The sequence below is a fragment of the Ezakiella coagulans genome (genome assembly GCF_003096635.1).
Lineage (GTDB): Bacteria > Bacillota > Clostridia > Tissierellales > Peptoniphilaceae > Ezakiella > Ezakiella coagulans.
The window spans coordinates 1-57,671 of record NZ_QEKV01000010.1 but is presented as its reverse complement, the minus strand read 5'-3'; the positions used below and the strand labels follow the sequence as shown (position 1 = coordinate 57,671).

At 36.7% G+C, this 57,671-nt stretch carries 50 protein-coding genes (1 of these 50 running past the window's edge); 21 read left to right on the top strand and 29 right to left on the bottom strand.

Going from position 1 to position 57,671, the window contains the following annotated elements:
- Positions 1-302, bottom strand: partial view of a hypothetical protein gene (locus C7381_RS07560; protein WP_116480501.1) — the 5' portion only. 28 nt of this gene lie to the left of the window's left edge; only the first 302 of its 330 coding nucleotides appear in the window; the start codon lies at positions 300-302; the stop codon falls past the left edge of the window.
- Between the two features lie 824 nt (positions 303-1,126).
- Between C7381_RS07560 and C7381_RS07555 the strand changes: the two genes are divergently transcribed.
- The 3 genes from C7381_RS07555 (at position 1,127) to C7381_RS07545 (ending at position 6,496) form a co-directional block, all read left to right on the top strand.
- Complete coding sequence (locus tag C7381_RS07555) at positions 1,127-2,134, top strand: virulence RhuM family protein (protein WP_245893815.1); 1,008 nt, start codon at positions 1,127-1,129, stop codon at positions 2,132-2,134.
- Positions 2,135-2,221: 87 nt separating this feature from the next.
- The gene (locus C7381_RS07550) at positions 2,222-4,990 is read left to right on the top strand and encodes a DNA methyltransferase (RefSeq protein ID WP_116480500.1); all 2,769 of its coding nucleotides are present in this window, start codon (positions 2,222-2,224) and stop codon (positions 4,988-4,990) included.
- Between the two features lie 234 nt (positions 4,991-5,224).
- The gene (locus tag C7381_RS07545; RefSeq protein ID WP_116480499.1) at positions 5,225-6,496 is read left to right on the top strand and encodes an ATP-binding protein; all 1,272 of its coding nucleotides are present in this window, start codon (positions 5,225-5,227) and stop codon (positions 6,494-6,496) included.
- A gap of 578 nt (positions 6,497-7,074) precedes the next feature.
- Here C7381_RS07545 and C7381_RS08730 read toward each other — a convergent pair.
- Positions 7,075-7,272 (bottom strand): response regulator transcription factor, encoded by a 198-nt coding sequence (locus tag C7381_RS08730; RefSeq protein ID WP_245893818.1) that lies wholly within the window; start codon positions 7,270-7,272, stop codon positions 7,075-7,077.
- A gap of 600 nt (positions 7,273-7,872) precedes the next feature.
- Between C7381_RS08730 and C7381_RS07530 the strand changes: the two genes are divergently transcribed.
- The 9 genes from C7381_RS07530 to C7381_RS07490 all read left to right on the top strand — a co-directional run bounded on the left by C7381_RS07530 (position 7,873) and on the right by C7381_RS07490 (position 24,531).
- On the top strand, positions 7,873-14,382 hold the full coding sequence (locus tag C7381_RS07530) for an S-layer homology domain-containing protein (protein WP_116480498.1): 6,510 nt from the start codon (positions 7,873-7,875) through the stop codon (positions 14,380-14,382).
- A 173-nt stretch (positions 14,383-14,555) separates the two neighbouring features.
- Complete coding sequence (locus C7381_RS07525) at positions 14,556-15,509, top strand: DUF3137 domain-containing protein (RefSeq protein WP_245893807.1); 954 nt, start codon at positions 14,556-14,558, stop codon at positions 15,507-15,509.
- 9 nt (positions 15,510-15,518) lie between these two features.
- Positions 15,519-16,076, top strand: a complete 558-nt coding sequence (locus C7381_RS07520) for a LemA family protein (protein ID WP_116480497.1) — start codon at positions 15,519-15,521, stop codon at positions 16,074-16,076.
- 1,314 nt (positions 16,077-17,390) lie between these two features.
- Positions 17,391-18,233, top strand: a complete 843-nt coding sequence (locus tag C7381_RS07515; RefSeq protein ID WP_116480496.1) for an amidohydrolase family protein — start codon at positions 17,391-17,393, stop codon at positions 18,231-18,233.
- A gap of 15 nt (positions 18,234-18,248) precedes the next feature.
- Positions 18,249-18,770: a GNAT family N-acetyltransferase gene (locus C7381_RS07510; RefSeq protein WP_116480495.1), complete on the top strand. Its 522-nt coding sequence runs from the start codon at positions 18,249-18,251 to the stop codon at positions 18,768-18,770.
- Between the two features lie 13 nt (positions 18,771-18,783).
- A complete protein-coding gene (locus C7381_RS07505) occupies positions 18,784-19,053 on the top strand; it encodes a glycine zipper domain-containing protein (protein WP_116480494.1) in 270 nt (89 codons plus the stop codon).
- 450 nt (positions 19,054-19,503) lie between these two features.
- The gene (locus C7381_RS07500; RefSeq protein WP_116480493.1) at positions 19,504-21,444 is read left to right on the top strand and encodes a lipase/acyltransferase domain-containing protein; all 1,941 of its coding nucleotides are present in this window, start codon (positions 19,504-19,506) and stop codon (positions 21,442-21,444) included.
- Positions 21,445-21,886: 442 nt separating this feature from the next.
- Complete coding sequence (locus tag C7381_RS07495) at positions 21,887-23,839, top strand: lipase/acyltransferase domain-containing protein (protein WP_116480492.1); 1,953 nt, start codon at positions 21,887-21,889, stop codon at positions 23,837-23,839.
- Between the two features lie 167 nt (positions 23,840-24,006).
- A complete protein-coding gene (locus C7381_RS07490; RefSeq protein ID WP_116480491.1) occupies positions 24,007-24,531 on the top strand; it encodes a YqhG/Tai3 family protein in 525 nt (174 codons plus the stop codon).
- 42 nt (positions 24,532-24,573) lie between these two features.
- Here the strand turns inward: C7381_RS07490 and C7381_RS07485 are convergent, their stop codons facing one another.
- From C7381_RS07485 to dnaA, 23 genes are all read right to left on the bottom strand, one after another.
- Complete coding sequence (locus C7381_RS07485; protein ID WP_116480490.1) at positions 24,574-25,101, bottom strand: NYN domain-containing protein; 528 nt, start codon at positions 25,099-25,101, stop codon at positions 24,574-24,576.
- Entirely contained in the window at positions 25,073-25,786 is a 714-nt protein-coding gene (gene rlmB, locus C7381_RS07480) for a 23S rRNA (guanosine(2251)-2'-O)-methyltransferase RlmB (RefSeq protein ID WP_116480489.1), read from the bottom strand. Before rlmB ends, C7381_RS07485 begins: the two co-directional genes overlap by 29 nt.
- Positions 25,770-26,159: a Mini-ribonuclease 3 gene (locus tag C7381_RS07475; protein WP_116480488.1), complete on the bottom strand. Its 390-nt coding sequence runs from the start codon at positions 26,157-26,159 to the stop codon at positions 25,770-25,772. The genes rlmB and C7381_RS07475 overlap by 17 nt, the downstream gene beginning before the upstream one ends.
- A complete protein-coding gene (gene cysS, locus C7381_RS07470; protein WP_116480487.1) occupies positions 26,156-27,547 on the bottom strand; it encodes a cysteine--tRNA ligase in 1,392 nt (463 codons plus the stop codon). The genes C7381_RS07475 and cysS overlap by 4 nt, the downstream gene beginning before the upstream one ends.
- A gap of 57 nt (positions 27,548-27,604) precedes the next feature.
- Positions 27,605-28,975 (bottom strand): magnesium transporter, encoded by a 1,371-nt coding sequence (gene mgtE / locus C7381_RS07465; RefSeq protein ID WP_116480486.1) that lies wholly within the window; start codon positions 28,973-28,975, stop codon positions 27,605-27,607.
- A 173-nt stretch (positions 28,976-29,148) separates the two neighbouring features.
- Entirely contained in the window at positions 29,149-29,400 is a 252-nt protein-coding gene (locus C7381_RS07460) for a hypothetical protein (RefSeq protein WP_116480485.1), read from the bottom strand.
- Between the two features lie 24 nt (positions 29,401-29,424).
- Complete coding sequence (locus C7381_RS07455; protein ID WP_034547301.1) at positions 29,425-29,988, bottom strand: GNAT family N-acetyltransferase; 564 nt, start codon at positions 29,986-29,988, stop codon at positions 29,425-29,427.
- Positions 29,981-30,904 (bottom strand): diacylglycerol/lipid kinase family protein, encoded by a 924-nt coding sequence (locus tag C7381_RS07450; protein ID WP_116480484.1) that lies wholly within the window; start codon positions 30,902-30,904, stop codon positions 29,981-29,983. Before C7381_RS07450 ends, C7381_RS07455 begins: the two co-directional genes overlap by 8 nt.
- The gene (locus tag C7381_RS07445) at positions 30,894-31,796 is read right to left on the bottom strand and encodes an RluA family pseudouridine synthase (protein WP_165803636.1); all 903 of its coding nucleotides are present in this window, start codon (positions 31,794-31,796) and stop codon (positions 30,894-30,896) included. The genes C7381_RS07450 and C7381_RS07445 overlap by 11 nt, the downstream gene beginning before the upstream one ends.
- Positions 31,789-33,030, bottom strand: a complete 1,242-nt coding sequence (locus tag C7381_RS07440) for a CapA family protein (protein WP_165803635.1) — start codon at positions 33,028-33,030, stop codon at positions 31,789-31,791. The genes C7381_RS07445 and C7381_RS07440 overlap by 8 nt, the downstream gene beginning before the upstream one ends.
- Positions 33,020-33,601, bottom strand: a complete 582-nt coding sequence (locus C7381_RS07435) for a DUF5317 domain-containing protein (RefSeq protein ID WP_116480481.1) — start codon at positions 33,599-33,601, stop codon at positions 33,020-33,022. The genes C7381_RS07440 and C7381_RS07435 overlap by 11 nt, the downstream gene beginning before the upstream one ends.
- Before the next feature lie 3 nt (positions 33,602-33,604).
- Entirely contained in the window at positions 33,605-34,954 is a 1,350-nt protein-coding gene (locus C7381_RS07430) for an NAD(P)-dependent oxidoreductase (RefSeq protein ID WP_245893804.1), read from the bottom strand.
- Entirely contained in the window at positions 34,951-35,748 is a 798-nt protein-coding gene (locus C7381_RS07425; RefSeq protein WP_116480480.1) for a sulfide/dihydroorotate dehydrogenase-like FAD/NAD-binding protein, read from the bottom strand. The genes C7381_RS07430 and C7381_RS07425 overlap by 4 nt, the downstream gene beginning before the upstream one ends.
- A gap of 16 nt (positions 35,749-35,764) precedes the next feature.
- Positions 35,765-36,958, bottom strand: coding sequence for a triphosphoribosyl-dephospho-CoA synthase (locus tag C7381_RS07420; protein ID WP_165803634.1), 1,194 nt, complete (start codon positions 36,956-36,958; stop codon positions 35,765-35,767).
- A gap of 1 nt (position 36,959) precedes the next feature.
- Positions 36,960-37,919: a SigB/SigF/SigG family RNA polymerase sigma factor gene (locus C7381_RS07415; protein WP_245893802.1), complete on the bottom strand. Its 960-nt coding sequence runs from the start codon at positions 37,917-37,919 to the stop codon at positions 36,960-36,962.
- Positions 37,920-38,264, bottom strand: coding sequence for an ATP-binding protein (locus C7381_RS07410; protein WP_034547291.1), 345 nt, complete (start codon positions 38,262-38,264; stop codon positions 37,920-37,922).
- Positions 38,257-38,547, bottom strand: coding sequence for an STAS domain-containing protein (locus C7381_RS07405; protein ID WP_165803633.1), 291 nt, complete (start codon positions 38,545-38,547; stop codon positions 38,257-38,259). The genes C7381_RS07410 and C7381_RS07405 overlap by 8 nt, the downstream gene beginning before the upstream one ends.
- Before the next feature lies 1 nt (position 38,548).
- Positions 38,549-40,963 (bottom strand): DNA gyrase subunit A, encoded by a 2,415-nt coding sequence (gyrA, locus tag C7381_RS07400; protein ID WP_116480477.1) that lies wholly within the window; start codon positions 40,961-40,963, stop codon positions 38,549-38,551.
- A 9-nt stretch (positions 40,964-40,972) separates the two neighbouring features.
- Entirely contained in the window at positions 40,973-42,877 is a 1,905-nt protein-coding gene (gene gyrB / locus C7381_RS07395; RefSeq protein WP_116480476.1) for a DNA topoisomerase (ATP-hydrolyzing) subunit B, read from the bottom strand.
- A 5-nt stretch (positions 42,878-42,882) separates the two neighbouring features.
- Positions 42,883-43,920, bottom strand: a complete 1,038-nt coding sequence (recF, locus tag C7381_RS07390; protein ID WP_116480475.1) for a DNA replication/repair protein RecF — start codon at positions 43,918-43,920, stop codon at positions 42,883-42,885.
- On the bottom strand, positions 43,910-44,122 hold the full coding sequence (locus C7381_RS07385; protein WP_245893801.1) for an RNA-binding S4 domain-containing protein: 213 nt from the start codon (positions 44,120-44,122) through the stop codon (positions 43,910-43,912). Before C7381_RS07385 ends, recF begins: the two co-directional genes overlap by 11 nt.
- Positions 44,122-45,210 (bottom strand): DNA polymerase III subunit beta, encoded by a 1,089-nt coding sequence (gene dnaN / locus C7381_RS07380; protein WP_116480474.1) that lies wholly within the window; start codon positions 45,208-45,210, stop codon positions 44,122-44,124. The genes C7381_RS07385 and dnaN overlap by 1 nt, the downstream gene beginning before the upstream one ends.
- 180 nt (positions 45,211-45,390) lie before the next feature.
- Positions 45,391-46,719, bottom strand: a complete 1,329-nt coding sequence (gene dnaA, locus C7381_RS07375) for a chromosomal replication initiator protein DnaA (protein WP_034547277.1) — start codon at positions 46,717-46,719, stop codon at positions 45,391-45,393.
- Between the two features lie 391 nt (positions 46,720-47,110).
- On the opposite strand from dnaA, the gene C7381_RS07370 reads away from it, so the two are divergent.
- The 6 genes from C7381_RS07370 to C7381_RS07350 all read left to right on the top strand — a co-directional run bounded on the left by C7381_RS07370 (position 47,111) and on the right by C7381_RS07350 (position 50,671).
- Positions 47,111-47,620 carry a chromate transporter gene (locus tag C7381_RS07370; protein ID WP_034547275.1) on the top strand — a complete coding sequence of 170 codons (510 nt, stop codon included), beginning with the start codon at positions 47,111-47,113 and terminating at the stop codon, positions 47,618-47,620.
- The gene (locus C7381_RS07365; protein ID WP_116480473.1) at positions 47,617-48,183 is read left to right on the top strand and encodes a chromate transporter; all 567 of its coding nucleotides are present in this window, start codon (positions 47,617-47,619) and stop codon (positions 48,181-48,183) included. The genes C7381_RS07370 and C7381_RS07365 overlap by 4 nt, the downstream gene beginning before the upstream one ends.
- Positions 48,184-48,674: 491 nt before the next feature.
- A complete protein-coding gene (msrB, locus tag C7381_RS07360; protein WP_116480472.1) occupies positions 48,675-49,655 on the top strand; it encodes a peptide-methionine (R)-S-oxide reductase MsrB in 981 nt (326 codons plus the stop codon).
- A 10-nt stretch (positions 49,656-49,665) separates the two neighbouring features.
- Positions 49,666-50,106: a hypothetical protein gene (locus C7381_RS07355; RefSeq protein WP_116480471.1), complete on the top strand. Its 441-nt coding sequence runs from the start codon at positions 49,666-49,668 to the stop codon at positions 50,104-50,106.
- Positions 50,107-50,116: 10 nt separating this feature from the next.
- Positions 50,117-50,254, top strand: coding sequence for a hypothetical protein (locus C7381_RS08610; protein WP_165803632.1), 138 nt, complete (start codon positions 50,117-50,119; stop codon positions 50,252-50,254).
- 186 nt (positions 50,255-50,440) lie between these two features.
- Complete coding sequence (locus C7381_RS07350; protein WP_034547269.1) at positions 50,441-50,671, top strand: Veg family protein; 231 nt, start codon at positions 50,441-50,443, stop codon at positions 50,669-50,671.
- A gap of 781 nt (positions 50,672-51,452) precedes the next feature.
- Here C7381_RS07350 and C7381_RS07345 read toward each other — a convergent pair.
- The 3 genes from C7381_RS07345 to C7381_RS07335 are packed head-to-tail and all read right to left on the bottom strand — an operon-like array spanning position 51,453 to position 54,429.
- Complete coding sequence (locus C7381_RS07345; RefSeq protein ID WP_116480470.1) at positions 51,453-52,499, bottom strand: ABC transporter permease; 1,047 nt, start codon at positions 52,497-52,499, stop codon at positions 51,453-51,455.
- Entirely contained in the window at positions 52,486-53,496 is a 1,011-nt protein-coding gene (locus C7381_RS07340) for an ABC transporter permease (protein ID WP_116480469.1), read from the bottom strand. The genes C7381_RS07345 and C7381_RS07340 overlap by 14 nt, the downstream gene beginning before the upstream one ends.
- The gene (locus C7381_RS07335) at positions 53,497-54,429 is read right to left on the bottom strand and encodes an ABC transporter ATP-binding protein (RefSeq protein WP_034547264.1); all 933 of its coding nucleotides are present in this window, start codon (positions 54,427-54,429) and stop codon (positions 53,497-53,499) included.
- 116 nt (positions 54,430-54,545) lie between these two features.
- Here C7381_RS07335 and C7381_RS07330 point away from each other — a divergent pair, with 116 nt between their 5' ends.
- The 3 genes from C7381_RS07330 to C7381_RS07320 are packed head-to-tail and all read left to right on the top strand — an operon-like array spanning position 54,546 to position 56,603.
- Positions 54,546-55,562, top strand: a complete 1,017-nt coding sequence (locus C7381_RS07330) for a sensor histidine kinase (protein WP_116480468.1) — start codon at positions 54,546-54,548, stop codon at positions 55,560-55,562.
- Between the two features lie 4 nt (positions 55,563-55,566).
- Positions 55,567-56,172, top strand: coding sequence for a response regulator (locus C7381_RS07325; RefSeq protein ID WP_034547260.1), 606 nt, complete (start codon positions 55,567-55,569; stop codon positions 56,170-56,172).
- 8 nt (positions 56,173-56,180) lie between these two features.
- Positions 56,181-56,603, top strand: a complete 423-nt coding sequence (locus tag C7381_RS07320) for a hypothetical protein (protein ID WP_116480467.1) — start codon at positions 56,181-56,183, stop codon at positions 56,601-56,603.
- A gap of 522 nt (positions 56,604-57,125) precedes the next feature.
- On the opposite strand, the gene C7381_RS07315 is transcribed toward C7381_RS07320, so the two are convergent.
- Positions 57,126-57,671 (bottom strand): EF-Tu C-terminal domain-related protein (locus tag C7381_RS07315; RefSeq protein ID WP_245893800.1); only part of this gene is annotated, 546 nt, incomplete at its 5' end.

Below are 57,671 nucleotides of genomic sequence, written 5' to 3'. Positions count from 1 at the left end.
TTCTCCACTTCATCAGCCAAATTTTTGTAAGCACTATCACTTCTTGAGCAAGCACCTTCGATAAGCAAATCAAAATCCTCTTTGATATACTCTTCCAATCTCTTATCAGAAAGAATTTCCTTAATGTCAGTGCCAGGCTCTAAACCATTCTTAGATAACAATTCATATAGCTCATGCGCATCCATCGCCTCAAGATCAGCCTTCGTGTAGTGGTGTTCATCTTTATTTGCACAAGCAGCAGATGTTAGAACTATAAGCATCAAAGAAAGAAGAAAAGCAATTATTCGTTTAGATTTATACATAAAACGCCTCCTATAAAATATATGAATATTCTTTGTATTATTATACTGCTTTACTAGATTCATGTCAATTGTTCCGCAAAAGCATATATATCGTTCCGATACTCTTGCTATTGTTCCGACATAAGATGGATTGTATTTTAATCTCGCCATATATTATTTATATGCGCCAAATATTGTATAATGGCGAGAAATGTTCCGAATTTTTATATATACAAATTTTTCTAAATCGTTTCACACAATTGAATAATTTTTTTAGAATGCTCACGCACAAGTGAGCTTTTTTATTTTCTCAAATCTCCCCCACTGCCTTGACCCGACTGCTTTAATGGGATATAATGTAATTATACTTATATTCTTAACAAATCTTGGGCATTTTATTATTGCTCGATGTGGCATATAATCTTAGCCGTTTTTTAGATTTTAAGGTGGTGATTAGATGAGCAAAACATTAAGAGCGATTTTGATCAGGGTGTTGTAATGGGTTATGAATTTGCCCCCGATTCTATCAAAAATCAGATAGAAGCCAGAGGCTATAATTTTGAGGACTAGCTTAAGGGTTAAAGGTTTTATGCACGAACAGAAAATATTAAAGCGAAAGAGAAAACTTTCGCTTTTTTTGTACGAGCAAAGATGATATAGAATTAAATTTTGATATTTATGAAATATATTTCGAATTATGATATAATAAATTCAAGAAAATATTTTATTTAAAATTTTAAAAACATGCTTAAATAAGGGCAACATTTCGAGGCGCCGGCATTGTTAATTAAGATTAAGAATAATTACATAGATTTATTAGTATATCAAAAGTGAGGATATGAAGTTTGAACTTAGAAATTGATAAGAAATTTTTAATTTATGAAGCAGAAGATAATAAAGTTGTAGCAGATGTTCTCATTATGGAAGAAAATATTTGGATGACTCAAAAACAAATGGCGCAACTTTTTGATGTAGGGGTACCAGCTGTTAGCAAGCATCTAAGTAATATTTTTAATGAGGGAGAATTGGAAGAAAATCGAACTGTTTCCAAAATGGAAATAGTTCAAAATGAAGGTAGTAGAGCTGTCAAGAGAGAAATAGACTACTACAACCTAGATGCAATTATAGCTTTAGGCTATAGAATTAATTCAAAAAAAGCGACAAAATTTAGAATATGGGCTACAAGTGTTTTAAAAGAATATATGATCAAAGGTTTTGCCTTAGATGATGAAAGATTAAAACAAGGAAATGACTTATTTGGAGAAGATTACTTCCAAGAGTTATTAGAAAGAGTTCGCTCGATTAGAGCCAGTGAAAGAAGAATTTGGCAAAAAATCACAGATATTTTTGCAGAAATTTCAATAGACTACGATAAGGACTCAGAGATTACAAGAATGTTTTATGCCAATGTACAAAATAAGTTCCATTATGCAATAACAGGTCAAACTGCAGCTGAAATTATCAAAACTAAAGCAGATAGAAATAAAAATCACATGGGACTTACCACTTGGAAAAATTCTCCAAATGGGAGGATTTTAAAATCAGACGCCTATGTTGCTAAAAATTATTTAAGTGAAAAAGAAATAAGGCAACTGGAAAGAAATGTTTCCGGATACTTTGATTATATTGAAGACTTGATTGAAAGAAGAAACACTTTTACAATGGAAGAATTTGCTCTTAGTATAGATAAATTTTTAGAGTTCAGAGAGTACAAGATATTAGAAGGATATGGACAAGTTTCAATGAAAGATGCTAAGAAAAAAGCATCAGAAGAATATGAAGCATTTAATAAAACTCAAAAGATAGAGTCAGATTTTGATAAAAGTATAAAAAAACTTATAGACAATGACTAGTCTAGCTATTATTGGTGGTTTTATTATATTAACTAAAGGTATCTAGAATTTTTGGCTTTGTTAGCCGGAAAATTGCAGGAGGAAATTATGTTGACACAAAGACAGCAAAGGCAAGCAGCAAGGGAATTTGCGAAAAAATGGGAAGGCATTGGTTATGAAAAGGGTGATTCAGCCAGGTTTTGGCTCTCTCTTTTGAATGAGGTTTTTGGGGTCGACAAGCCTGCGGATTATATGAGATTTGAGGACCAGGTTATGCTTGACCACACAAGTTTTATCGATGGATTTATCCCATCTACCCATGTACTTATCGAGCAAAAGTCAATTGACAAAGACTTACGCAAAGGAATCAGGCAGTCTGACGGTTCTATTCTCTCGCCATTTCAACAAGCCAAAAGGTACTCAATTGAGCTTCCTTATGATGATAGGCCGCGGTGGATTGTGCTTTCGAATTTTAAGGAATTCCATATTTATGATATGAATAAACCGCAAGCCGAGCCGGAGGTCGTCTACTTAAAAGACCTGGAAGAGGATTATTATAGGTTGAATTTTTTGGTTGATGAAAGAGAACAGTCTATTAAAAAGGCCCTGGAAGTTTCAATAAAAGCCGGTGAACTCGTTGGCGTTTTATACGACGCCCTCCTTAAACAATATCAAGATCCGGAGGACAGCAAGACTCTGCAGGATTTAAATGTGCTTTGCGTTAGACTTGTATTTTGCTTTTATGCAGAAGATGCAGGTCTATTTGGCAAGCACAATATGTTTCACGACTACTTGTCAAAATTTAAAGATTCGCCTTCCAGTTTTAGAACGAATTTAATCCAACTCTTTAAAATTTTAGACCAAAAAGAAGAGGAAAGAGATCCGTATCTGTCCGATGACTTGCTGGCCTTCCCCTATGTAAACGGCGGACTTTTTGCCAAAGACGATATAATTATACCAAGGGTTAATGAAGAGATAATTAATATAATTTTAGACCAAGCCTCGGCCGGTTTTGATTGGTCAAAAATAAGCCCAACTATTTTTGGCGGAGTCTTTGAGTCAACCTTGAACCCGGAAACCAGAAGGTCCGGAGGTATGCACTACACTTCTATCGAAAACATCCACAAGCTTATAGACCCACTCTTTATGGATGAGCTCCGAGCCGAATTTCAAGAAGCTGTAGAGATAAAAACTTTAAATATAAAACAGAAGAAACTAAGAGAACTGCAAGACAAGATCGCCTCTTTGAAATTTTTGGACCCGGCTGCAGGCAGTGGAAATTTTTTAACCGAAACCTACCTTACCCTCCGCAGGCTAGAAAACGAAATCCTAAAAGAACTTTACGGCAACCAAATAGTTATGGGTCAAACCCACAACCCGATTAAGGTTTCCATCCGCCAATTTTATGGAATCGAGATCAACGACTTTGCAGTATCTGTAGCCAGGACCGCCCTTTGGATTGCAGAATCGCAAATGCTAAAGGAAACAGAGGATATAGTTAATATGAATCTGGATTTCTTCCCACTAAAAAACTATCCAAATATCATTGAAGGCAATGCTCTGAGGATAGATTGGGAAGAAGTTGTCCCAAAAAATGAATTGAATTATATAATGGGCAACCCACCTTTTGTAGGGCATCAGTATAGAAATAAATCTCAGATTAATGATATGCTATCAGTGTTCGGATCTAGTGGATATAAAAAATTAGATTATGTTTGTTCTTGGTTTAAAAAATCAGCTGAATATATTGAGGATAATGCTATATATATTGCATTTGTATCAACTAACTCTATTACTCAGGGCGAGCAGGCTAATTTAATGAGTGAATTATTTAAAGAATTAGATTTAATAATAAATTATGCTTATGAAACATTTGTATGGACTAGTGAAGCACATAACAAAGCCGCTGTGCATTGTACTATAATAGGATTTTCTAGACAAAAGTATCAAAAAAATAATAAGTTTATATTCAACAATAGTAATCAAGGAAAGAAAGTAAACCATATTAATAATTATATATTGGATGCACCTGACATTATATTAAAAAATAGATCAGAAGCGCCTAAAAATATGATGAAAATGATAAAAGGAAGTCAGCCCACAGATGGTGGAGGATTAATTTTTTCTGAAAAAGAGCATGAGATTTTTATCAAAAAATACCCGAATAAGCAATATCTATTTAAAAGATATATGGGGGCTGATGATTATATTAATAACAAAACTAGATATTGTTTATGGTTAGATGAATTGAATCCAAGCGAATATAGAAATATAAAAGAAATAAGAGAACGATTAGAAAAAGTGAGTGAAATTAGAAAAAAATCTCCAACTAAAAGTGTTAGAGAATGTGCAGATAGTCCATATTTATTTACTCAGATAAGACAGCCCGATACTGATTACATTATAGTTCCTAGGGTTTCGTCTGAAAGAAGAAAATATATACCTATTGGATTTGTGAGCAAAGAAGTAATTGCAAGTGATTCTACACAAATAATTCCTGAAAATAGTATGTATTTATTAGGAATATTAACCTCCAATGTGCATATGGCTTGGATGAAAACAATTTGTGGAAGATTAAAAAGTGACTATAGATATTCACCATTTGTATACAATAATTTCCCTTGGCCAAATCCTACAAGTGAGCAAAAGGAAAGAATAGAAAAGACGGCTCAAATGATTTTAGATGCCAGAAATCTATATCCAGATTCTTCGCTTGCTGATCTTTATGATGATTTAATTATGCCCCCTGAATTAAGAAAGGCCCACCAAGAGAATGACAAGGCTGTTATGGAGGCTTATGGTTTTGACTGGAGGACTATGACTGAATCTGAGTGCGTGGCAGAACTTATGAAATTATACCAAGCGCTGGTAAAATAAAATACCGATTTAATTTTCACACCCTTGCCCACTTTTTGTGGGCTTTTTGTTTGCGTAAACTCGCCAATTACTTGAACGAAAATCTGCCAATCACTTGAATGAATTTTGGACAATTACTTGAACAAAAATCCGCCAATCACTTGAATGAATTTCGGACAATTACTTGAATGAAAACTTGCCAATCACTTGAATAAGTGTTAAAATATATTATAGTATTATATAAGGGAGGACGTTATGAAAGAGTATTTGCCAAGGATTGCCGATAAGTTATTAAAAGAACGATTGGATGCAAAAGGGGCTGTTTTGATCGAGGGCCCAAAGTGGTGCGGAAAAACTACTACTGCAAAAAAGCAAGCAAAAAGTTTTATTTCGATGGATAGACCGGATATGACAAAGCAGTACCAACAAATGGCAGAGCTTTCCCCGAGCACTTTACTTGACGGAGATGTTCCGAGATTGATTGATGAATGGCAACTTGCACCAAATTTATGGAATGCAGTGCGCTATGAGGTTGACAATAGAGATGAATTCGGTCAATTCATTTTGACAGGCTCGGCGGTGCCCGGTGAGTTTGACGATTCAATGCATACGGGAACGGGAAGAATTTCCCGTCTGTTGATGCGACCTATGAGTTTATTTGAATCGAAAGATTCGACCGGCGAGGTTTCTCTAAAAGATTTATTTGATGGCAAAAATATTACAGCCGCTCATGAGACGTCTCTCGAAAAGATTGCATTTTTAATTTGCAGGGGCGGATGGCCGAAGTCAGTCGGGCTTGATGAAAAACCGGCTTTATTTCAAGCCATCGATTATTATGATGCCGTCGTCACTACGGATATCATGAGAGTTGACTCGGTAAAAAGGGACAAAGAAAAAGCAAAAAGACTTCTTAGGTCCTATGCAAGGCATGTCGGGACACAAAGCACTCTTGAAACTATTAGGAAGCACATGTTGTCAAATCAAGACGACACATTTGATCAAGTGACTCTTTATTCTTATCTCGATGCTTTAAGAAAAATATTTGTGTTGGAAGATTCCCCGGCATGGAATCCAAACTTAAGGTCTAAAACTTCCATTCGCACAACCGATACACGGTATTTTTCAGATCCCTCAATTGCAACTGCAGCATTGGGAGTAGGCCCACATGATTTATTGGACGATTTAAATACTATGGGATTTCTTTTTGAAAATTTATGTGTTCGCGATTTAAGAATTTATACCGATTATTTAGACGGAACCGTTTATCATTACAGAGATAAAAACGGCTTGGAATGCGACGCCGTTGTTCACTTAAGAAACGGAAATTATGGGCTTATCGAGATAAAACTCGGTGGCGACAAGTTGATAGAAGAAGGTGCTAAAAATTTAAAAGATTTGGCATCAAAAATAGATACTGTAAATATGTCGAAGCCTTCATTTATGGCAGTATTGTGTGCTCAAGCACCCTTTGCATACAAAAGGAACGATGGAGTTTATGTAATTCCTATCGCTACTTTGAGACCTTAGAAAATTTATTTCAGTTCAAGTCCGATAAACACTTTTGCACTTGAATCCAAAATGATGGCCATGCCAACAGACTCATACGACATTGACATAGAGGCTGATGACATAGATCTCGCCGACACTGTTACCGTTGTTTGGGAAATTAAATAAAACAAAATTTAAATGCCCCCTTATTTCCGTGTCCGGATTTAAGGGGGCAGTACAATATCCGGGGGATTTTTTATTTCACATCTCCCCTATTGTCATTTCATGATTTAAGTCAGCATCAAATTTATAAGCCGCTTTTTTTAATTTATAAAAACACGACTTACTTTATGCAAATCCATTAATCTACCCCCCTCTCACGCAAAGTCACTGCAATCTGCCACAATAAGCATTAATTCCCGCTCACAATTCATACATAAATCCATAAAAAACACCAACACGTTGCTGTTTTTCTCATATTATTCCACTTTTTACATCATATTGTTCCATACAACTTCGATACTGTTCCGATAATCTTCCCCCACCATCTTTTAAAATTATTCACTCTATTCATATCCAACAATTTCTTTATCAGTCATCTTCGATAACAAATCAGGTCACTCGCGACTGTATCGCAAGTTGGGTACGGCTTTCGAAACCCGTTTTTTCAAAAGATGCTTTATATGTGTTTTAATGGTATTTTGTGAAATTTTTAACTTTGCTGTGATTTCTTCATTTCCCTCCCCTATTGTTAGAAGACGTAAAACTTGAATCTCCCTATGCGTAAATTCAGTTGACTTTACAGAACCAAGCATAACCTCGTGAGTTGAATTTTGATAGATTAACTCGCCCACCAACATCCTATTTATAATATCCAAAATCGTTTCTTCCGAAACTTCCTTGTACCAAAAACTTTCAATGCCTATTTCCCTCGCGCGTTACGTCCAAGAGACTTCCGGCATACTCGTTACAGCTACAATCTTTACATAGAAAAACGGCTTACAATAAAAAACATATAAAAACGTATAACTTGCCCAAATTGCAAGAATGCACATTGTAAGAATAACAGCTCTCAAAAATTCTAAACTTATTACGGGATTTGGTGTAAAACAATAGCAGACCACCGAAAAATTGCTTGAAAAATTTTAAGAAGAAATCGTGAACAGAAAAACGAATTGAGGTAAAGCTTTTTGTTTGTTAAATGCAATAAAATTTTATTAACTAAAGATTTTTATTAAGCTTTCGATTTTAATTTTTAATAGAATATCCAAACTTATTAAAATGAATGACATGATTTGAGTAAATTCGATAAAAAAATATAAAAAAATTTGTAAAAGTCCACTTAAATAGCCGAAAAATGATAGACATTATTTTTAATATATATTATAATATAATATGAAGGAGGAGATTTATATATGAATCAAAATCATTTAAAAAGAACACTCAGTTTAGTACTTGCGTTTGTCATGATGATAACGCTAGTACCACTTGGTGCTTTCACAGCATTAGCTGACCCTGCAGACCAACCTGCAGCAGAAGCAACAACAAGTGCGACTTATTACAAGAAAGCAAACTGGGAAAACAGAATTAAAGACAAGAGTCGTTGGAAGGTGGAGGACTCCCAAACTTTAGTTAGAGTAACTACATCTGATCCAATTCAAATGAACGACATCGACTATGATGGTATGTTCATTGATGCAAACGGCAGATACGTAATTAGGCTTGTTTACAAAGAAAAGACACAAGCTGCTTCGGCTGTTTGGCACAAGGCTTTAATTAATTTCGGGGATCTTGAAAAGTTCGTCGACTTTGATTTATCACATGTTGTAGGCAGAGACGGTACGACTCAATACAAACTTGAAAATGTAAACGGAATTGTCGGTAGGTCTTTTGATTTGCCATCCGCTGTTGGAGGTAGAGCTAACCAAAGAAAGAATCTGCCTATTAATTTAGTTTTAAAAGAAGGCGTTGACTTAAAAAGTCTGGGTAATGAAAACTTTATTATCCAAATGAGATTAACAACTGATGATTATTCGAAAGTATACGCTTATGCGCCGGGTAAATCCTCTATGGACTACTCAACTTATACTAAGACTACAGGTGTTTCTCTAGCTGATAAGGTAAACTCTTTATTCTTAAAGGGCGGTTTGCAAGCCGATAGTACTAATGCAACAAATCAAGAGTTTTTTATGTCGGAATTTATTGCAAATCCGAAAGACTATAGTGACACATCAAACTTAGGTATAATTAGAACTCAATACATGGGTCAAGGAACTACTATTGTAAGAGAAACAGTTGGTGGAGAACCAGTGGCATTTACACAAGTTTTTGATGCTAATCTTGTTAAGTATTTGAAAGCTGATTCTAAGGGATATGTTGGATATGTCAATGTTATGACTGTCGCTAGAGAACTATCTCCATATACTAAAAATGTTGGAATACCAGAAGATAAGATAAACTACTCTTCTGATAAGAAATTAGCTTATATAGTTATTGGAACAAGTGATTTCAGTAAAGGTGACGTAAAAGTAGTAGAAGTACCTAAACATGATCAGTACGTTAAGGTGTCAGGATTCTATATCACAGCGATTGATTATGTAGTAGACAAGGGTGAGTTTGAAAATACTTTTAGTGACACACACGCTAGAAAACTTAATTATTCAACTATGTCAGGTTGGACTAACCCTAACAACAAAGGCTGGACAGTTTTTGAAAAACAATATGCCAATGATTATGTAGTTCCAGAGGGCGAATCATACCTAATTGATACAACTTCTAAGCCAGCCGGAGATCAAATCATGATTCACATCGGTGGAGACCAAGCAATATCAAGAAAGCCACAAGGTTATTACAATGGCTTCGTTACGGGCAATGGAGCTGTTGATACCATTACAAAATTTGCAGAAGGTGTTTATAAATTTACACTTAGAGAAGGTGCTACAATAAAGGCTGGACAAAGTCTAAAGATTTACATGCCTTATGATTCAACCTTTGCTGGTCCTGTAAACTTCCTTGAAACGCACAACGGCAGTAAGCTAAATGAAGGCGCAGCAACATTAACATTACAAAACGATAGAAATATCAATATGCACCTTTATACAGATCTTCCAAGAGGAGCATCCTTTAAATTAAAATACACTTTAAAAGATGAAACTGAACAAAAAGAACTAGTTTTCACTACACCGAAAGTAGGAACTTTATGGCAATATTCTAACAGCAATAAGGTTTTGACAGGAGTGCCAAATAAATCAATCTTAAGCTCAGGCGGTAATTTCTGGATTAACACAAAAAAATTAGAGCCGGGAAAAGACATTATTGTAGAAGCTTATGATAATAACGGGAATAAGATTGATTCTAAAACGTCTTGGTTTAAGTATGTAAATATAGACAAGATTGAAAATACAAATAAAATAGCATGGACTGACCACTCTGATAAGTCATCAATCCTATCTATCAACAAATCACTTTATACTCCATATCAATTGTTATTTACAAATGATTATGCAGATGGAACTGACGACTTCTATAAGGATCCAAGAGTATTGCCAGCAAGCAACGATGACTTTAATAAGAAAGACACTAAAGAATTCGTTGGTTATACAAAGTATGACGGCGGTAAAGTTAGAACACTTTATGAAGAAGGAAGAGTTGGCAAACTTTACGCAAAAGTTGAAGCTGACGAAAACGAATACGATAAAGATGGTAATTTAGTCGGCGACGATGTAAGAAAAGATGTAACTATTAAAAAAGCAGACATCTTCGATGCTCAATTTAATGAAGAAGAAAAAACATATAAAGCTTATGAATACAAGGTAGATTTAACAAAGATGCTTCCTTATCATTCAGAAGATAAAACTGAAAAACCACTTACTTTATTAAAAGATATGAAGTTTGTTTCCAACGCTTCAGACGGTTCATCACTTCCATCTGACCTATACGAAACAAGAGTAAGAGCAAGAGTATTGTTCGATACAACAGAAGGTGCTTGGACTGACGACTCAAAGAAAGCTGTTAAGATTGCACCGGACAACGTTAAGTTCTACGGAGAAGATGGCTACGCAGCTAACGGTTTTGAAGGAGCAAATGTTGAAGCAAATACCGGTGACAAGTTCCCAGAAGCACCAACACTTGCAGGCAAGAACTTCTTAGGCTGGGTTACTGAAGAAGGTAAAAAAGCTTTAGGAGACAAGGCCGTTGTTACAGCAGATGAATTTAATAAATTGCCAAAAGATCAAATCTTTACGAATGAAACACCTGTAACAAAACATTTAGTTGTTTATGCTGTTTATTCAAATGAAGTAACAGTTACATTTGATGCAAATCAAGGTACATTTACTGACGGTAAGGACACAACTAATGTTAAGGTTGAAGGCGGAAATGTAACAGCACCTACACCAACAAGAGATGGATTTACATTCAAGGGCTGGGCTGATAAGAAAGATGCAACAAAGCCAACAGATGGAATCTTAGATAACGTAACAGCACCTAAGACTGTATATGCAGTTTGGGAAAAGACTGAAAAAACTCCTTTAGAATTAACAGCTCCAACCCCTGTTGAAGTAAAAGACCTTAAAGGACTTACATCAGATGAAATTGACAAAGTTAAGAAAGCAGTTGTTGAAGCAAATAAAGACAAAGGCATAACAGAAGCTGATGTAACAGTAGCTGAAGACGGTACAGTAACAGTTACAAAAAACGGCAAGACAGCAACATTAAAACCAGAACAAACTGTTACTCAAAAAGTGGTTCAAAACGAATTCAACCCACCAAAGGAACCAGTTAAGGTTGGTAAGATTGGCGAGTTAACAGATGATGAAATTGCAGAGATTAAACAGGCTGTCATAGACGCTAACCCAGATAGAAACCTTAAAGACGACGAAATCACTGTTGATAAAGACGGAAATGTTTCTATCAAACAAGGTGGTAAGGTAGGTACTATACCTGCTGAGAAGACAGTTGTACAAAAAGATACAATACTTGATTTAACAGCTCCTGATGAAAAAGTTGAAGTAAAAGATCCTACAAACTTAACAAAAGCAGAAAGAGATAAGGTCGCTGCAGCTGTTAAAGCAAAGAACAATCTTGCTGATGGCGATAAGATTGAAGTTGACAGCAAGGGTAATGTAAAAGTAACTACTGCAGATGGTAAGAAGACCGGAACATTAGAAGGCAAAGACACAGTAAAACCTTTTACAAGAGATGGCAAAAAATTAAATCCACCAGCAAACAAAGTAAAAGTCGGTGACACTAATAAACTTACAGAAGCAGAAAAACAAGCTGTAAGAGATGCTATAAAGGCAGCTAACCCAGTCTTAGACTTCAAAGATGAAGAAATTCAAGTTGACAGCAACGGTACAGTAACAGTACCTATGGGAGATAGTGATGGATCTATACCTGGCACAGATACTGTTGAAGAAGCAAAAGAAGCTGATAAGACTATAAAACTAGTTGCACCAGAAAAGGTACTTGTTGCAGATAAAAATAAATTAGATAATGATGACAAAGATGCTGTTAAGAAAGCAATTAAAGATGCAAATCCAACATTAAACCTTCAAGATAGTGAGATTGAAGTTGCAGATGACGGTTCAGTAACTGTAACTAGAGGCACAGGCGAAAGTCAAAAAGTTGGACAACTTTCACAAGCAGATACAGTTGTCGAAAAGCTTAAGAAACCAGAAGCAAAAGCATTGAGCGATGGTAGCGTAGTTGTAAGACCAAAAGACGAGAGAACAGAAGAATTAGATATAACATTTGGTGATGCTGCTAATCCAACAACAGTTACAGCTACGAAAGGTGCAGATGGCAAGTGGAAACTAGCTGACGGTACAGATCCATCTATAACAATAGATGAAGCAACTGGTTTGGTAACAATTCCTGCTAAGATGCTTAAGAATAATGACGAAGTAAAAGCAAAAGCAAAAGCAAAAGCAGGTGAGCTAGTATCAGAAGAAGCTACAGTAAACTCAAACGATACAACAGCACCAAAAGCACCAACAGTAGAAGCAAAAGATGATGGAAGCGTTAAAGTTACTCCACCAACAGATGCAGATACAAAAGAAGTTTCTGTAACTTACACTCCGACAGGAGCAACTGATCCTGTTACAGTTACAGCAACTAAAGAAGATGGAAAGTGGAAGCTCCCTCAAGATGCACCGGAAGGAATCTCTATTGATGAAAATACCGGCGTTATCACAATACCGGCTGACAAAGTTGCTGATGAATCAGATGTAAAAGCTAAAGCTAAAGATAATTCTAATAATGAATCAGATGAAGCTACTGCTAAGACAAAGAAAGATACAGCTGACACAACAGCTCCTGGAAAACCGACTATTTCAGCTGAAGAAGATGGAAGCGTTAAAGTTACTCCACCAGCAGATGCAGATACAAAAGAAGTTTCTGTAACTTACACTCCGACAGGAGCAACTAAACCTGTTACAGTTACAGCAACTAAAGAAGATGGAAAGTGGAAGCTCCCTCAAGATGCACCGGAAGGAATCACTATTGATGAAAATACCGGCGTTATCACAATACCGGCTGACAAAGTTGCTGATGAATCAGATGTAAAAGCTAAAGCTAAAGATAATTCTAATAATGAATCAGATGAAGCTACTGCTAAGACAAAGAAAGATACAGCTGACAAAATAGTAGCTCCAGCAAAACCTGTTGAAGTTAAAAACCCAGCTAACTTATCAAAAGAAGAAAAAGATGCTGTTGAAAAAGCTGTCAAAGACGCAAATCCAAATCTACCAGAAGGCTCAACAATCGAAGTAGGTAATGACGGATCAGTAACTGTAAAAGATAAAGATGGCAAAGAAATTGGTAAATTAACACCAGCACAAACAGTTAAGAAAGCAGGCACCCCTACACCACAACCTGATAAAAAATCACAACAACCAAGCGTAGATTCTATTTACGATTCAGATGATTATGTAACAGGAAGAGGTACTCCGGGTGCAACAATTGTTGTAAGATTCCCTGACGGTTTAACAGAAACTACAGTCGTTGAATACGACGGAAGATGGGCTGTACGTGTTCCTTATATCTTATATGATGGAGTTAGAATTTATGTAACTCAAATTGAAAAAGATATGACCGAGTCTGATCCGGTATCGGCTGAAGTAAGATACGATGACGAATATTGGAGAGAAAGAGACAGATATAACAGATATGACAGACGTGACAAAGAAGTCAAAGAAGTTAAAGAAGAAAAGAAACCAACACAACCTTCAAAGGTTGAACCACGTTGGACTCCATCTGCACTCAATGCTCACGATCACTTCTCATATATCAAGGGATATGGTGAAAATATTTTTGCACCGAACAGAACGATAACAAGAGCTGAAGTTGCAATGATTTTCGCAAGACTTTCTTTGAACAAATCTACAGCCGGCGCACCGCAATTCAAGGATGTTAAGGCAGGAGATTGGTACAAGACAGCAATAGATATCATTGCTAGACAAGGCGTTATCAAGGGATACGAAGACGGCACATTCAGACCTAACCAACCGATAACAAGACGTGAATTTGCAGCAATCGCAGCAAGATACGCAGGAAATATCGACGCTTGGAAGACATTCAGAGATGTTCCTCCAACAGACTGGGCATACACTCTCATCAACAGAGTTGCAGGCGCAGGATGGATCAACGGTTATGAAGACGGCACATTCAGACCTAACAACAACATCACAAGAGCCGAAGTTGTAGCGATCGTAAACAGAATGCTCAACAGAACAGCTGACAAAGCTTATGTTGAAAACAATCTTATGAACTCGAGCAATGCATTTGTAGATAACATGAGAAGTGCTTGGTACTATTATGATATTTACGAAGCAGCATTCGGCCACTCATACGAAAGAATGATGAATGGTGTTGATGAAAAATGGAATAGAGTTAACGGACAATCTTTCGAAGTAAGAGAAAGATAATCGTTTGTAACCCGATTTTTATAGAACGAGGCGTGTGTATATCACACGCTTTGTTTTTTTGTTGCGATTATGTTTTTTGTAATTTGTTTATGATTTTCGCAGTATTTTGATAAATAGTAGTTGTTTTTGGGGTAAAATTATAATGAGAGTTATAAGAAAGGAATCCTAAGTTTTTGAGAAAGAAGTTTAGAGAGAGGTTTTTGGACCCGGAGGTTTTAAATAGAATCGAGGCTGCACAGAATTCGCCCGAAACAAGACGTCGTCTTAATGAGATGAAAAAGTGTGTCAAGAACAGGATGTCGGATATGTTTTACATCGGTTTTCTCGGCTTTGTTGCAACGGTTGTCGTTGTCAATTTTTTTGGGAATTATGCGTTGATTCTGTGTGCCGCTATTTGGTGTTATTGCTATAATATTTTCAAAAGCCGCAATGTCGACGTGGATGATTTGTATGTGAATAATTTTTTAACACCGGTTTTGAATGAGATTTTTCCGGACACGGTTGTGGATTATCATGGCGGTATGGATTTTGAGATTATGGAAAATTTGGTTTATAATTCAAATAAGTATTATTCCAACTGTCACATTATTTTCGGCGATGATTACAAGACTGAGTTTTGCAATATGCGCTGTTGGCACTATACGAGCGACAAGAACGGGAGAAAAGAGGAGCACACAGATTTTCGCGGGCAGGTTTTGGTGGCGAGGTTTAATACGAATATTAACGGTCACATAAGGATTGCACCCGTTTATGAAAAGGGTTTTTTCGGCAAGAAGTTGTTCGGTCCATACGGTTCGAAAAGAGACGGCGAAGAAGAAATTCAAACGGAGTCGATTGAGTTTAACAATGCTTATTCGATTTTTTCGACCGATGATCTTTATTCGCGGCTGATTCTTGATGCGAATATTTTAGAAATTTTGAACAATTTGAGCCGAAAGATTAATGTTGCGATTTATATGAACGAGAGTTATGTTGCGATTGCGTTTCAGTCAAATCATTTTTTGTTTTCTGCTCCCGCCACAGGATGGGGTGTCGAGAAGCTTTCACTCGCCGGAGAGTACGAGCAAATTCGCACGAAGCTCGCTGATTTTTATGCACTGATAGATATTATTGGAGAAAAGTTTTAAGGAGGAGTTATGGATAATTTGTTTATTTATTTTGTGTTCGGGATGATTGTCATTGCGATTTTTTGGTTCATAGGCACATCGAACAGATTGAAAAGGTACAGGATTGTGATTGATGAATCCAAGAGAAATGTGGACATTGCACTTGCAAAAAGATACGACACGATTTCCGAAATGATTAAGGTTGCAAAGTCTTTCGCAAGGCACGAGGCAGACACTTTCGCAAATGTTATAAAGCTCAGACAGTCCGGAAGTATTTCCGAGGCGAACATGAATATGAAGGATCAAGACGATGCGATTCATAGGATTTATGCTTTGGCAGAATCATATCCGGAGCTCAAATCTTCGGAAGAATTTTTGAATTTGCAGGATCAAATCGACGATGAAAATGAACAACTCGCTGCTGCAAAGAGAATTGTAAACAACAACATCAGCATTTTCAACCAAGAAATTGTCTCCTTCCCTGCTTCGCTTGTTGCAAAATCGAACGGAATGACACAAATGGATTTTCTTTTTGAAGAAGATTTGACAAAAAAGAAAAAGGTAGATAATTTTGATTATGATGTATAGATAAACACAGGAGTACAGCATATTTAATTGTCTAAATTTTACACGATGTCCATATGGTTATGTGGCTCGATATTTTATTTACACAGCGTTGTTGGTGGGGTTGTAAATTTTATAAGCTTGATATATGGCGTGAGGACACACAGTGCCGTCCCGCTACGGATGCGTACACATGCATATACAATTATGTAAATATATACACGCCGTCAGTAGCGTCGGGTTCACAATCGACGTCAACGACTCATTTCTCCTATTCGTCGAAATATCGTCGGACGTCTTTGCATAAGGCCTACCATCGTGTTTTTGATTTTGCAAAATCAAAAAGCACGGGTTAGGTCTATAACATCCCGACGCCTGGGATATAGATACATACACGATTGTGAGTGATGACATTTAGAAATAAATAAACATTGTATTATCGACCGGTTTTTTTATCCATCGAGCAGAAATCTTCGATTTCGTCGTGAGATGAGATAAAAAGGTGTATCGCCGCCAAGAGTGAAAATTGGGGGAACATTTTAAAAAATACGAGTTGCAAAAATTTGTTTGGGATTTTTGGTTCTATATTTTATTCACACAGCGTTGTTGGTGAGGTTCTAAATTTCACACACGTCATATATGGCGGGAGGACATCGTTGTTCCTTACGTCACAACGTATGCCGTCCCGCTACGGATGCGTACACATGCATATACAATTGTAAAAATATATACATCTATATAATTGTAAAAATATTATATTTTTTGTATAAATATGTACACGCCGTAGGTAGCGTCGGGTTCACAATCGACGTCAACGACTCATTTCTCCTATTCGTCGAAATATCGTCGGACGTCTTTGCATAAGGCCTACCATCGTGTTTTTGATTTTGTAAAATCAAAAAGCACGGGTTAGGTCTATAACATCCCGACGCCTGGGATATAGATACATACACGATTGTGAGTGATGACATTTAGAAATAAATAAACATTGTATTATCGACCAGTTTTTTTATCCATCGAGCAGAAATCTTCGATTTCGTCGTGAGATGAGATAAAAAGGTGTATCGCCGCCAAGAGTGAAAATTGGGGGAACATTTTAAAAAATACGAGTTGCAAAAATTTGTTTGGGATTTTTGGTTCTATATTTTATCGGTTCGGCGTTGTTGGTGATGTTCCAAATTGTATAGGTCTGATATATGGCGAGAGGACACTTGAGTGCCGTCCCGCTACAACACGTTTACATATACAATTAATGATTTTTCTTTCCCAAAAATTCTCACACTCCCCCATTCCTCCCCTTCACGCATTTATGTTATAATATTAATAAGAGGTGATTTTATGAAGTGGCGAGAGATTCCGAAAGTCGATGCACATGCACATTTGGTGACTGACGAGTTCAGAGAGTATTTCGAGGGTGACCCGGGATGCGAGTGGACTTATTCAAAAAAAGAGTATTTTATAGAGCTTTCGAAAAAATATAATGTGAAGAAGTTTATTCTGCAACCGACGAACGATCCGTTTATGTATCAGGAGACGACAAAGAACAACAATTGGCTCGGCGAGGTTGTGCGAAATTCGGACGGACTTTTTCTCGCATTCGCCGATATTCAAAATATCGGAGCTTATATGCTCGACGTTGCAGTCGAACAACTCGAGGATGCAATCAAAAAAGACGGTCTTTCGGGACTTAAAATTCACCCGAACAACCTCAATATTCCATTCGACGATCTCAGAATGGTTCCTATTCTTCGCAAGTCGGCGGAGCTTGAGATTCCCGTCATGGTGCATTCAAATCCGACAATGGTCGGTTTTCACGACGACTGCGCGCCGGACAGAATAAATAAGATGATTCAAGTTTTTCCGGACATAACATTTATCACGTCGCATCTCGGCGGTATGAAGTGGCAAGATGCGCTAAGCGGGACGACTTTTGCGGACATTTCATATATTCTCCCTAAGCTCTACGAGATTTACGGTGCCGGTATGACGGAACGTATTCTGAAAAATTTTGGTGCGGACAGGCTCATTTTCGGAACGGATTTCCCGCAAGTTTACAAGACAAAAGCTGAAGACGTCTACAACAGATACTGTGATATTTTGGACGAGATGAATTTCAGTGCTGACGAGATGGAGAAAATCGCATACAAAAATATTTGCGAAATTCTTAATATAGAAATTTAAAATGAAAGGTATTAAATGAATATAAATTATAAAGATATTTTGATTCGAAATGCTATCGAATCCGATGCAAAACAACTTGAAACGTGGTGGAACGACGGCAGCGTTATGGCACATGCAGGTTTTCCCGACGGCTTTCACACAAATGCGGAGAGAATTAAAAACCAAATCGAAAATTATACGGACAAGAAACGAACGCTCATTATCGAGTACAAGGATATTCCAATCGGCGAGATGAATTACAAGATGTCGGACGATAGTGAATGCGAAATCGGCATAAAAATTTGCGAAAGCGATTATCAAGAGCGTGGCATAGGGCGAGTTGTTTTGAGCCTTTTTATCGAGGAGCTTTTCAATATGGGGGCAAAACTCATTTTTCTCACGACCAATTTAAAAAACGAACGTGCGCAGCATGTGTACGAAAAACTCGGGTTTAAAAAGACTAAAATCGAGTATGATTCGTGGGAAGACCAACGTGGCGAGCTACAGTCCACCGTTTACTATGATTTGACAAGAGAAAATTTTGTGAGTTATAAATAGTCTTGGAGGTTTTATGGATTTTTTAGAAGATATGTCGAAGATCATTATACCGCTTGTGCTTGTTGTGGGTGCGGCTTATGTCGCGATTTACTCCGCAAAAAAGCACGACGAAAAGCATGAAAAGGGCGACGATAACTATATGGCTGAGGGAATGTCAATCGGCATGTGCTTGGGTGCCGCCCTTGGCTCCGTTGTCGCAGATGAAATGGCGGTCGGCATAGGTATTGGAATGATGCTTGGAATGGCCGTTGGGATAAATATTAAAAAACCGAAAGCAAAATAGTCAATTGAAATCTTTGTATGAATCAAAAAGATTTGTGCAGAGATTTTTTTATTTCTATATAATAGAAAGGTTTTCATTTTGATAATGGCTATCAAATCGGTTAGGCAAAATTTAAAATAATATTTTTATTCTTAAAGATTTTTATTTTTCATATCTTATAACTACGGTTTATTTATGTATTTCTATTTTTCCTATAAAATAATAAAAATGCTAAATAAAATAAATAATCCTTAAAATTTGCACATTTGGTTGATGATTAATTAATTTTTCGCTCTTACTAGCGGTTGCTATAACACGATTATAATTTGTGTAAAAAGTTTTTATTTACAAGTTTTTTTAAATTTTTATTCATTTTGGCGAAAAAATCTATTACATTTAATTAAAAATATGATATAATATAATTACTAACGATAAAGATAATATATTTTATCGTAAATAAAGGAGGATTTTATGAAGATTAGACTAACATCAATTTTATTGGCAGTCTTTATGGTATTCGGACTCATGTTGAACACAGGAGTAATTTTTGCTCATGATGATTTCCCGGGTGCTGTAAGAGATAATGCAAACGTTCCAACAGAGAACGCAAAAGAAGTTGTATTTTTAATTGACAGGAGTATGTACACAGACTACAATGCTCTCGCTGACATTAAAAATCAAGTAAGTGATCTTTCCGATCAATTACTTCAAGCAGGAAATTTTTCAATTTCAGTTATTGCTTTCAACGGTAATGTAACAACTCTTGTAAGACAATCGACTGATTTGAACAAAATCAAAAATTCACTCAGATACATTTCACCATTCGGTTTTTCAAATCCGTCATTGGCTCTTGAAGTGGCAAACGGTATCCGTTACGAAGAAAAGAAAGACGTTGTTCTTTTCACAAATGTATATCCAAACTTAGGAACTATCTCAAATAAAGGACCTTTCACTTACAGAGACCACTTCTATTTCAGAAATGCAAACGGATTTAAAAATTCAGCAGATTTACTTGCTGAAAACACAAGATTAATCACTGTTTCTAATTTCTCAAATTTGAATAATAGAGATTATGCATTTGCAAAGAGAGTTTTTGAAGAAAACTCAGACAAATATTATGCAGCTGACAAAATGAACAGCGAAGAACTTGTAAGTTCAGTTAGAGATTATATTCTCGGTGATGAAAAACACGACAGAAATTTAGACAAAAAACCTATTATTTTTATCCCTGGTATTGCAGGTTCTGAACTTTTCAAAATTGATGAAAGCTTAGTATCACCTGAAGAAAAAGCTATCGGCATGATTTATGGCGATAAAGAAAGATCAGCTAATAGAATTTGGGTTCCTATCGGATATGATGCAAGAAAAGCTAACGACGATTTAAATTTATATTCAAACGAAAATTTATATGGTTTGCAACAAGGCGACTTGAGAAAAGTTAATGTATTCGAAAGACATGCAGGTCCTGTTGCAATGTATTCTTCACTTCTCGGAACTATTATGAAGAATTTCCCGGACAGACCGGTTTATCTCTTCTCATACGATTGGAGAAAGTCAAATATTGATTCAGCTGAAAAATTAGCTGCATTCATCGACAGTATTACAGACGGCGGCAAAGTTAAAGTTGATATTATTGCACACAGCATGGGCGGTATTGTTTCATCACATTATCTAAGAGAACACGACGACAGAGTTGACAAATATTTGTCATTCGGTTCTCCTTATGAAGGAGCTCCTTCTGCTTTCAACACACTTTCAAGCAAAAGTCTCGTAGGCGGATTCCTTGACGTTGTTATTGAAAAACTTGTCGGTATCAAACCTGACGTTGCATCAAGCTTCACTGCTATGGTTGAACTTCTTCCAACACAAAGAATGCTTGAAAAATATCCTTATCACTTTGTTTCAACAGGAGATTTAAATAGCTTCCAAAGAATTTTAAACTCAAACAGCAGTTATGATAAAATTTTACAAGCAGCCGCTGATGCTAAAGTTTCAGGTCTTGCTGATTTAGCAACTGTTGATATGGCAATGAGCAATGTATCCAACGATAGATATAATCAATTCATTGAAGATTCTAAATTATACAGAGTTAACGGTGAAAGAAACGGAGATGTTCTTCTTATGCACCGTCCAAACTCAATGTTCTTCGTAGGAAACAATCACCCTACAGTTGTTTCAGGATATTTCCCTGGAAACCAAGACATTTTACACACAGTTTATGGAATTAGCACTCCGGAAGGAGACGGAATGGTTCCTCTATACTCTGCAACAATGGGTATGACATTTGAAGAAATGAGCCCTGAAATCAGAAATAAGTTCAGAGTTGTTAAAGGCGACCACATCGGAATGCTTCTTGACTTAGGAAACTTACAAATGATGTGCGACTTCTTGAACGGAAGAGAAGTTAGATAGTACTTTAAAACACTCAATCTTATGATTGAGTGTTTTTTGTTTGGGAAAAATTGGAATTTCCTTATTATATATTTTCCTTTTTCAAATTTCATAAGATTTTTCTAATACTGAACACAACTACAATCACTACTTTTATTAATTTCCTCCTAGTTTAGATATACATTATAATGGTAAAGCATATTTTTTATGTAGTATAAACAATTGAATCATATCCATTTGTATAAATAATTTTTTTATCTTTTATTTCTATAAATGCCGAATTTAAGCATTATATATATTGACGATATTACGCAATCTAAAATTGTCATAGAATTTGTTATTTATTAATTATTTTATTTTTTTGTTAAATTTATTGATTTTTCTGCATAATTTTCACGTTAATATGGTATAATGTATCTGTACTGATAAATTTAGCAGTTTATCAAAATTAAAGGAGGATCTTATGAAGACAAGACAAACATCAATTTTATTGGCATTTTTTATGGTTTTTGGACTCATTTTGAGCACCGGAGTAATCTACGCAAAGAATGATTTCCAAGACGCCGTAAAAGACACTACAGCTATTCCTTCAGATTATGAAAGAAACAAAAGAGAAGTCGTATTTTTAATCGACAGGAGTATGTACAACAGCTCTCTCGCAAATATTAAAAATCAAGTGACTGCACTTTCCGATGCTCTTATTAAAGCCGGAAATGTTTCAATAACACTTATTTCTTATAACAACAGTGCAACCACAGTTGAAAGGAAAACGTCCGATTCGGTTAAAATCGAAAATGCTTTTAACTCGCTTATCCCATTCGGTTTTTCAAACCCGACCGCTGCACTCGAAATGGCAAACAGTCTTGTTTATAATGACAAGAAAGACATAATTCTTTTTACAAGCATGTACCCAAATGTTGGAGCTGCAACAAATAACGGTCCGTATACTCAAAGGGATCATTTCTATTTCAGAAATGCAAACACATTTAGAAATACTGCCGTTGATTTATCCAAAAACACAAGACTTATAACTGTTTCGGATTTTTCAAAGTTAAATAATAAAGATTATTCATTTGCAACAAGGGTTTTTAAGGAAAACTCCGATAAATATTATTCAACTGACAAAATAACAAATGATGAACTTGTCGATTCACTGAAATGTTATATTTTGGATGATGAAGTTCACGAAACAAATTTAGATAAAAAGCCTCTTATTTTTGTGCCTGGTGTCGCAGGCTCGGAACTTTTTAACATCGACCCGAGCTTACTTAGTGAAGAAGAAAAGACGAGCGGCATGATTTCACCGAAAAACGAGAAAAACATGAAGATGATTTATCCGCCAATTGGTTATGATTCCAAAAAAGTCACGGAAGATTTGAGTTTAGACACAAATGACACTCTATACACTTTTCAACAAGGTGATTTAAGAAATGTGCCGTCAATTAAAAGACATGCGGGACCTTTCTCACAATACACACCGCTTCTAAAAAATCTCATGACGAATTTCCCGGACAGACCGGTTTATCTCTTCTCGTACGACTGGAGAAAGACAAATGTTGATTCAGCTGAAAAATTAGGACAATTCATCGACAAAATTACAGACGGCGGCAAAGTTAAAGTTGACCTTATTGCACACAGCATGGGCGGTATTATCTCGGCTATCTATTTAAAAGACAACGACGACAAAGTCGACAAATATCTTTCATTCGGAACTCCGTATGAAGGTGCTCCGACTACGCACCATTATGTTGCAAACTCAATTCTCGTAAACAGTTTTATAGACAGTGCCATAAAAGCATTTACGGGTCTCGACACAAGAGTAGTTTCAAGTTTTGTGTCGATGGTTGAGCTCTTCCCTGCAAAAAGAATGCTTGAAAAATATCCGATGCAATTTGTGGATGAAACAAATCAAAAAGAATTCCTTAGAGCAATAAACGGAAGACATAAGACTTACGAAGAGCTAATTCAAAACTTGAGCAAAAATAATCTCAGCAAATCTTTGGACCTTGAAGAATCCGACCTCGCATTAGCTCGCAGTGCAAAAGAGGAAAGGTATAAAAATTTCCTAGACGTTGCCGCAATTTTCAGAGAAAACGGCGAACGTGACGGAAATATAATGCTTATGCACCGTCCGAACTCAATGTTCTTTGCCGGAAACAACCACCCGACAGTTGTGTCAGGCTATTTCGTTGTTAAATCCGACAAGTCACTTTCAAATGTAGAAAATATTCTCGCACCCGAAGGTGACGGCGTTGTTCCGCTCTATTCAGCAACTATGGGTATGACATTCGAAGAAATGACTCCGGAAATCAGAGCGAAATTCAGAGTTGTGAACGGTGACCATATGGGTATGCTCTCCGATCGCCACAATTTTGAAATGATGTGTGACTTCTTGAACGGAAGAGAAGTTAGATAAATTTTAAAACACTCAATCTTTTGATTGGATGTTTTTTGATTTTTGGGAAAATTTATAGTATAATATACTTATCATGAATTTATTTAGCGAAATTTTTTGAATATGAATTTTATTACTAAGCAATTATTCAAGGTGAAAAATTTTGCAGCAATTTAATGGAGGAAGAAATGAAAAAGTTATTATTTATTATACTTACAATTTTTGTTTTAACGACGACTTATGGATGCGGTAATAAGACCGAAACCGACAAGGCAAAGGAAACAGTCGACCATTTTTTCGCTGCTTTAAAAGATGCGGATTTTAAAAAAGCTGCAGACTTCGTTTTAAGCGAAGAGCAGGAACAAATGCGAAACACAGAATGGGAAGACGATTTCGAAAGAGAATTTATGGAAACATATCTTTCGAAAATTTCATTGAAATATCTTTCGGGAAAAATCGAAAAAGATAAAACCGAAGGCTCCCTTATGTACAAGTTTAAATCGATAGATATGGGCGATTATATAAGCAAAGTCGGGCTAAATAACCCGACAATCGAAGGGGGTGCCCCAAAAATCAAAGACGTCGATGTCGACGGGATGCATATGGTTGAACTCGAAAAAAGTGTGTTCCTTAAAAAAGAGGGCGACAAATGGCTCATCGCAAATGTGGATGACATTATGAACGCAATCATGGAATTTAAAGCCGGAGAATAATACACAAAAAAGCTGACTTCCAAAACGGAAATCAGCTTTATTTTATTCCTCAAGATTTTCTCGTAGCTCTTTTAAAATCTCCTTCCAATCGGAAGTACTTTTTTCGGCGACAAGAGTTTTTCTTTTGTGCATCTTTTTTTCAAGTTTATAGCTGTCTTTCAGGCGATTTAAAAACTCCCTCGAACCCATTCTTTCAATTTTATTCATAAGAACAAGCGTCTGCTCAGCGAAGTCGCTTGTGACAACCGTTAGATTAAACCGCTCCGAAAGTGAAAACGACAATGATTCAATTCTCGAGTCCGCAGTTTCGTTCTCCCTCGTAAACACTACGCCCAAATTGTCACGCATAAATTCATCACCACGGTTGTCTTTAACAAAATGACCGTCGTAGATAACCACAATTTGTTTTTTTACATAAAGCGAGTAACCCGAAAGCAAACTTTCAAGTCGGAGTCTCGCCTCTTCAAGGCTGGTCTCCGAAAGTTCTTTCAAAGTTTTGTCCGCAAAGAGAAGATTGTACCCATCAACCAGGATGAGGTCGCTATACTCCGAATGCCTTAAAATATTCATAGAACATAATCGAACCCGCAATGCCGGCGTTCAGAGATCCGACACTTGATTTTTTGGACATCGGTATAGTGTGCACCTTGTCGCATTCTTTTAAAACGCCCGGGCGAATTCCCTTGTGTTCGTTGCCGACGACAATGATTACCGGCGGCGAAACGAAATTTTCCATAGGCTCGCCTTCCATGTGGCAACCGATGACGAAGTATCCCTTGTCCTTCGCATCTTTGAGTGCTCTCGAAAGATTTGTGACTTTTATTATGTCAACGTCGGCAATGCCGCCTTGCGATGTTTTTATAACCGCAGGAGTAACATCCGCCGCTCTGTCTTTCGGAATTATAATTTTCGAAACGCCGAACACGCTCGCACTTCTTATGATAGAGCCGAGATTGTTCACGTCTTCAATCGAGTCGAGTGCAACCACAACTTCCCTTTCCTCTTTCGGGAGTGCAAACATTTCGTCGAGTTCCATATATTTAAACTCCGGAATCACAAGTGCAACCCCTTGATGTGAGCGTTTAAATTTGTTGAAGAAATTTCTGTCTTCACTTATTTTTATATTCTTTTTTTCGGCAAGTTCAATAATATCTTTTATGCGTTCATTGTTTCTGTCCATGACAACGAGGCGAATTTTTTCGATTCTGTCGTCCTCAAGTGCAACATATACGCCTTGTCTACCGATTATTTCCATACTTATTCTCCTTTATCTTCTCGAAAAGTCCGGCTATTCTCTCTTTCTCGCCACTCAAATAGAGTGCTCCGAAAAGTGCTTCAAATCCGGTTGCAAGAGTGTAAACCTGTGGCTTTGTGTGTTTCGGTGCATGCAGTCTTTTATTTCTCGCACGCTTCACGATTGTTTGTTCACGTTTATCCAAGTCTTCCCATATCACGTCTAAATCTGCACATTGGCTGTTTGCAGACACAAAGTGTATAGCCTCTTTGTGGAGCTCATTTACACGCATGTTTTTTGTGGAAATCATTTCCCTAACCAAAAGTTCATACACTGCGTCGCCCAAAAATGCAAGATTTAAAACGTCCATTTGATAGACTTCGTCAGTTATCATTTCTTCTCCACCTCTGTGCCGTTCGGAGTATCTTTGACGATATATCCCATTTCCGTCAAACGGTCTCTGATTTCGTCGGAGAGTTTGTAGTCTTTATTCTTTCTTGCTTCATCTCTTTTTTGAATGAGTTCTTTCACTTCAGAGTCTATACCGCTCTCTTCATCCTCTTGCAAAATTCCGAGCACTTCCGTAAATTCTCCGAAAAGTTTCAGAGCTTCCTCAATAGAACCCTTTGAAGAATTTTCATCAAGTGCCGAGTTTGCAAATTTCGAAAGTGCGAACATATCCGAAAAAGCGTCCGGCGTGTTCAAATCATCGCCCATGTGTGCCTTAAATGACTCTCTTATTTCTCCGATTTTTTTCGAAATCTCATCATTTACCGGTTTATCTTCCGCATTTTCCAAAAGTTCTGTGAGTCTTTTCTTCGAATTTTTAAGTCTTCTCAAAGAAGTCTTTGCCGCTTCAATAGCTTCGGCGTTAAAGTTTAGCGGCTTTCTGTAGTGAGCATTCAAAATGAAAAATCTCAGAACTTCGCCGGATTCTTTTTCGAGAAAATCCTTTGCGTACAAGAAATTGCCGAGACTTTTGCTCATCTTCACGTTTTCGATGTTGATCATACCATTGTGCAGCCAATAATGTGCAAGCGGCTTGTCCATTAGTGCTTCGGATTGTGCGATTTCGTTTTCGTGGTGCGGGAATTTCAAATCTTCACCGCCGCAGTGAATGTCAATCGTGCCGCCGAAAATCGACTTAATCATTGTCGAGCATTCGATATGCCAGCCCGGACGACCTTCGCTCCATGGTGAATCCCAATAAACTTCGCCTTCTTTTTTCTTTTTCCAAAGTGTGAAGTCAAGCGGGTCTTCTTTGATTTCATTTTTTTCGATTCTTGCTCCCACTTCGAGGTCTTCGATATTTCTGTTCGAAAGCTTGCCGTAGTCCTTAAGTTTCCTTACTCTAAAATAAACATCGCCGTTTGATTCGTATGCAAAACCCTTCTTAATAAGCCCGTCAATGAACTCGATTATGTCGTCCATGTGCTCGGTACAGGTCGGATGAATGATAGGATAATCATAGACGTGAAGTGCCTTTAAATCGTCTTCAACACTCTTGATATATCTCTTTGAAATTACGTCTATTGTTGTGTTTTCTTCATTAGCCTTGTTTATAATTTTGTCGTCGACGTCGGTGAAATTCGAAACATATTTCACATCGTAGCCGAGATAGATGAAAAATCTCCTCAAAACATCAAATACAACTTGCGGTCTCACGTTTCCGACGTGCATGTCATTGTAGACTGTCGGGCCGCATGCATATATTGAAACTTTTCCTTCTTCAATCGGACGAAACTCCTCTTTTTTATTTGTTAAACTATTATATAATTTCATAAAAATCCTTTCCTATACAAAAAGCGGCATAGACTTTTTGTCTATTTGCCGCCATAATTAACCGATAATGTTTTGTGCTAAAACGAAATAAACTATTAATGAAGTGGCATCGGCAATTGTCGTGATTAAAGGCGAAGCCATAATCGCCGGGTCAAGCTTTAATTTGTGTGCGGCAATCGGGAGAATTCCACCGACAACCTTTGCCGTCATAACTGCAAAAATAAGCGTTAAACTTACTGTGAGTGCAATATTGTTCGGCATTTTATCAAAATAAATAATTTTAAAATAACTGATTATCGAAAGAACGATACCGACAACGACAGCTATTCTAAACTCTTTCCACATGACTTTATACCAATCTTTCGGCTTTACGTCGCCCGTTGCGAGTCCGCGAATAACAAGTGTACTACTTTGGCTTCCGCTGTTACCGCCTGTGTCCATGAGCATCGGGATGAATGTCGAAAGTCCCACCACGCTGTAAAGATATGATTCATATCCAGCAATAATCCTTTGGGTTATGGTGCTTGAAATCATAAGAACCATCAGCCACATAATTCTGTGCTTTGCAAGATTAAAAACGCCTGATTCCAAATACTCGTCTTCCGACGGCGTGATAGCTGCCATGATTTGGAAGTCTTCGTTTGTTTCTTCTTCAATAATATCAATAATATCGTCGTATGTGATAATTCCGACTATACGTTTTTCATTATCCACAACCGGAATTGCTTCGAATCCGTACTTTCTAAATAGATTTGCAACATCTTCCTGGTCATCGTGGGTGTGCACATACACAACTTCGGAACGCATAAGATCGTTGATCCTCGTTTCCGCAGGTGCAACAATAAGTTCCCTCAAAGACAAAATACCTATAAGTCTTCTGTAGTTATCTGTGACATAAAGTGTATAAATAGTTTCTTTATCAATACCTTCGCGTTTAATCTTTCTGAAACTCTCTTCGACGGTCATTTCCTTTTTCAAAGAAACATACTCGATTGTCATAAGAGAGCCGGCAGAATTTTCCGGGTATTTTAAAAACTGATTAATCAAATTTCTTTCTTCAGGAGCGGAATACTTTAATAGAGAATTTACCACGTTTGACGGCATTTCCTCCAACATGTCGACCTTATCGTCGAAATAAAGTTCATCCATTATTCCCTTTATTTCGGCATCCGTTGAAGAACGTATAATAGCCTGTTGTTGTTCACTGTCAAAATTTGCGAAAACATCCGCCGCTATATCCTTGGGTAACATCCTAAAAACTACTGTACCTGTTGTAGGGTCCAGTTTGTCTATCAGGGTTGCAACGTCGACTTCATTTAAATTTTCAATCAATGCCTTTGCTTCTTTGAGCTTTTTATTTTTTATTAATTCTTTAAACTGTTCTTCAAGTTCTTCCAGCTCAAGAAGTCTTTTATCTGCGTAATCCATCTTATCCCTCCTTTTCAATATATAAAGTAATTATAACATATAAGCCGCTTCTATTCAAGATAAAATCGTTACAAAAATTCCATAATTACCACGACTGTGAAACATTTTCGGCATTACTTAAAATAAATTTACGCAATAAAAAAGCCGAGTTCATTCGGCTTAATTAAAATTCATTATTCCAAATCGTCTTCGTCTCTTTTTGCATAAAGCGTATCGTCGATTTCCTTTTTAAATACATCTACATGAGTTTTTCCTTCGCTCATTTTTTTCTTGTGAAATTCGAGTTCGATTCTCTTTCTTTGTTTCAAATAAGAGATTGCAATAATTACTAAAACTATCAGTGCCACAAAAAGACACACTTTTAAAATCAAGTCCGCAATTTGAACGCCTAACAAAAATCTTTGAAGTGTTGCTGCTCTTTCCATATTAATCCTCCTTTCAACTACTTTCTATTTACCCAACTCTTTGCCGTATAAATCATCCCATTCATCTCGAAGCATCGAATACAGGTTCATCGTCGCATATTCGCCCTTGACATAGAGATAGTCTCTCAAAGTTCCCTCTTTTATCATTCCAATATGCTCCATAACTTTACCGGATGCGGGGTTCTTTAAATCGTGCTTCGCCTGAACTCTGTGTATGTCATAATTTGTAAAAAGATGACCGACAACTGCAGTTGCAGCTTCCGTCATGATACCCTTGTTCCAATACTCACGCGAAAGTGCATATCCTATTTCCGCTTTTAAAGCTTTGCCTTTTCCAAAAATTATGGCGTCGATTGTGCCGATCATTTTTTTGTTTTCCTTTAAAACAATTGCAAATGTCGGATAATTGCCATCGCGTTCGACCATATTTTTTAGAGCCGCAAGAGTGTCTTCGATTTTTTGGTGTGCATCCCATCCCATAAATCTCGTCATTTCCTTGTCCTTCGCATATTCGAACATATCCTTTGCGTCAAACATCGAAATTGGTCTTATGATAAGTCTTTCCGTTTCAATTTTTATATTATCCATAAATATTCTCCCTAAATCTTGCAAATTTCAGCGCATGTTTCAAAACTCGGAATTCCGCTTCGCGAAATGGAATGATATCGCCGTCGAAATTTCCGATGAGTTCACCTTCAAGCGAGCGTATTTTTCCCCTCGTCACCTCGAACATGTGGACTTTTTTTATAGAAGTGTGCTCGCCCCTTTTATATTTGCTGATTAAAGACACGAGTTCAACAACGCTCATTTTATCGACGAGCATAAAGTTTAGAACGCCGTCGGACACATCTGCAAGCGGTGCGGGATTAAAACCTCCGCCGTAATATTTTCCGTTCGCAATATTCCCTAAAGTATAATAGCCACTTCCCTTTTTGATTTCTCCCGAAACTGTTTCGACTTCGTATTCGATTTTCGAAGAAATTTTTCCGAAAACAGTTTTAAGCGCAGCAAAAAGATACGAGCTCTCCATAACTTTCGGATATTTTTTTTGAATTTTTTTCGCCTCAACAAGAAGATCTGCGTCAAATCCGAACGACCACACATTAAGACAGATGTCTCCGCCGATTTCAATCAAATCGAGCACATCCGGCTTCAAATTGTGAATGTTCTTCAAAAGTTTTATCGTGTCGTTCTCCACGGAAACACTTCTGTTAAAATCGTTTCCCGTTCCACAAGGAAGAAACGCAAAATAACTATCAGTTCCGTAAACGCCTTTTGCGACTTCACGAAGAGTGCCGTCACCACCGCAAGCAACAATAACTGAGCCCGGATTTTTTAGTCCAAATTCCCTTGCAAGCTCCGTCGTATGATTTTTATATTCGGTTGTAACAATCTCAATATCGAGATTTGGATCTACATACTTCCTTATTTCCTCGACAGATGGAAGATTTCTTCCTCCTGCCGCTTTTTTTGAAAGTATAAAAAGATATTTTTTAAAGCTCATCTCTAATCTTCCTTATAACCATCTTCATATCTTCGGGCATTTCCGAAAACACATCTATTTTATCGCCATTTAAATCAAAAGTCCGCAGTCTGTAGCTGTGAAGTGCCTGACGTGAAATCAAAGTTTTGTCTCCGCCATAAAGCTCATCGCCCAAAAGAACTTTTCCCATAGTTCCCAAGTGCACACGGATTTGGTGCGTCCTTCCCGTTTTTATCTCCGCTTTCAAAATTTCATATCCATTTTTAAAATAAAGCGGCGTAAAAATTGTCTTTGCATCGAGTCCTTCCTCATTTTCTTCAACAGCTTTTCTTTTTATTCCGATTTCATCACGACCAATTCTCGTTGTGATTGTAGTTTTTTTCGTAAGCGGCGATTCAGCCTTCGCAATCATAATATATTCTTTTTTAATCTTGCCCGCATCGTGCAACTTTTGATAATATCCTTGTGCGATGTCGTGCTTTGCAATCATAATAATTCCCGACGTGTCCATGTCAAGTCGATTTATAAACCTGACCGGCTCAAAAATTTCTCTTTCATTAAAAAGTGTCGAGACCATGTCCTTTAAATTCACCCCGAAGTGATTTCTCGATTCATGCGTAAGAATCCCCGCCGGTTTATTTAAAAGAAAAATCATATCGTCTTCATAGAGCACTTCCGGTGCTTCAGCAGGAAGACCGATCGGTGTGTAGCTCCCCGGAATTCTAAAACTGATTTTGCTGCCTTTCTTTACAGGGGCGATGTGTTTCACCCACTTTCCGTCAACCCGAATAAGGTCGCGGTAATAGTAGCGTTTAAAAGTTCTATGTGAAATATAAAGGCGCTTCAAAGCATCATTCAGCTTCTTAGCGTCTTCACCTGCCTCTATTTCAATATATTGTTCATATCTATTCATTGATTCTGTCCCCAACATAGAGACCCGCTTTTAAAATTGAAAGCGTTCTATCCTTTGATTCCACAAGCTTTGCTTTGTCCGCTTCATTTATGCCTTCGAGATTGTTATTAAGTCCCTCATAAACCGGAACAATTTCATATTTGAGCGGTTTTCTTGTGCGTTTTACCCATGTCGGATGATAAAAAACTTCCGCAGCATAAACTCTTTTGTCGTCGTACGGCTTTATATTCAATTCCAAAATCACACCGTCTTCACCGTACGGTTGATCCATATATTCACGTCTTTGGTTTGAAATAAAATTGCCGAGACTGAAAATATAATACATTCTGTGTCCGTCTTTTTCGATAAAACCGTCCGGCTCAATAACGTGCGGATGACTTCCAAGCACAACGTCGACTCCGTTTTCTGCAAAAAAGTTGAGCCATTTCTCCTGCATCTTGTCGTTGCCGTTTATGATATATTCCGTTCCCCAGTGCACCATAACGATTATTCCGTTCGCATTTTCCTTTGCATAGTTTATATCGTGAAGGACTTTTTCTTCGTCTAGCACATTTATTAAGTGCTTGTCGCCTCCGAGCCAACCGTCAAGGCCATTTAGACCGTATGTGTAATTTAAAAATGCAATCTTTCGACCCTCGACATCGAGTATGACCGGGTCTGTTTTTTCATCCATAAAATATGTTCCAAGCGGTGTGATTCCATTTTCCAAAACCGCCTCTTTGGTTCGCCTTATGCCGTCTTTATTGCCATCTAGTGCATGGTTGTTTGCAAGTGCCAAAATGTCAAAGCCTACATCTTTAAGATTTTTCACAGCAATTTTCGGAGTTCTGAAAAGTGGATAACCCATAAATCCGGAATCTGCAATTGTCGTCTCCAAGTTTGCAATTGAAAGTCCGTCTTTAATAACGTCGCCTATATACTTAAAACTGTCCGAAAAATCATATGTGTCGTTCTTTTTAGCCGCATCAAGTTGCGGACTATGAAACATAATATCACCTGCTACATAAAGTTTAAATCCTCTATTCTTTTTTTCGAATTCCACTTTTTTACTGAGATTGTATGCATCATAAAACGAGCTATACATCTTTTCATATCTCAAGCGAAGCTCTTCATTACTCTTTGTTTCAACCTTTGCTTCAACTTTTGTATCCAAACCCTTTTCATCTGTTTTCTTGCAACCTAAAATAAAGAGTGAGATTACAATAAACAGCAATATTAACTTTCTATTTCTCATCCGAAATCTCTCCTTCCTCATTTTTTTCGTTGTAGTCGCCCCTTAGAGCAGTTATTGCAAGAGCACTGAAACCTATGCCTATAAGAATGTCTCCGATTGAAACAACTTTCGGAAACGGATATGGCTTCATAAGTGGAATCGTGTCTCCCAAAAGATATAAAACAGTATTTTCATCAATCAACGAATGGTACAGATTAAAACCCGCACGCGTGAGTGCATAATCGTTCGCAGAAGCGATTTTGCTATAAAAATACGGGTCAATCGGCATACGAAAACCGTTGAAATACATCACTATAAGATTTAAACTCACACCCGCAATCAAAAAGAGCATTCCGGTGTATTTGTAATTTTTTATCATATAAGGATAAAAAAACACAAAACTCAACATGTGCAAAATTCGAATCTGCACAGGTGATGCCCCGGTCTTCGCCGCAACAAATAGACCGACATTTATCACAACAAATACAAGTGGAAATGTAATGTATTTCTTCGGAAAAAATTCGGTATTTGAAAAATTGTATTTTTTTATCATTGAAAAAATCAATACAAACAAAATGCTCTCAGCTATCAATTGTTATTCTCCAAGTCTTTTTATAATATTTCTTGCAACGATTTTGCCCGATTCCATCGCACGAATTACTGTCGCAGCCCCGCTCACAACGTCGCCTCCGGCATAGACTCTGTCCCTCGACGTTTCAAAATATTCGTCGATTTCCACGAGACCGTTTACGGTTTTTATGCCTTCCTTTTCGAAGTTCATGAGCTTGTTCGGCTCAGTTCCGATTGCAAAAATTATAATGTCAAATTTTCTTTTAACTTCTTCGCCGTTTACCATAAATGTTATTTCGTCTTCATTTACAGAGACCGGATTGTAGTTTGTGTTTATAACAACGCCCTCTTCTTTAGCGTGTTCAATTTCTTCGATTCTTGCGGAGAGTTTTTCTTCGCCTCTTCTATAGAATATTTCCGAAGATTTATAGAGCCTTTTTGCAGATCTCGCCGCATCCATCGCAACATTTCCGCCGCCAATAACGGCAACAGTTTCGCCCTTCGGAAGCGGAGTTTTATATCCGTCAAGATTTGCGTGACAAAGATTTATTCGCGTCAAAAATTCGTTTGCGGTAAAGACATTGTTCGAATCTGTTCCGGGAATTTCCGGAAGCCTCGGAAGTCCTGCACCGCTTCCCAAAAATACAAAGTCGTGCTTCTTCAAAAGCTCGTCAATCGAGACACTTTTTCCGACAATTGTCCCAAGTTTCACTTCGAGTCCTTCATTTTTTAGTTCTTCGATTTCATATCCGATGACCTCGCGTGGAAGTCTGAAAGACGGAATGCCATATGTCAAAACTCCGCCCAATTTGTCAAAAGCTTCGTAGATTATCGGCTTTATTCCCGCTTTTAAAAGGTCGTACGAAAGACTCATTGCTGACGGACCGCTTCCTACGATTCCGACGGAATGCTCGAAATTTTTCTCGGAATTTTTTCTCGAGTTTTCATTTTGTTTTCGCATAAAATCTCCGACATATCTCTCGAGCTTTCCGATATTGACCGGCTTTCCAACTTTTTCAAGCACGCAAACAGATTCGCACTGTGTCTCTTGCGGACAAACTCTTCCGGTAATTCCCGGAAAAGCATGCGAGTTGTCGATGACTTCTTTTGCACCCTTTATATTTCCGCCTCTTATAGCCATGATAAATTTCGGAATATTAATTTCAACCGGACAACCCGAAATACAAGTCGGGTTTTTACAATTCAGACATCTTTCTGCTTCGAGAACAGCCTCTTCTTCGGTAAAACCGAGACTAACTTCTTCGAAATCTTTATTTCTTTCGTTTTTCTCCCTTTCCATCGGAGAAATTCTGTCCCTCTTTGTCGGGCGAAGAGAGGCCTGTTCATTTAAATAATTTTTTCTATCATCCATCATCGTCTAAGTCTCCTCAAAGCTTCGTCAAAGTCGACATCTTTTCCGAAAAATTCCGGACCGTCGACACATGCATATCTCGTTTCGCCGCCGACTTTGCATCTGCAGCAACCGCACATTCCCGTTCCGTCAAGCATTATCGGATTTAAACTTACAACAGACGTGATGCCGAGTGACTCAGCTTTAATAACCGCAAACTTCATCATTATCATCGGTCCGATTGCAACCGCTCTTGTAAATTTCATTCCCTTGTCCACAAGGTCTTGAAGTGCATCTGTTACAAGTCCATGAAATCCGCGACTGCCATCGTCCGTCGCAATATGTACATCAGCGACACTCTTGAGTTTCTCTTCGTATAAAATTAAGCTTTCGTTTCTGGCAGCTAAAATAACCGTTGGAGTAAAACCTTTGTCGTGCAAAAATTTCGCCTGTGGATAAACAGGTGCTGCTCCAACTCCGCCCGCCAAAAATACAACTTTCTCGTTTGAAAGTTCCTCATCTGTCATATCACATAAATCGCTCGGATTTCCAAGAGGGCCGCAAACATGATAAAATTCTTCGCCCACATTTTTTTCTACAATTGCCCCGGAGCTTTCTCCTACTTTCATAATGACAAATGTGACCGTCTTTTTTTCAGTGTCCCAATCTGAAATTGAAAGTGCAACTCTTTCTGATTCCGGAGTTGCCTGAAGCATGAAAAATTGCCCCGGCTTTGCATTTTCGCTAACATTCGGTGCATCAATCACTATTTCATATATATCGTTTGACAATTTCTTTTTATTTAAAATCGCTACCATAATTTCCTCTAATCTATCAAATTTGACTATTTCTCATAATCGTGATCGCTCTATCTAACAGCTCACTTTTTTCATGTGCATTTGACACATAGCAGTCTTTCGCTCTGTTTTCGCAAATGAGACATCTTCTTTCCGGGCTACCGATGTCACGCCTTGAAATCGGTTTCCCCTCAAAATATATGTCTATGTCAATAAGGCCACTCTTTTCGATTTCGACTGTTTTTCTCTTTAAATCCTCGAGCTCTTTTTCGCTTTTACAAATCGGAAAAATTCCATAGTAACCAAATTTCGAAAAAATTATTTCCTCCGCTTCGAGATTTAAAAATTTTTTAAGCTTGGCGTACTCTCTTTCGAAAAATTCTCGAAAAAACTTCATGTCCTTTTCGATGCCCGGAACAACTAAACTCAAAACCACAACACTTCTCCCTGTTGTTTTTTCAAACATCTCGTCGTTGTGACTAAGTTTTTCTTTGAAATAATTTTCTCGGCGTTCTTGTTCAAAATCCAAAACTTTTTCTATAAAAATCGAGTTTATTAAAATGTCCGCTGCACCGCCCGGTGAAATGTTTTTTTCGATTGCGAATTTCGAAATTTCCTCTAAATCGCCGGAACTGACTGCTTGAGCTGCAAGCTTTTTAAATTCCTCAGCATTTTTTTCGCCGCCTCGCCTAATAACATTTGTGTCCGAAACATTTTGAATCAGATAAAAAAGTCTCGTCGTCAAATCGAAATCCAAATATTTAAACGAGTTTTTATATCCCGAAATCACTTCCGCTCTCGCGCCGAAATTTCCCTCTTTCAAAAGCACCCTGAATTCGTCGCTCTCAAGTTCTTTTTTTATGAGTTCATGAAAATTTTCCGAATTAATCACGAGACATCTTCTCTTTATTCTCCCAACCAAAAACACGAGAATCCCGAGTGAAAAAATTGAACCAAGATGCGTATTTATGCCTGAAGTTTTTTTATACATTTCCCTTTCGAAAAGAAGTCCCAGTCTTCGCAAAGAATTAAAACTCTCACCCAAAAAACCGTATGAAAAAGCTTCGGAATAGTATCCCACGAGAGATTCTATTCCGGCTTTCATTATTTCATAGTCCATATCCTTGTGACTGCCTTTCGATGTCGGAGTCACAAGTCCCGGCTTCGGCTCGAGATTTAGCTCTTCAAAACTTGAACAAATCGCAAAATTTTCAATAATCTTTTCAATCATTCTACTTTTTTTTGCTTTCTTTTTTGTGCTCAATGCCCATTCTTTTTTCCGCTTCAACGCGAAGGGCACGAATTACTTTTTTCTCAATTCTGGAAACTGTCATTTGACTGATTCCAAGTTCTTCAGCAATTGCAATTTGTGTCTTTCTGTTGATATATCTTTCAATCAAAATCGTTCTTTCAATCTTCGGAAGTTTTTTTAGCTCACGAACGAGATAGTCGAGATTTTCAACTCTTTCATAAGTCGGATCTTCATCCCCGATTATGTCTGAAATTTGAAGATCATTTCCATCGTCAGATGAGTCGATTGTGGAATCTATACTTCCCGGTTGATAAACTTTTGACGCTTCCATCGCTTCAATAACTTGGTCATAGCTTACGTCCAAGTAATCAGCGATATCTTCCGCCGTCGGAATTTTTCCGAGTTCACCGGCGAGAACATTTTTTGCAACACTTATTTTTTTCGAAAGTTCCTGAATGCGGCGTGGCACTTTTATAGTCCAGCCCTTGTCCCTGAAGTGTCTTTTTATTTCACCGATAATTGTCGGAGTGGCATAACTTGAGAAAACATATCCCTTTGACGGGTCAAATCGATCAACCGCAAGAATTAAACCGACGCTCGCAACTTGAAATATGTCCTCGTAGTCGATTCCCCTTCCGGCGTATTTCTTAGCAAGAATTTCAGCAAGATACATGTGTTCTTCAATTAATTCATCACGCAGTGCCTTGTCCTTTGTCTTTTGGAATTCAATAAATTTTTCTTTTATCTCTTCCTGTTTTCTCCTCTTTTTGTCGTTTTTCTTTTGTTTTTTATCTTCAATCGGCTCAGAAAGTTCTTCCGCCTTCAAATCTTCATCTTTTTTCTCTGTTTTCTTAGAAATATTTTTTTGAGTTTGCTTGATGGCATCGGACTTTTTATCATCTATTTTATTTTTCTTATCAGCCATTTTTTCTTCCGCCATCTAAGCCTCCTTTTTAAATATAACTACCGTCTCCACATCATTCGTTGTTAGTTCATCACTCAAAGCTTCCATAATTTTTAAGCTCAAATCATCTCTATCGTCGAAAGTTACATTTGCTCTAAGAGAAAGTTCTCCATCTTCGAGGTCAAAAGTAAAATCGACCGTTTTTTGTTCATCTTTAACCGACATAACAAGCATTTCACTTATAACAAGTTTCATTGCCTCAAGTTCATCAACATCAAAACCTGAAACAGTGCCGAGACCTGAAACAAATAGTCTTAGGCTCATTACAAACTCAGGTTCTGCCGGTACACTCAAACAAATTTCTTTTTTGTTATTAATCATTGATCCCAAACACCTTGTCCAATTCTGTAATTTCAAAAACCTTTTTTATTCTCTTCGTCGCATTCTTTACAAGAATCGTGTTACCGTCTTCCTCAAGTTCCTTGAGCATTGAAATAAGAATGCCGAGTCCTGTAGAGTCCATAAATGTAACCCCACTGAAATCGAGAATCAAATCGGATTTTTTATCATAGTCTTCCATGATTTTACTTTCTACATTACCGGCGTGAAAAATATCAAATTCTCCACTTAGATAAAATATGCCGTCTTTTTTTATAACATCCATTTTATTCCTCCGTTTCATCGGTTTGAATTGCAGAAACAATCTTTTCTTCGCCGATGTCCATAAGTTTAACGCCTATTGTTGCACGAGACGACTTTGCAATTTCCTTTGCGGAAATTCTTATAATAATTCCGCTCGATGAAATCAATAATAAATCTTTTTCATCGTAAACTACAAGAGCTGTCACAAGAGCACCGGTCTTTTCATTGATTCTGTGAGTCAAAATTCCTTTGCCGCCTCTTGATTGAACGGTATATTCTTCCTCAGAGGTCATCTTGCCGTATCCCTTTTCGGTTATAGTAAGAAGTTTTGCTCCTTTTCCGACAACTTGAGATGAAACTACGTTGTCGCCGTCTTCAAGAGTTATAAGTTTTACACCTCTTGTCGATCTGCCCGTCGGACGTACGTCCTTACCGTTAATTCTTATAGCCTTGCCGTTTTTTGTTGTAGAAATGAATTCATCTTCTTCATTTGTCAAATAAACGCTTATCAAATCGTCGTCTTCATCGAGATTTATCGCGATGAGTCCGCTTTGTCTTATGTTTTCATACTGAGCGAGCTCTGTCTTTTTAATAATTCCGTTCTTCGTGACAAATGTCATAAATTGTCTTTCTTCGTTTTTCTTTATCGGAATTATTTGAGTGATTCTCTCACCGCCCGAAATTTGAAGAAGATTTACAATTGCCGTACCTTTTGCCGTTCTTCCGCTTTCCGGAATTTCGTATGCACGGAGGCTGTAAACCTTTCCGAGATTTGTGAAGAAATAAACCTCGTCATGTGTTGTTAGAGTGTATAAATCATTAACAACATCTTCAACATTTGTCGTGAGTCCCTTAACACCTTTGCCGCCTCTCTTTTGGGCTTTATAAGTGTTTTCGTTAACTCTCTTTATATATCCTCTTTCGGTTATTGTAATTACAACCGATTCGTCTGCAATGAGATTTAGAACATCAATTTCTCCTTCATTGAGAACAATGTCAGTTCTTCTTTCATCGCCGTATTTTTCTTTTATTTCATTCAATTCTTCCTTGATGATGCTCATGAGAAGTCTTTCTGAAGATAAAATTTCATTGAATCTGTTAATTCTCTTGATGAGATCTTCATATTCCGCTGTGAGCTTATCTTTTTCAAGACCCGTTAAACGACGAAGTTGCATTGAAAGAATTGCATTTGCTTGAATTTCTGTGAACTCAAACCTGTTCATAAGGCCTTCTCTTGCTTCAGCATCATCCTTTGAACCTCTGATGAGTTTTATAATTTCATCAATATAATCGAGTGCCTTCAAAAGACCTTCAACGATGTGTGCGCGTGCTTCCGCTTTTTTGAGGTCGAATATAGTTCTTCTTGTAACAATTTCTTTTTGATGTTCCAAATAATAGTACATCAACTCTTTAAGCGTAAGCGTTTTTGGCTCTCCATCAACAAGTGCAAGATTTATAACCCCGAATGTAGTTTGCATTTGCGTTCTCTTGTAAAGAAGATTTAATGTGACTTTCGGGTTTGCATCTTTTCTAAGTTCGATGACAATTCTCATTCCTTGTCTATCGGATTCATCTCTGATGTCCGTTATACCGTCAATTTCTTTATTTCTTACAAGTTCAGCAATCTTTTGAATTAATTTTGCCTTGTTTACTTGATAAGGAATTTCCTTTACGACAATTCTATTTCTTCCTCTTGAAGTGGTTTCAATTTCCGCTTTTGCACGAAGTGTGATAAGACCTCTTCCTGTGGAATATGCATCCTTAATACCGCCTTTTCCCATGATTGTTGCACCCGTTGGGAAATCCGGTCCCTTTATAAATTGCATCAAATCTTCAAGTGAACAATCCGGATTATCAATCATATAATCGAGACCGTCAATCACCTCTGTTAAATTGTGCGGAGGAAGGTTTGTCGCCATACCGACAGCAATACCCGAAGAACCGTTTACCAAAAGATTTGGAAAACGTGAAGGAAGAACGTTCGGTTCTTTCAAACTTTCATCGAAGTTTGGACTGAAATCAACAGTTTCTTTTTCAATATCCCTTATCATTTCGTGGGTAAGCTTCGTCATACGCACTTCGGTATAACGCATTGCAGCTGCACCGTCGCCGTCTACGGAACCGAAGTTTCCGTGACCGTCAACAAGCAAATATCTTGTATTAAAATCTTGTGCAAGACGAACCATAGCATCATAAACAGCTGTATCTGAGTGAGGGTGATACTTACCGAGTACATCACCGACAACTCTCGCACTTTTTCTATAAGGTTTATCATTTGTAACTCCGAGTTCTTCCATCGAGTACAAAATACGTCTGTGAACAGGTTTCAAGCCATCTCGAACATCAGGCAAAGCCCTTGCGACAATAACACTCATCGCATATTCGAGATAACTTTTTTTCATCTCCTTTTCAACTTTTACATCAATAACATTCTTCATATTTATCTCCTAAACGTCCAAGTTGCTAACATATCTGGCGTTTTCTTCTATAAATTCACGTCTAGGTTGAACTTTATCACCCATCAGCATAGAAAAAACTTCATCGCTGTATGCCATATCTTCAATATTTGCTCTCAAAAGAACTCTCTTTTCAGGATCCATTGTGGTATCCCAAAGTTGGTCGAAGTTCATTTCCCCCAAACCTTTGTAACGTTGAAGCGTGATTCCATCACGTCCAATTTCATTTAAATATTCATCGAGTTCTTTGTCTGAGTAGCAATATTTTTCACTTCTTCCTTTTGTAACCTTATATAGCGGCGGTTGAGCAATATATACGTGCCCGCCTGTTATAAGCTCCTTCATATATCTAAAGAAGAATGTGAGTAGAAGTGTTCTAATGTGTGCACCGTCGACATCAGCATCCGTCATGATAATAATTTTTCCATATCTCAGCTTTTCGATATCGAAATCTTCTCCGATTCCGGTACCAAAAGCTGTAATCATAGATTTTATTTCCTGATAACCCAAAATTTTGTCAAGTCTTGCCTTCTCAACATTCATAATTTTTCCTCTAAGCGGTAAAATTGCTTGATAGTGTTTGTCTCTACCTTGCTTTGCACTACCGCCAGCGGAGTCCCCTTCGACTATGAATATTTCCGTAATACTGTTGTCGTTTGATTGACATTCTGCAAGTTTTCCCGGAAGAGCTGTCGATTCAAGAATCGATCTGTTTCTTGAAACTTCCCTAGCTTTTCTTGCGGCTTCTCTAGCCCTTTGACTCTTTACAGCTTTGTCTAAGATAAGTTTCGCGATTCTTGGATTTTCTTCGAAAAATTGAGCGAGTTTTTCTCCGACAACTGTATTCACAATTCCCGATGTTTCGCTGTTTCCGAGTTTTGCCTTTGTTTGTCCCTCAAATTGCGGTTGCGGAAGTTTAACACTTATAACCCCTGTCAAACCTTCTCTCGCATCATCTCCTGAAAGATTCGGTTCATTATCCTTTAAAATTTTATTTTTTCTGCCGTAATCATTTATGATTCTTGTAAGAGCCGTTCTAAAACCGGAAAGATGAGTTCCGCCTTCAGGAGTGTGAATATTATTTGCAAAAGAAATAATATTTTCACTGTAACCATCTGTATATTGAAGTGCTATTTCAACTTCCTGACCGTCTCTTTCTTCGTCCATATAAATTATATCTTCGACAAGAGGAGTTTTCGATTTATTTAAATACTTTACCATTTCAATAATTCCACCGTCGTATTTAAAAACCTTTTCTCTTTCTTTGTCGCCGCGTTCATCTCTTAAAATAAGTTTAACTCCCTTATTTAAAAACGCCATTTCTCTCATTCTGTCTTCGAGAGTGTCAAAGTCAAACTCAACAGTGTCGAAAATATCCTTGTCCGGTAAGAACTGAATTGTTGTACCCGTTTCATCGGTATCTCCGACAATTTCAAGTTCGCTTATCGCTTTTCCCCTTGCAAAATGTTGTTCATGAATGTGGCCGTGACGTTTTACAGTCGCTATAAGCCATTCACTCAGTGCGTTTACAACACTGACCCCAACACCGTGAAGTCCTCCCGAAACCTTGTATGCATCATTGTTAAATTTTCCGCCTGCATGCAAAATTGTGAGAACTGTCTCAACAGTACTCTTTCCTGTTTTTGGGTGAATTTCCGTAGGAATACCGCTACCGTCATCAACAACAGTAACTGACCCGTCCTTATTCAATGTAACTTTTATCTCGTCGCATCTTCCTGCAAGTGCTTCATCGATTGAGTTGTCAACAACTTCATAAACCAAATGATGAAGACCTCTTTCAGAAGTTGAGCCGATATACATACCAGGTCTTAAACGTACAGGTTCAAGACCTTCCAGAACCTGAATCGATTCCGCTTTATATTCACTATTTGCCATAAATACTAACCAATTACCTTTCCTTTTTCAATTAAAATAACATTATCCGAATCGACTTCCTTGGTTGAAGTCACAAAAGCACGATAGCCTCTTATTTTATCAGCCACGCTTTTATCCCTCTTTAAATCAAATTCATACAACAAATCGTCCAAAAGAAGAATCGTCTCTTTTTTTGAAAGCTTATTGTATAAATCCAAACTCGCGAGCTTCAGAGCAATTACAACCGCTCTTTTTTGACCGCGACTCGCCGTATATTTTGCATACTTGCCGTTAAAATCTATCAATATGTCGTCCTTCGAAACGCCCCAAGTGGTGACACGACGTCTCAAATCTTCATTTTTAACGCTCTCTCTAAATTTCATCGGCTCATTTATATCCCACGAATTTTCCACACTCAAATTCATATTCCAAGAATTTTCTATATCATAAAGATGAACTTTCGCACGTTTTAAAATGAGTTCTACATATTTTTTTCTCATTTCATCAATTTTTTTGTTTAAATCCACAAACATTTCATCCTGTGCATCCAAAAATTTAAATGGATTTGAATAAGTTTTGAGATAATTATTCCGAAACTTCAAAATTTTATAATAATCGCGTAAATTTTTCTCATACTCAGCACTTACTGTTGAAATAATTTCATCAAAAAACCTTCTTCTGATCTCCGGGCTGCCGTCTATTAAAAGCGTATCATACGGAAGAAACTGAACGATGTTGTGGGTTCTGAAAGTTGAAATTCTTCCAACAGGTTTGTTGTTCATCTCCCTTTTGAATCCGGATTCTTCAACATATAAAACTTTCCTTAAATCCCTCACGCCTTCATGAAACTCCGCCATAACTCCGCCTTTTTCAGCATTGTGCATAAGCACCTCGCTTGCGGGATCGCCGAAACCTTTGCCGGAATAAATGAAACTCAATGCCTCGAGAAAATTTGTCTTTCCGGCTCCGTTTTTTCCAAGAATCAAATTGAGTCCGCCCGAAAGTTTCGCCTTTTCGTAGTGAAAATTTCTGAAATTATATAACACAAGTTCTTTAATTTCCATCTGTTACAACTTTAAGAATCTCTCCGTTAAACTCGACAACATCGCCGTTTTTAAGTTTTTTTCTGATAACATTTGTCACTTCGCCGTTTAAAACGACTTCTCCTTCCAAAATGGCATATTTTGCTTCCCCTCCGGATGAAACAAGATTAGCCAACTTCAAAAGATTCTTAAGCTCCGTGTTTTCTTTTACTTTTATATCCATTATTGCAACCTCACCGGGAGCACAATATAAGTAAATACAATATCTTTAACCCCATAAATCGTCGCTGCATTTGTACTTTCCGTAAACAACAATTTTATTTTGTCATCTTCGAAAATATTAATTCCATCACGAAGATATCTCGGGTTAAATGCAATCAAAAGATCTTCTCCGGTCTTTTCAATTTCAATATCGTCGTTTGTTTCCCCAATAGAACCTTTACTCATAAGATTCATATTGCCGTCTGTTATTGTAAGCCTTACCATATTTATGTTGCCTTTTGCAATAATCATCGCTCTGTCCAAAGCGTCTGAAAGTGCCTTTCTGTCGATTGTAACCTCCGTTTTTCCCTCTGTTAAAATCAGCGGTTTAAAATCAAAAAATTCACCTTCAAAAAGCCTTGTGTAAATATCAGTTCTTCCGAAACTTATCATTGCATGACTTTCACTTGTTCTTATAAGAACATCGTCGCCGTCGGTTATGAGCTTTTCAACATCATATAAAGTTGAAGACGGAACTATAAAGTGAATGTCTTTATTTTCGTCGGTCTTTTTTCTCGTAAGACTTATTCTATAGCCGTCAAGAGCAGTTGCAGTCAAAAATCCGTCTTTAGATTCAAACTTGATTCCGGTGTAAATCAATCTGTTTTCATCAAGCGATACGGAAACTTTTGACTTTTGAATAAGTTCTACAAAATCTTCTCCCTTTACCTTTAGAGAGCCTTCTTCGGCAAGAGTCGGGAACGGTGGGAAATCTTTCGATTCAAGAGCAGCAAACTTTAAAACGCTTCTGCCGCTTTTTACCTCGCAAATATTCTCGTCAATAGTTACATCGCAGTATTCTCCCTGCATCTTTCTTGCGATTTCTGAAATTAAATTCGAATTTAAAACAAAAATACCATCTTCATATACTTCACATGGAAGAACAGTTCTAATGGAAATTCGTAAGTCTGTTGCGAAAAGTGTCAAAACCTTATCTTTAGCCTCAAATAAAATACCCTCCAAAACATTTGAGCCGGCGGCTTTAGAAACACCTCTGGTTGCAATTCTAATAGATTCAACTAGATCGCTTGTTTTTACCTTAAATTTCATAATTGTCACCTCGATTTAAAAATTTAAGAATTCCCCGATGAGTTTGGGGCTTATTAATATATATACAAAATAGTATTAGTAGTAGGGGATGTTTATAATGTTAAAAACAGCATCAAACTACATAAAATGGACAAAGTGCATGTTTATAATTCTAAAAAATTCAAAAAAACATGTTTATAATTATTTTTTTATTTCTTTTATGAGCTTGTCAATACGACGTTTTAATGATTTGTCCTTTGTTGTTAGTTCTTTTATTTTATCACAGGCATAAATTACCGATGAATGGTCACGACCGAATTCGTATCCTATTGCAGGATAACTGAGATTTGTGAGTTCACGCGTTATATACATTGAAACATGTCGGGCAATTGTTATTTCATTTGTCTTTCTTCTGCCTCTGATGTCTTCACATTTTACATCAAACTCCTGTGCCACTTTCTCAATTATTGTTATCGGTTCAATCGGTGCATTTTGAACTTTTTCCAGTTTCATTTGCTCCAAAACGCGATTTACAATCTGCTCGCTCGGTTCCTCATTTCCCAAAACAGCATAAGCGTTCACTCGTCTCAAAGAGCCTTCAAGTTCTCTTATTGAAGTGTCGACATTTGCCGCCAAAAGACCGATTATATGATCAGGGATTTCGTATTTTTCAAGTTCATTCAAACTTTGAAGAATTGCAACCCTTGTTTCCAAATCAGGCATCACCACGTCAACTACAACTCCGGATTCAAAGCGGGTTGTAAGTCTGTCAGATAAAGATTTTATTTCCCTTGGTAGTCGATCTGATGCGATGACAATTTGGGAACCGTTACTGAAGAGTTGATTGAATGTATGGAAAAACTCTCCTTGGATTCCTTCTTTGTCCTCGAGAAATTGAATATCGTCTATCATAAGACAGTCTAAATTTCTGTATCTTTGTCTGAAAACCTCGTTCTTACCGGATTTTATTGAGTGAACGAGTTCATTTGTAAATTGCTCCGCCGAAACATACCAAAGCTTGTAGTTCGGATTATTTTTCAAAATTTCATGTGCAATCGCCTGAATCAAGTGAGTTTTACCAAGTCCGCTTTTTCCGTAAATAAAAAATGGATTGAAAGCTCTTCCCGGATTTTGAGAAATTGCAAAAGCAGTTGCATGTGCATATGAGTTTGATTTGCCAACTATGAAATTTTCAAATGTGAATTTAGGATTTAATTGAGGTTTTTCAAGATTCTCTTCGGGAAGCCTTCTTTCATATTCTTCAGCTTCATAGTTTTCGGCATCTTCCGGAGAAATAAGTAAAAATGAAAGTTCCGGTTTGACAGCTTTTACACATGAATCTATAAAGTCGGCGTACTTTCTTTTAACAATATTTATTGTAAAAAGATTCGGCCCCATAATAACTAAAAAATTATCCTTAACACAAATAGGAGTAAGCACCTGTATAAAGCTTAGATAGCTGGTGTTACTCAAAAAGTAATTTTTTTCTATTTCTTTTAAAACTAAATACCAAATTTGACTTGCTTTCATATCTTATCCATACCTGTGGAAAACTTTTTAACAACTGTCAAAAGTTATCCACATCTTACTCCAATAAAGTTTTAAATACACATTAAAAATCTGTAAAATACGTACAGATTTTTTCTGAAAAAGTACATTCAAAAGTTGAAATTTAAATATTTGTATTGATTTTATAGAAAATATGAAAGTTATCCACAGTTTTCCACAGAAAGCTTGTTGATAACCATGTAAAATCATAAATTTATTCAACTTATTCCACAATGATTATACCATATTCGGTATATTTTTACAAGCAAAAAAACTGTTTTTGGTGAAAATAATTGAAATTAAAATTCATATTGTCTATATCTTTAATTTGACACTCAAAGTATTTTTAAATATAATGAAGGCGGTGATTTAAATGTTATGGACATTATTTAAAAAGTTTTTTATGATAGGGCTTTTCAGTTTCGGTGGAGGATATGCGATGCTTCCTCTTTTTGAAAAGGAGTTTATAAGATCAGGTATAATTACAAACGATAGATTTCTCGAGATTATGACAATTTCACAAATGACACCTGGAAGTTTTGCGATAAATGCAGCAACGTTTATCGGAAAAGACAATGGTGGATTTTTAGGAGCGTTAATTTCAACAATTGCAGTTTCTTTACCGAGTCTTTTGATATTATTAATATTTATGAAGACTTTGACGAAATATAAAAACAATCCTCTCAAGATAAAAATTTTTGATGGACTTAGACCCGCAGTTTTAGGATTTGTGCTTGCTGCTGTTTTTCTTCTTGGAAAAGAGTCGACATTTGATGTGAAAAATATTTCCTATTTTGCAATTTCAATGATTCTTTTGATGACAAACAAGGTGCATCCTATTTTGGTTATATTTTTGATGGGAGGAGCTAATATTTTATTATGAAGAAGAAATTTGATTTAAAAAAATTATTAAAGCTTTTTCTCGTGTTTTTTAAAATCGGTGTAATAAGTTTTGGTGGCGGATATGGGATGATTCTTGTTATGAAACGTGAACTTGTTGGCAGGAAACTTGCAACTGAAGAAGAATTTATGGACAGTCTTGTGGTTGCTCAAACAACACCGGGAGCTTTAGCTGTAAATCTTTCAATTGCACAGGCGGGACAAATTGCCGGAAATATCGGAGCAGTTGTCGCATTTGTCGGAGTTGTTCTTCCGAGTTTTTTGGCGATACTTTTTCTTTCAACACTTTTTAATAAGTATAAGGAAAATGTATATGTTTTAAAATTTATGGAAGGTACAAAGCCAGCCGTTTTGGCACTGATACTTATGAGTTTTATAGATCTTTTAAAGAATATAAAGAAGAATTTTCTCACAATTTTTCTTATGATTATTACTGTTTTAATGACTGCGCTCTTTGAGATTCACCCAATAATTACTCTTATTGGTGTGGGTGCGATAGGATTTTTCTTAAAAAAAGATGAGCCGGAAAAAGATGAGGCAGTATAAAAAATAAAAATATTGCAAGTGTAATGTATTTGTAATCACAAAACATGTTTTTATGGATATAATAATAAATGTACTCCTATTGTTTTGTTATGGGGGAAGCCCCCCACACTAAATTTTTTCATGATATTAGGCTCAGGCTAGATGAGCCTAACTCCTATTGACTAAAGTCGCCTATGCGAGAGGGCGGCTTTTTTCATACAGTAATTTGGTAAAATAATTATTTTGCAAGTGTAATTAATTTGTAATCATAAAATACAATTTTTAGGATATAATAATAAATGTACTCCTATTATTTTGTTTACGAGGGAAACCTCGGACACTAAATTTTTTTCATGATATTAGGCTCAAGCTAGATGGGCCTAACTCCTACTAAAAAAAGTCACCTATGCGAGAGGGTGGCTTTTTTTAATACATATTTTATTTTATAGGGTCGATATTAATAAATAGTATGAAATAGATATAAACTAACTTTTCGTTTAAATAGCATTCGGATGGGTATAATTTATTTAAGAGGGGTGATATATGTGTCAGGAATAAATAATTATAGGACAATATATCTTGCCGGTGGTTGCTTTTGGGGTATGGAAGGATATTTTAAAAGAATTCCGGGTGTTATAAAGACTACTGTCGGATATGCAAATGGAAATTCTATAGACACCAATTATAGGAAGGTTAAAGAAACTGACCACGCGGAAACGGTTAAAATTTTATATGATTTTTCAATTTTATCACTGGAAGAAATTTTATTACATTACTTTAGAGTTATTGATCCTAAGAGTTTAAATAGACAGGGAAACGATATTGGAAGACAGTATAGAACAGGAATTTATTATACTACAGATTATGATTTAAAAGTTATAAAAAAGATATTTGATTACGAAGAGAAAATTCACGGTGAAATTGCGGTTGAGGTTATTCCTTTGAAGAATTTTATAAAAGCAGAGGAATATCACCAAGATTATCTCACAAAAAATCCCGGAGGATATTGTCATATAAATCTTGAACTTGCTTATAATCCTTTGGACGAACGGGATTATAAAAATCCATCAGATGAAGAAGTAAAAAAAGATTTAGATGAAATATCTTACAGAGTTATGCGTGAGAATGGAACGGAACATCCGCACACAAGCGATTTGAACGAAGAATACAGAAGTGGAATTTACGTTGACAAACTGACAGGTGAACCGCTTTTCTCATCGAGTGAAAAATTTGATGCGGGTTGTGGTTGGCCGAGTTTTTCAAAACCGATACTTTCAAAGAATGTTATTTACAAAAAAGACTCTTCACACGGTATGCTGAGAACTGAAGTAAGAAGTAGCGGAGGCGATAATCATTTGGGACATGTTTTTAACGATGGTCCGAGTGAAAAAGGCGGTCTTAGATATTGTATAAACGGTGTAGCACTAAGGTTTATACCTTTAGAAAAAATGAAAGAGGAGGGTTACGAGGATTATATTCCACTCGTGGAATAGCTCGATTTTTATGGCAAAAAAATTACTTATAGCTCTTGTAGTTATTTATTTTATAATGGTTATATTCGTTCCATTCGGCGAGACCGACAATGAAAAGGGACGTGGACTCGTACTACTTACTTATGCTTCGATACTTGCCGGCGGAATAATTTTTAGAAAGACAAATGGCGAAGGTATCGCTTTTAAAACAGCACCTTTGCAAAATCCGATTACAAGAAATAGGATTATAAATATTGGAAGTATAACGGCATTTATTTCGACTATTGTAGGAATTATATTATCGATTTTTGTTTATAAGCATTTTGAATTGTCATATATGTATGACTTTGTGACCGCTATAGTTGTGCTTCTTGTAATTTGGAACGGAGTAAAACTTATAGCCGGAAAAATAGAACAGGATTTGGATCCGAAACTGAACAATAAACCGTTCAAGGATAGGAAGAATAAATAAGGAGGATATTATGTTTGGTAGAAACAGAAAAAATAACGATGGATTTTTTGTAAGAATGATAAAGGGAATGATTTCAATTTTCCTTGCAAGAAAAATTTTCGGTTATGACAAAAAGAAGAAAAACAGCAGGAAAAAAGGCTGGTGGTAGAAAAAAGCGGGATTTAGTTCCCGCTTTTTTAATTTTAACTATAATTTTACAATTCTTTATATCAAAGGTGTTATTTAATTGCAATTATTAGCATTAAATATGATATATATAATTGACAAATATAGATAAATGTGATAAAATATATATGTAAACAGAATAAATAAGTAAAAGAAACGGGAGGAAATTATGCAAAATATAATGAATATTAAGAGAAAAATAGCCGCTTTAGTAGGAGAAACAGTTGAACTCGAGTCAGACCACGGAAGGAATAAACTCGTCAAGAAAGAAGGAAAAATTGTAAACGCGTATCCCGGCGTGTTCACAGTGGAGGTTTATCTAAACAATGAAGACCAAAGCATTATAAGTTACTCTTATAGCGACGTGCTTTGTGAGAGAGTAAAGATTATGGGGCTTTAACTCTCGCTATAGAAGTTTTACTAAGATCCGGAATTTTCCGGATTTTTTTGTGGGGATTTTTAGGATAATATCGGACTTATTAAATATGTATTTAAACATAGTAAAAGACTCGAGCACCACGCATTCGAGTCTTTTTATTTGTTATTCTTTGGATCTATAATATCTACGGTGTTTAAACCCTCATATATGTTTTTATGTAAAAGAAATTACAGCCATATCAAAGGACATAAAAATACTTAGAATGAAAAAAACCATCTCGTTAAAGATGGCTTTTTCAAATATGTTTAATAATAGGAGTACAGTTTGTAGGCGAGTTTGCCTACAATATCATGAAAAAAATCTTATGGTCGAAATATTCTATGAGACAAATATTTCTACATAACAAATAGGAGTACAGCTTTATTTTACATTTCAATTTAATTAAATTGGTTACAAAATAGTAACAATTTAAAAATTCTTTGTATAATTTTTTTAAAAAGCAATGCTAATAAGTTAAAAAATATCTATTCACTTTATCCTCTTTTACGAGTGAAAAATTATTAATATCATTATTGTAAATAAATGCTCAAAGAATATTTAAATTTATTTAATTCTTTAACTTTTTTGTTACTATTTCCCGCTTTAGCGGATGTATACTAGTAGAGTACTCCTATTGTTAATGGATTATGGATTATATTCATAGTCTATATATTTTTTTCATGATATTCGTGTTTTCACGAATGTACTCCTATTGTTTTAAACATAATAAGAAAAAGCACCCGTCTAGCGAGGGTGTTTTTTCTTACAGTTTTTTTCTGCCTTTATTAAAGAATTTTTCATAATATATCGAAATTGTAAAATAGATGGCAGCAAAGAGTAGCATGATTGCAATGTTTTTAAGCGACGAGTTTGACCATTCGGCTTCGTAGACATTTTGAATTGCGTAGTATTCTGGAAAGAGTTTTCCGAATTTTATAACATTTTCATTTGCAAATTGCGGTGGAATGAAAGCGCCCGATGTGAAGGCAAGGATGAGTGTTATTGAGCTTGCGAAGCCGTCTGCGATTTTTGTATTTTTTGAAACTTTTGAAATGAGATTTGCAAGTGAAATCATCGAAATTCCAAAGAACATAAAGTTTATAAAGCTGTACATAAAGTCTTTTGTGCCATATTTTACAAAGAGTGACGATGCTCCCATTGTTATTAAAACTGCGACAAACAGAATAGAAAACATTCCGAGTATGATGTTTAATGTGAATTTTTTCGGAGTGATTGAGGAAATTAGCTGTCTCTTTTTCAAATCTTCATTATATATAAGAGAGAGAATTTTTCCGGAGAGCATCATTATAAATAGCGAAAGTTGATACATAAGAAATGCATTTAAGACTTCTTTTTTTTCGGAGTCCGCTTCGCCGATTATTTTCATCGGAACTTCTTTTTTCATTAGTTCGTTTGCCTTGTCAAAGTCGTTGTAGTAGTTTAGATAGCCGAGAAATTGATGCACTTCAAGGTTTAAAAGGCTCGAGTTTACAGAAACTCTATCCTCGCCTTGGGGTTTTGTGAGGTCGACAATTATTGAGTAGGCACGCATTTTGTTTGCAATCAAAGTTTCATCGCTGTTGTAAGTTTCTTTTTTTATGTTATATTTTTCTAGATATTTTATAAGATTTTTTTCTTCATAAGTGGCGTTTTCAATATCTCCTACATAGCACGAGTTGAAGTTTAAACCGATTGTATCGTTTGAGTTGTCCGTGAGAAAAGGAATCATTATAAATATCGACGTAAGCGAAAGAATTGCGTAGATAAAATTTCTTTTCAGTAGTATAAGAATTGTTTTAAATACTGTCATAGCGTTTCCTCCCTAGTCTTATTGCTGCGATTGTTATGAGAACCACTGAAATAGCAACAATTGTAAGCATTTCCGTAAGATTTATTGAATCTCGTACGCCGGTGTTTATGAATGTGAGATTTTTTACAGCCATAAACATCGGATTTATTTTTAGAAGAAATGGCACTTTTTGAAGAATCGTGATGATTATATTGTTGCCGCTCATTCCCGACATAAAACTCATTGCAAGCATGAATACAAGTATGAGCGCGTTTGTGAAGTCGCCGGCGTTGAAACTGCCGAAGAAAAGTCCGAAAGAAAAGCCGAAAAGGACTAAAACCGCAATTGGAATGATTGTTAGGAGCGGTTTTGTTATTAAATCGATTTTAAGCACATAGACCGCATAGAGGGTCGACACGATTACCGGAAGCACCGAGATTAAAAGATTTGAGAGCGAAAATTGAAGGAGAATTTTTACCTTCGACTTCCCTGCCATTAAAATTCTTTGTGCAATGTCGTTGTTTATCGGATTTAAGAGTCCCGAGACTTCAAGTCCGCCGAATGCGGAGTAAAACGCGGTCATTATGAGGATTGAAAAGAGCGTTTGCATAGTGATAAACTTTAAATTATCGGTCGGCTCTTTAATTTTTTTTAGTCCTTTTAAAACTTCCGATGTCGCCACAGGATCACGTTTAAGCCTGTCGTATGAACTCATGAAATAGTTTGCGACAAAGGTGTTTATATCCTTTCTTTTACTCATCATCTCGCCGTTTTTGTCGATAAAGACGTCGAGTTTTTTTTCCAATAAATCTTTTTTAGGGTCCTTTGTTTCGATGAATTCGAAATTGTCGAGCTCTTTAAAAAATGCAGTGTATTCAGGGTTTTCACTCGCTATTTTTATCGCGACATCCTTTTGGCTGAACATTGTGTTTATTATCGTTATTAAAATTATCGGAAACACAAAATTCCAAAACACATTGCCTTTAGAGCGAAAGTAGTTTTTTAAACCGTACATCATTTATTTGAGCTCCTTTCCCGTGAGTTCGAGATAAATTTGATTGAGTCGCGGTTTTTCGGAGTAAATATGATTGTAGACCAAATTGTTTTTGTCCAAATACTCAATCATCTTTCTCATATTGTTCTCTTCATTTTGGAAGGAAATTTCGTAAATAGAGTCTTTGAAATCGACATTTTTTACATTTTCGAGTTTTAAAAATTCGTTTTTCAGTTCGCCTTTGTCGCCCAAATCGACGCGAATTTTTTCTTTTTCGTCAATCATGGACAGCAGATCATAAAGCGAACCGCTTGCGATGTTTTGACCGTCCTTTATGATTACAATTTCGTCCGCAATCTCTTCCACTTCTTCCATATAGTGCGTGGTGTATATTATGGAAACGCCTTGGTCACGAAGATTTTTTATTTGATTTAAAATGAAACTTCTGCTTTCGGCGTCGACCGCAACAGTTGGTTCGTCAAGCACAAGAAAATCCGGTTTGTGTGCAATGCCGCACGCGATGTTAAGCCTTCTTTTTAAACCGCCTGAGAGTTTCTTCGGAAAATAGTTTTCATATTTTTTTATGTCTGTAAATTCCATAGCTTCTTCGGTCAAAGTTTTAATCTTTTTCGAGTCGTCAACATAAAGACTGCAAAAATAACTTATATTTTCTCTTACCGTGAGCTTGTTAAAAACCACGATGTCTTGAGGAACTACTCCGATTCGGCGTTTTTTGTCATAGCTGTTTGTTTTAAGCTCGCCGCCGAAAACCTTTATATCGCCCGAGTCGTAATTTAAAAGTCCTAAAAGACAGTTTAGAGCCGTTGTCTTTCCGCTGCCGTTCGGACCGATTAGTCCCAAGATTGTACCCTTTTTAAGTGTTAGATTTAAACCGTTTAACGCAAGTTTTTCTTTATATCTTTTTATTAAATTACTAATTTCAACTACTGATTCCATATTCGTCCTCCTTAATTTAATTTTACCAACAATGACCATGAAAATCTTATGAATATCATCACTTCATACCATGACAAATGTCACTTTTTTTGATATAATTTAATTGGAGGCGGCTTATGATATACTTCGGAACAATTACGGCACTGTGCATCTATCTGTGCTTTTTAAATTTAAATTTCATAGCTGCGATTCTTGCATCATATTTGTTCGCACTTTTTAAACCGTTCAAAAATAAAAAAGTCGAAATTGTAAGAGGCGCCGCATTTCTTTTGGCGACTTATTTAATTGTGAAAAATGATGTCAACTCGGCATTTATACTCGTTCTTATCGGGATGAATTTTCTTTCAAGACCGCTCGAGCTATTGTCGTTTGTTATATTATTTTTTTTAAAACCGGAGTTTTATGAACTCTTTATGTACTTGGCATCGGGATTTACGGCGATTTCGTTTGAAAGAATTTTTAAACTCGATGAATATATAAAAAATGTGGAAATAAGAAAAGATAAGGAAGCACTTCAAAAGAGATTGATTGAAAAAACTCGCAGAGAGGAAAGATATATCTATGACGAGAGAATAAAAGTTGAAGAGAGACAAAATCTTTTGGGAAGTCTTCATCACATCATAGGTCACACTCTTACCGGCACGATTTTGGAATTAAAGGCGTTTCAAATTGAGCACGGCTACGATGAAATTGGGGGCACAATTGAAAGGCTTGAAGGTGGGCTTAAAGAAATACGAAAGACGCTTCACACGCTTTCCGATGAAAATATAAGTCTTTTGAATGAAGCAGAAAATTTAAAAAATGAACTTCAAAAAAACAGCATTGCTTTTGAATACAAAATAAATGAAAAAAGCATGGACAAAGCCACAAAAAGAGAGCTTGTCGAGCTTTTAAAAGAGGGCGTGACAAATATTATAAATCACTCCGACTCGAAAGAAGCGAAACTTGAAATCATTGAAGAGCCCGGATTTTTTAGAATCAGTTTATACAGCGACGGTGAGGCACCGAAAGAATTTACACCGGGACTCGGGATTATCTCGATGGAGAGATTTTCGCATGCACGCGGCGGATATTTTGACATAGATACAAAAGACGGATTTAAAATTATTATGAGCTATCCGAAAAAGAGGTGAAACAATGAGAGTTATAGTTGTTGATGATGATAAAATCGTCGTTAAAAGTCTTGTGACAATTCTCGGTGCAATGGGAATTGACGTTGTCGGAACGGCGTCAAACGGAAAAGAAGCACTTGATGAATTTAAGAGACTTCATCCCGACGTGGTTCTCTTGGACATTAGAATGGACGAATACGACGGAATTTGGGCGACGGAAAAAATAATTGAGAGCGATAAAAATGCGAAAATTCTTCTTCTCACAACTTTCAGCGAGGAAGAATATATAAAAAATGCGGTCGAAAAAGGTGCAAAAGGATATATACTTAAAGACAATATTGAGGATTTAAAACCCGCAATTGAAGCGGTTTACAACGGAAAAATCGTGTTTGATCCCGACGTTTATAAAATTGCTATAAATGTTGCTTCCGAAAAGAAACCGGAAAATCTTACGAAACGAGAACTCGAAGTTTTGGAACTTTTGGCGGACGGAATGAACAACAAGGAAATCGGTGAAAAACTTTTTTTAAGCGAAGGCACTGTGAGAAACCACGTGTCACAAATACTTTTAAAAACCGGCACGCGTGACAGAACCGAACTTGCGGTAAAATATTTGAAAGGAAAACTATAGGTGAAAAAATGAGTAAAATTTATGCACACACATATATTAGTGAAGAAGTGGATTTGAGATGTCAAATGGTGAGATTTCTCGTCGAGGAGTCTGACGGCTACAAAGTCGCATTTCCGGAAGAACAGTTTAAAGACGACGACGCATTTTATAACGGATACGACCTTCTAAAAACAGACGATGCGAAAAAAGTTGGAGAAGATAATGATGGTTTTTCGAAATGGGAAACATGGCAAGGCGAGCTCGATGATGATAAAAAAGTAAAACTCATCTGCTACCTTTCGGAGTACCCGATCTATAACATCATCTTCACAAAAAATGGCGAGGACATCTACCAAATAAATGACTTTAGAAACCTCTACTCTTTTTCCGAATCAGCTCTAAACAAGCTGCAAAGTGCATTTCCGGACCTTGATTACTTTATATTCAAATAATGTAACTTTTATGTAAACAAAAAACCGAAACGAATAGATATAATAATATTGTACTCCTATTGTTTTGTTTTTGATTTTCCCGCTTGGTATTTGCCAGGCGGGTTTTTCTATACATAGATTAATTTTTGTCTAAATCGCGTCTAACGCTTGTTTCGTTTTATTTTAAAATTAAGTAGTAAAGAGAGGGCCTGCCCTTCTTTTTTTATTTCATGAATTATATTTTAAATTTTATGCTGGCTAATTTTTAGCTGTTTTGGACATTTTAAAAATAGTATAATATGATTAAAATATTAAAGCGTCAAATATTCATAAACGTAAATGACATCTCCTCTTTTTTGTTTTACAATAAATCATAACAAAAAAGAGGAGATATTTCTATCTCCCCTATATACCTTAATTTTTAGGATAAATCGATGTATAACGCGCAGTACAGTTTTTTCGCGAATGAGGTGTGCTAGTGCACACCGCAACGAGCGAATAAAACGAAACAAGCGTTAGACGCGATTTAGACAAAAATTAAAATTATTCAATAATTTCAGTTACAACTCCAGCGCCAACTGTTCTTCCGCCTTCACGAATAGCGAATTTAAGTCCTTTTTCTATAGCAATCGGTGTGATAAGTTCGATTGTGAATCTTGCGTTATCTCCCGGCATTACCATTTCTACGCCTTCTTCAAGTTCGATGTTTCCTGTTACGTCTGTTGTTCTGAAGTAAAATTGTGGTCTATATCCGTTGAAGAATGGGGTGTGTCTTCCGCCTTCTTCTTTGGTTAGTACATATACTTCTCCTTTGAATTTTGTGTGTGGGTGTATTGTTCCAGGTGCTGCAAGTACTTGTCCTCTTTCGATTTCTTCTCTTTGTACACCTCTTAGTAGTGCTCCGATGTTGTCTCCTGCTTCAGCGACGTCAAGGAGTTTTTTGAACATTTCTACTCCTGTTACAACTACGCTTCTTGGTTTTTCTTGGAGTCCTACGATTTCTACTGTGTCTCCAACTTTTACTTGGCCTCTTTCAACTCTTCCTGTTGCTACTGTTCCACGTCCTGTGATTGTGAAGACGTCTTCTAC

Coding starts and splice junctions, on each gene's coding strand:
- C7381_RS07415 (WP_245893802.1), bottom strand. CDS start 37,919: ATGGCGGAAGAAAAAATGGCTGATAAGAAAAATAAAATAGATGATAAA.
- C7381_RS07410 (WP_034547291.1), bottom strand. CDS start 38,264: ATGATTAATAACAAAAAAGAAATTTGTTTGAGTGTACCGGCAGAACCT.
- dnaA (WP_034547277.1), bottom strand. CDS start 46,719: ATGAAAGCAAGTCAAATTTGGTATTTAGTTTTAAAAGAAATAGAAAAA.
- C7381_RS07405 (WP_165803633.1), bottom strand. CDS start 38,547: ATGGATGTTATAAAAAAAGACGGCATATTTTATCTAAGTGGAGAATTT.
- C7381_RS07495 (WP_116480492.1), top strand. CDS start 21,887: ATGAAGACAAGACAAACATCAATTTTATTGGCATTTTTTATGGTTTTT.
- mgtE (WP_116480486.1), bottom strand. CDS start 28,975: ATGGATTACGCAGATAAAAGACTTCTTGAGCTGGAAGAACTTGAAGAA.
- rlmB (WP_116480489.1), bottom strand. CDS start 25,786: ATGGAAATAATCGGTAGACAAGGCGTATATGTTGCACTTGAGGACGAC.
- gyrA (WP_116480477.1), bottom strand. CDS start 40,963: ATGAAGAATGTTATTGATGTAAAAGTTGAAAAGGAGATGAAAAAAAGT.
- C7381_RS07475 (WP_116480488.1), bottom strand. CDS start 26,159: ATGATAACTGACGAAGTCTATCAAATGGACGTTTTAAATCTTGCATTT.
- C7381_RS07370 (WP_034547275.1), top strand. CDS start 47,111: ATGTTATGGACATTATTTAAAAAGTTTTTTATGATAGGGCTTTTCAGT.
- C7381_RS07365 (WP_116480473.1), top strand. CDS start 47,617: ATGAAGAAGAAATTTGATTTAAAAAAATTATTAAAGCTTTTTCTCGTG.
- C7381_RS07500 (WP_116480493.1), top strand. CDS start 19,504: ATGAAGATTAGACTAACATCAATTTTATTGGCAGTCTTTATGGTATTC.
- C7381_RS07550 (WP_116480500.1), top strand. CDS start 2,222: ATGTTGACACAAAGACAGCAAAGGCAAGCAGCAAGGGAATTTGCGAAA.
- C7381_RS07485 (WP_116480490.1), bottom strand. CDS start 25,101: ATGAATATTTTAAGGCATTCGGAGTATAGCGACCTCATCCTGGTTGAT.
- C7381_RS07430 (WP_245893804.1), bottom strand. CDS start 34,954: ATGATGGATGATAGAAAAAATTATTTAAATGAACAGGCCTCTCTTCGC.
- C7381_RS07460 (WP_116480485.1), bottom strand. CDS start 29,400: ATGGAAAGAGCAGCAACACTTCAAAGATTTTTGTTAGGCGTTCAAATT.
- C7381_RS07490 (WP_116480491.1), top strand. CDS start 24,007: ATGAAAAAGTTATTATTTATTATACTTACAATTTTTGTTTTAACGACG.
- C7381_RS07385 (WP_245893801.1), bottom strand. CDS start 44,122: ATGGATATAAAAGTAAAAGAAAACACGGAGCTTAAGAATCTTTTGAAG.
- C7381_RS07505 (WP_116480494.1), top strand. CDS start 18,784: ATGGATTTTTTAGAAGATATGTCGAAGATCATTATACCGCTTGTGCTT.
- C7381_RS07545 (WP_116480499.1), top strand. CDS start 5,225: ATGAAAGAGTATTTGCCAAGGATTGCCGATAAGTTATTAAAAGAACGA.
- C7381_RS07320 (WP_116480467.1), top strand. CDS start 56,181: ATGAGTAAAATTTATGCACACACATATATTAGTGAAGAAGTGGATTTG.
- C7381_RS07515 (WP_116480496.1), top strand. CDS start 17,391: ATGAAGTGGCGAGAGATTCCGAAAGTCGATGCACATGCACATTTGGTG.
- dnaN (WP_116480474.1), bottom strand. CDS start 45,210: ATGAAATTTAAGGTAAAAACAAGCGATCTAGTTGAATCTATTAGAATT.
- C7381_RS07450 (WP_116480484.1), bottom strand. CDS start 30,904: ATGAGCTTTAAAAAATATCTTTTTATACTTTCAAAAAAAGCGGCAGGA.
- C7381_RS08730 (WP_245893818.1), bottom strand. CDS start 7,272: ATGCTTGGTTCTGTAAAGTCAACTGAATTTACGCATAGGGAGATTCAA.
- C7381_RS07510 (WP_116480495.1), top strand. CDS start 18,249: ATGAATATAAATTATAAAGATATTTTGATTCGAAATGCTATCGAATCC.
- C7381_RS07335 (WP_034547264.1), bottom strand. CDS start 54,429: ATGGAATCAGTAGTTGAAATTAGTAATTTAATAAAAAGATATAAAGAA.
- C7381_RS07350 (WP_034547269.1), top strand. CDS start 50,441: ATGCAAAATATAATGAATATTAAGAGAAAAATAGCCGCTTTAGTAGGA.
- C7381_RS07425 (WP_116480480.1), bottom strand. CDS start 35,748: ATGGTAGCGATTTTAAATAAAAAGAAATTGTCAAACGATATATATGAA.
- C7381_RS07345 (WP_116480470.1), bottom strand. CDS start 52,499: ATGACAGTATTTAAAACAATTCTTATACTACTGAAAAGAAATTTTATC.
- C7381_RS07445 (WP_165803636.1), bottom strand. CDS start 31,796: ATGAATAGATATGAACAATATATTGAAATAGAGGCAGGTGAAGACGCT.
- C7381_RS07530 (WP_116480498.1), top strand. CDS start 7,873: ATGAATCAAAATCATTTAAAAAGAACACTCAGTTTAGTACTTGCGTTT.
- C7381_RS07355 (WP_116480471.1), top strand. CDS start 49,666: ATGGCAAAAAAATTACTTATAGCTCTTGTAGTTATTTATTTTATAATG.
- msrB (WP_116480472.1), top strand. CDS start 48,675: ATGGGTATAATTTATTTAAGAGGGGTGATATATGTGTCAGGAATAAAT.
- C7381_RS07455 (WP_034547301.1), bottom strand. CDS start 29,988: ATGGATAATATAAAAATTGAAACGGAAAGACTTATCATAAGACCAATT.
- C7381_RS08610 (WP_165803632.1), top strand. CDS start 50,117: ATGTTTGGTAGAAACAGAAAAAATAACGATGGATTTTTTGTAAGAATG.
- recF (WP_116480475.1), bottom strand. CDS start 43,920: ATGGAAATTAAAGAACTTGTGTTATATAATTTCAGAAATTTTCACTAC.
- C7381_RS07520 (WP_116480497.1), top strand. CDS start 15,519: ATGGATAATTTGTTTATTTATTTTGTGTTCGGGATGATTGTCATTGCG.
- gyrB (WP_116480476.1), bottom strand. CDS start 42,877: ATGGCAAATAGTGAATATAAAGCGGAATCGATTCAGGTTCTGGAAGGT.
- C7381_RS07330 (WP_116480468.1), top strand. CDS start 54,546: ATGATATACTTCGGAACAATTACGGCACTGTGCATCTATCTGTGCTTT.
- C7381_RS07440 (WP_165803635.1), bottom strand. CDS start 33,030: ATGAGAAATAGAAAGTTAATATTGCTGTTTATTGTAATCTCACTCTTT.
- cysS (WP_116480487.1), bottom strand. CDS start 27,547: ATGAAATTATATAATAGTTTAACAAATAAAAAAGAGGAGTTTCGTCCG.
- C7381_RS07340 (WP_116480469.1), bottom strand. CDS start 53,496: ATGATGTACGGTTTAAAAAACTACTTTCGCTCTAAAGGCAATGTGTTT.
- C7381_RS07420 (WP_165803634.1), bottom strand. CDS start 36,958: ATGATTGAAAAGATTATTGAAAATTTTGCGATTTGTTCAAGTTTTGAA.
- C7381_RS07325 (WP_034547260.1), top strand. CDS start 55,567: ATGAGAGTTATAGTTGTTGATGATGATAAAATCGTCGTTAAAAGTCTT.